The sequence below is a fragment of the Streptomyces sp. NBC_01476 genome (genome assembly GCF_036227265.1).
GTDB lineage: Bacteria > Actinomycetota > Actinomycetes > Streptomycetales > Streptomycetaceae > Actinacidiphila.
Genome location: NZ_CP109446.1, coordinates 4,191,886 through 4,248,323, shown reverse-complemented (window position 1 = coordinate 4,248,323; position 56,438 = coordinate 4,191,886). Strand labels below are relative to the sequence as shown.

At 72.4% G+C, this 56,438-nt stretch carries 52 protein-coding genes and 1 pseudogene (2 of these 53 only partly in view); 24 read left to right on the top strand and 29 right to left on the bottom strand.

Annotation, left to right across the window (positions count from 1 at the left end; genetic code table 11):
• Positions 1-1,772, top strand: the 3' portion of a protein-coding gene (locus tag OG552_RS18580; protein WP_329134304.1) for an ATP-binding SpoIIE family protein phosphatase. Its footprint begins 262 nt before the window's first position; 1,772 of the gene's 2,034 nt are visible here — the last part of the coding sequence; the start codon falls outside the window, past its left edge; its stop codon occupies positions 1,770-1,772.
• 58 nt (positions 1,773-1,830) lie between these two features.
• On the opposite strand, the gene OG552_RS18575 is transcribed toward OG552_RS18580, so the two are convergent.
• Positions 1,831-2,793 carry a pirin family protein gene (locus OG552_RS18575; protein ID WP_329134302.1) on the bottom strand — a complete coding sequence of 321 codons (963 nt, stop codon included), beginning with the start codon at positions 2,791-2,793 and terminating at the stop codon, positions 1,831-1,833.
• A gap of 104 nt (positions 2,794-2,897) precedes the next feature.
• Complete coding sequence (locus tag OG552_RS18570) at positions 2,898-3,383, bottom strand: SseB family protein (RefSeq protein WP_443070972.1); 486 nt, start codon at positions 3,381-3,383, stop codon at positions 2,898-2,900.
• 164 nt (positions 3,384-3,547) lie between these two features.
• Between OG552_RS18570 and OG552_RS18565 the strand changes: the two genes are divergently transcribed.
• From OG552_RS18565 to OG552_RS18550, 4 genes are all read left to right on the top strand, one after another.
• Positions 3,548-5,374 (top strand): acyl-CoA dehydrogenase, encoded by a 1,827-nt coding sequence (locus OG552_RS18565; protein WP_329140935.1) that lies wholly within the window; start codon positions 3,548-3,550, stop codon positions 5,372-5,374.
• A 192-nt stretch (positions 5,375-5,566) separates the two neighbouring features.
• A complete protein-coding gene (locus OG552_RS18560) occupies positions 5,567-6,859 on the top strand; it encodes a M18 family aminopeptidase (RefSeq protein WP_329134300.1) in 1,293 nt (430 codons plus the stop codon).
• 111 nt (positions 6,860-6,970) lie between these two features.
• Entirely contained in the window at positions 6,971-7,780 is an 810-nt protein-coding gene (locus OG552_RS18555; RefSeq protein ID WP_329134298.1) for a protein phosphatase 2C domain-containing protein, read from the top strand.
• 11 nt (positions 7,781-7,791) lie between these two features.
• Positions 7,792-8,247, top strand: a complete 456-nt coding sequence (locus OG552_RS18550; protein ID WP_329134296.1) for an NUDIX domain-containing protein — start codon at positions 7,792-7,794, stop codon at positions 8,245-8,247.
• Here OG552_RS18550 and OG552_RS18545 read toward each other — a convergent pair.
• Positions 8,236-8,700, bottom strand: a complete 465-nt coding sequence (locus tag OG552_RS18545; protein WP_329134294.1) for an NUDIX hydrolase — start codon at positions 8,698-8,700, stop codon at positions 8,236-8,238. The two genes, OG552_RS18550 and OG552_RS18545, sit on opposite strands and share 12 nt — an antisense overlap.
• 179 nt (positions 8,701-8,879) lie before the next feature.
• On the opposite strand from OG552_RS18545, the gene OG552_RS18540 reads away from it, so the two are divergent.
• Positions 8,880-9,095 carry a hypothetical protein gene (locus OG552_RS18540; RefSeq protein ID WP_329134292.1) on the top strand — a complete coding sequence of 72 codons (216 nt, stop codon included), beginning with the start codon at positions 8,880-8,882 and terminating at the stop codon, positions 9,093-9,095.
• Positions 9,096-9,179: 84 nt separating this feature from the next.
• The gene (locus tag OG552_RS18535; protein WP_329134291.1) at positions 9,180-9,431 is read left to right on the top strand and encodes a hypothetical protein; all 252 of its coding nucleotides are present in this window, start codon (positions 9,180-9,182) and stop codon (positions 9,429-9,431) included.
• Positions 9,432-9,465: 34 nt separating this feature from the next.
• Here the strand turns inward: OG552_RS18535 and OG552_RS18530 are convergent, their stop codons facing one another.
• On the bottom strand, positions 9,466-11,307 hold the full coding sequence (locus OG552_RS18530) for an NHL domain-containing thioredoxin family protein (protein ID WP_329134289.1): 1,842 nt from the start codon (positions 11,305-11,307) through the stop codon (positions 9,466-9,468).
• A 40-nt stretch (positions 11,308-11,347) separates the two neighbouring features.
• Between OG552_RS18530 and OG552_RS18525 the strand changes: the two genes are divergently transcribed.
• Positions 11,348-11,842: an LURP-one-related/scramblase family protein gene (locus tag OG552_RS18525; protein ID WP_329134287.1), complete on the top strand. Its 495-nt coding sequence runs from the start codon at positions 11,348-11,350 to the stop codon at positions 11,840-11,842.
• 116 nt (positions 11,843-11,958) lie between these two features.
• Here the strand turns inward: OG552_RS18525 and OG552_RS18520 are convergent, their stop codons facing one another.
• Positions 11,959-12,795 carry a carbon-nitrogen family hydrolase gene (locus tag OG552_RS18520; protein ID WP_329140934.1) on the bottom strand — a complete coding sequence of 279 codons (837 nt, stop codon included), beginning with the start codon at positions 12,793-12,795 and terminating at the stop codon, positions 11,959-11,961.
• 138 nt (positions 12,796-12,933) lie between these two features.
• On the opposite strand from OG552_RS18520, the gene OG552_RS18515 reads away from it, so the two are divergent.
• From OG552_RS18515 to OG552_RS18490, 6 genes are all read left to right on the top strand, one after another.
• The gene (locus OG552_RS18515) at positions 12,934-13,758 is read left to right on the top strand and encodes a maleylpyruvate isomerase family mycothiol-dependent enzyme (RefSeq protein ID WP_329134285.1); all 825 of its coding nucleotides are present in this window, start codon (positions 12,934-12,936) and stop codon (positions 13,756-13,758) included.
• Between the two features lie 332 nt (positions 13,759-14,090).
• A complete protein-coding gene (locus OG552_RS18510) occupies positions 14,091-15,983 on the top strand; it encodes a sensor histidine kinase (protein WP_329134283.1) in 1,893 nt (630 codons plus the stop codon).
• Positions 15,980-16,426: a roadblock/LC7 domain-containing protein gene (locus tag OG552_RS18505; RefSeq protein WP_329134281.1), complete on the top strand. Its 447-nt coding sequence runs from the start codon at positions 15,980-15,982 to the stop codon at positions 16,424-16,426. The genes OG552_RS18510 and OG552_RS18505 overlap by 4 nt, the downstream gene beginning before the upstream one ends.
• Positions 16,423-16,785, top strand: coding sequence for a DUF742 domain-containing protein (locus tag OG552_RS18500; RefSeq protein ID WP_329134279.1), 363 nt, complete (start codon positions 16,423-16,425; stop codon positions 16,783-16,785). Before OG552_RS18505 ends, OG552_RS18500 begins: the two co-directional genes overlap by 4 nt.
• On the top strand, positions 16,766-17,401 hold the full coding sequence (locus OG552_RS18495) for a GTP-binding protein (protein ID WP_443070971.1): 636 nt from the start codon (positions 16,766-16,768) through the stop codon (positions 17,399-17,401). The genes OG552_RS18500 and OG552_RS18495 overlap by 20 nt, the downstream gene beginning before the upstream one ends.
• 233 nt (positions 17,402-17,634) lie before the next feature.
• Entirely contained in the window at positions 17,635-18,894 is a 1,260-nt protein-coding gene (locus OG552_RS18490) for a cytochrome P450 (RefSeq protein ID WP_443071175.1), read from the top strand.
• A gap of 84 nt (positions 18,895-18,978) precedes the next feature.
• On the opposite strand, the gene OG552_RS18485 is transcribed toward OG552_RS18490, so the two are convergent.
• From OG552_RS18485 to pdhA (OG552_RS18450), 8 genes are all read right to left on the bottom strand, one after another.
• Positions 18,979-20,325: an MFS transporter gene (locus OG552_RS18485; protein ID WP_329134276.1), complete on the bottom strand. Its 1,347-nt coding sequence runs from the start codon at positions 20,323-20,325 to the stop codon at positions 18,979-18,981.
• Positions 20,322-20,978: a GntR family transcriptional regulator gene (locus OG552_RS18480; RefSeq protein WP_329134274.1), complete on the bottom strand. Its 657-nt coding sequence runs from the start codon at positions 20,976-20,978 to the stop codon at positions 20,322-20,324. Before OG552_RS18480 ends, OG552_RS18485 begins: the two co-directional genes overlap by 4 nt.
• Before the next feature lie 93 nt (positions 20,979-21,071).
• Positions 21,072-21,482, bottom strand: a complete 411-nt coding sequence (locus OG552_RS18475; protein WP_329134272.1) for a hypothetical protein — start codon at positions 21,480-21,482, stop codon at positions 21,072-21,074.
• Positions 21,483-21,600: 118 nt separating this feature from the next.
• Positions 21,601-21,825 carry a hypothetical protein gene (locus tag OG552_RS18470; protein ID WP_329134270.1) on the bottom strand — a complete coding sequence of 75 codons (225 nt, stop codon included), beginning with the start codon at positions 21,823-21,825 and terminating at the stop codon, positions 21,601-21,603.
• A gap of 124 nt (positions 21,826-21,949) precedes the next feature.
• Complete coding sequence (locus OG552_RS18465) at positions 21,950-22,144, bottom strand: hypothetical protein (RefSeq protein ID WP_329134268.1); 195 nt, start codon at positions 22,142-22,144, stop codon at positions 21,950-21,952.
• 91 nt (positions 22,145-22,235) lie between these two features.
• Positions 22,236-23,708: a dihydrolipoamide acetyltransferase family protein gene (locus tag OG552_RS18460; protein WP_329140928.1), complete on the bottom strand. Its 1,473-nt coding sequence runs from the start codon at positions 23,706-23,708 to the stop codon at positions 22,236-22,238.
• A gap of 19 nt (positions 23,709-23,727) precedes the next feature.
• Complete coding sequence (locus OG552_RS18455) at positions 23,728-24,714, bottom strand: alpha-ketoacid dehydrogenase subunit beta (RefSeq protein ID WP_329134266.1); 987 nt, start codon at positions 24,712-24,714, stop codon at positions 23,728-23,730.
• Position 24,715: 1 nt separating this feature from the next.
• Positions 24,716-25,870: a pyruvate dehydrogenase (acetyl-transferring) E1 component subunit alpha gene (pdhA, locus tag OG552_RS18450; RefSeq protein ID WP_329134264.1), complete on the bottom strand. Its 1,155-nt coding sequence runs from the start codon at positions 25,868-25,870 to the stop codon at positions 24,716-24,718.
• A 439-nt stretch (positions 25,871-26,309) separates the two neighbouring features.
• Here pdhA (OG552_RS18450) and OG552_RS18445 point away from each other — a divergent pair, with 439 nt between their 5' ends.
• The gene (locus tag OG552_RS18445; RefSeq protein ID WP_329134263.1) at positions 26,310-26,984 is read left to right on the top strand and encodes a response regulator transcription factor; all 675 of its coding nucleotides are present in this window, start codon (positions 26,310-26,312) and stop codon (positions 26,982-26,984) included.
• Between the two features lie 215 nt (positions 26,985-27,199).
• A complete protein-coding gene (locus OG552_RS18440) occupies positions 27,200-28,219 on the top strand; it encodes a phosphotransferase (RefSeq protein ID WP_329134261.1) in 1,020 nt (339 codons plus the stop codon).
• 10 nt (positions 28,220-28,229) lie between these two features.
• Here the strand turns inward: OG552_RS18440 and OG552_RS18435 are convergent, their stop codons facing one another.
• Positions 28,230-29,789, bottom strand: a complete 1,560-nt coding sequence (locus OG552_RS18435; protein ID WP_329134259.1) for a protein kinase domain-containing protein — start codon at positions 29,787-29,789, stop codon at positions 28,230-28,232.
• Positions 29,790-30,053: 264 nt separating this feature from the next.
• Here OG552_RS18435 and OG552_RS18430 point away from each other — a divergent pair, with 264 nt between their 5' ends.
• Entirely contained in the window at positions 30,054-31,748 is a 1,695-nt protein-coding gene (locus OG552_RS18430; protein WP_329134257.1) for a Stk1 family PASTA domain-containing Ser/Thr kinase, read from the top strand.
• A 199-nt stretch (positions 31,749-31,947) separates the two neighbouring features.
• Here OG552_RS18430 and OG552_RS18425 read toward each other — a convergent pair whose 3' ends face one another.
• The 7 genes from OG552_RS18425 to OG552_RS18395 all read right to left on the bottom strand — a co-directional run bounded on the left by OG552_RS18425 (position 31,948) and on the right by OG552_RS18395 (position 41,026).
• Entirely contained in the window at positions 31,948-32,520 is a 573-nt protein-coding gene (locus tag OG552_RS18425; RefSeq protein WP_329134255.1) for a bacterial proteasome activator family protein, read from the bottom strand.
• A 24-nt stretch (positions 32,521-32,544) separates the two neighbouring features.
• The gene (locus OG552_RS18420; RefSeq protein WP_443071174.1) at positions 32,545-35,403 is read right to left on the bottom strand and encodes an FtsX-like permease family protein; all 2,859 of its coding nucleotides are present in this window, start codon (positions 35,401-35,403) and stop codon (positions 32,545-32,547) included.
• A 62-nt stretch (positions 35,404-35,465) separates the two neighbouring features.
• Positions 35,466-36,326 (bottom strand): ABC transporter ATP-binding protein, encoded by an 861-nt coding sequence (locus OG552_RS18415; protein WP_329134253.1) that lies wholly within the window; start codon positions 36,324-36,326, stop codon positions 35,466-35,468.
• Between the two features lie 162 nt (positions 36,327-36,488).
• Positions 36,489-37,247: a PadR family transcriptional regulator gene (locus OG552_RS18410; RefSeq protein WP_329134251.1), complete on the bottom strand. Its 759-nt coding sequence runs from the start codon at positions 37,245-37,247 to the stop codon at positions 36,489-36,491.
• Between the two features lie 199 nt (positions 37,248-37,446).
• Complete coding sequence (locus OG552_RS18405) at positions 37,447-37,638, bottom strand: hypothetical protein (protein ID WP_329134250.1); 192 nt, start codon at positions 37,636-37,638, stop codon at positions 37,447-37,449.
• A gap of 910 nt (positions 37,639-38,548) precedes the next feature.
• Positions 38,549-39,505 carry an NAD(P)H-quinone oxidoreductase gene (locus OG552_RS18400; RefSeq protein WP_329134248.1) on the bottom strand — a complete coding sequence of 319 codons (957 nt, stop codon included), beginning with the start codon at positions 39,503-39,505 and terminating at the stop codon, positions 38,549-38,551.
• Between the two features lie 72 nt (positions 39,506-39,577).
• A complete protein-coding gene (locus OG552_RS18395) occupies positions 39,578-41,026 on the bottom strand; it encodes an amidohydrolase family protein (protein WP_329134246.1) in 1,449 nt (482 codons plus the stop codon).
• Positions 41,027-41,227: 201 nt separating this feature from the next.
• Here OG552_RS18395 and OG552_RS18390 point away from each other — a divergent pair, with 201 nt between their 5' ends.
• The 5 genes from OG552_RS18390 (at position 41,228) to OG552_RS18370 (ending at position 45,527) form a co-directional block, all read left to right on the top strand.
• Positions 41,228-42,049 (top strand): IclR family transcriptional regulator domain-containing protein, encoded by an 822-nt coding sequence (locus OG552_RS18390; RefSeq protein WP_329134243.1) that lies wholly within the window; start codon positions 41,228-41,230, stop codon positions 42,047-42,049.
• Positions 42,050-42,175: 126 nt separating this feature from the next.
• Positions 42,176-43,366 carry a CaiB/BaiF CoA transferase family protein gene (locus tag OG552_RS18385; protein ID WP_329134241.1) on the top strand — a complete coding sequence of 397 codons (1,191 nt, stop codon included), beginning with the start codon at positions 42,176-42,178 and terminating at the stop codon, positions 43,364-43,366.
• A 73-nt stretch (positions 43,367-43,439) separates the two neighbouring features.
• Positions 43,440-44,303 carry a citryl-CoA lyase gene (locus OG552_RS18380; protein ID WP_329140924.1) on the top strand — a complete coding sequence of 288 codons (864 nt, stop codon included), beginning with the start codon at positions 43,440-43,442 and terminating at the stop codon, positions 44,301-44,303.
• 1 nt (position 44,304) lies between these two features.
• Positions 44,305-45,168, top strand: a complete 864-nt coding sequence (locus tag OG552_RS18375; protein WP_329134240.1) for an extradiol ring-cleavage dioxygenase — start codon at positions 44,305-44,307, stop codon at positions 45,166-45,168.
• The gene (locus OG552_RS18370; protein ID WP_329134238.1) at positions 45,165-45,527 is read left to right on the top strand and encodes a hypothetical protein; all 363 of its coding nucleotides are present in this window, start codon (positions 45,165-45,167) and stop codon (positions 45,525-45,527) included. Before OG552_RS18375 ends, OG552_RS18370 begins: the two co-directional genes overlap by 4 nt.
• Before the next feature lie 80 nt (positions 45,528-45,607).
• Here the strand turns inward: OG552_RS18370 and OG552_RS18365 are convergent, their stop codons facing one another.
• From OG552_RS18365 to pdhA (OG552_RS18340), 6 genes and pseudogenes are all read right to left on the bottom strand, one after another.
• The gene (locus tag OG552_RS18365) at positions 45,608-46,681 is read right to left on the bottom strand and encodes a potassium channel family protein (RefSeq protein ID WP_443070968.1); all 1,074 of its coding nucleotides are present in this window, start codon (positions 46,679-46,681) and stop codon (positions 45,608-45,610) included.
• On the bottom strand, positions 46,678-48,345 hold the full coding sequence (locus OG552_RS18360; protein WP_329134234.1) for a molybdopterin molybdotransferase MoeA: 1,668 nt from the start codon (positions 48,343-48,345) through the stop codon (positions 46,678-46,680). The genes OG552_RS18365 and OG552_RS18360 overlap by 4 nt, the downstream gene beginning before the upstream one ends.
• A pseudogene (locus OG552_RS18355) lies at positions 48,342-49,406 on the bottom strand (DUF6457 domain-containing protein). Before OG552_RS18355 ends, OG552_RS18360 begins: the two are co-directional and overlap by 4 nt.
• Before the next feature lie 58 nt (positions 49,407-49,464).
• Complete coding sequence (locus OG552_RS18350) at positions 49,465-51,018, bottom strand: dihydrolipoamide acetyltransferase family protein (RefSeq protein WP_329134232.1); 1,554 nt, start codon at positions 51,016-51,018, stop codon at positions 49,465-49,467.
• Positions 51,018-52,049, bottom strand: coding sequence for an alpha-ketoacid dehydrogenase subunit beta (locus OG552_RS18345; protein ID WP_329134230.1), 1,032 nt, complete (start codon positions 52,047-52,049; stop codon positions 51,018-51,020). Before OG552_RS18345 ends, OG552_RS18350 begins: the two co-directional genes overlap by 1 nt.
• Complete coding sequence (gene pdhA / locus OG552_RS18340) at positions 52,046-53,146, bottom strand: pyruvate dehydrogenase (acetyl-transferring) E1 component subunit alpha (RefSeq protein ID WP_329134228.1); 1,101 nt, start codon at positions 53,144-53,146, stop codon at positions 52,046-52,048. Before pdhA (OG552_RS18340) ends, OG552_RS18345 begins: the two co-directional genes overlap by 4 nt.
• A gap of 209 nt (positions 53,147-53,355) precedes the next feature.
• Between pdhA (OG552_RS18340) and OG552_RS18335 the strand changes: the two genes are divergently transcribed.
• The gene (locus OG552_RS18335) at positions 53,356-53,838 is read left to right on the top strand and encodes an Lrp/AsnC family transcriptional regulator (RefSeq protein ID WP_329134226.1); all 483 of its coding nucleotides are present in this window, start codon (positions 53,356-53,358) and stop codon (positions 53,836-53,838) included.
• 5 nt (positions 53,839-53,843) lie between these two features.
• On the opposite strand, the gene OG552_RS18330 is transcribed toward OG552_RS18335, so the two are convergent.
• Together OG552_RS18330 and OG552_RS18325 are read right to left on the bottom strand one after the other, a co-directional pair.
• Positions 53,844-54,431 (bottom strand): TetR/AcrR family transcriptional regulator, encoded by a 588-nt coding sequence (locus OG552_RS18330; protein ID WP_329134225.1) that lies wholly within the window; start codon positions 54,429-54,431, stop codon positions 53,844-53,846.
• The gene (locus OG552_RS18325) at positions 54,428-55,954 is read right to left on the bottom strand and encodes a 3-hydroxyacyl-CoA dehydrogenase (protein WP_329134224.1); all 1,527 of its coding nucleotides are present in this window, start codon (positions 55,952-55,954) and stop codon (positions 54,428-54,430) included. Before OG552_RS18325 ends, OG552_RS18330 begins: the two co-directional genes overlap by 4 nt.
• Before the next feature lie 161 nt (positions 55,955-56,115).
• Here OG552_RS18325 and paaN point away from each other — a divergent pair, with 161 nt between their 5' ends.
• Positions 56,116-56,438 carry the beginning of a phenylacetic acid degradation protein PaaN gene (gene paaN, locus OG552_RS18320; RefSeq protein ID WP_329134222.1) on the top strand. 1,354 nt of this gene lie beyond the right edge of the window, so the window shows 323 of its 1,677 coding nt (coding positions 1-323); its start codon is at positions 56,116-56,118; its stop codon lies beyond the right edge, outside the window.

The window sequence follows — 56,438 nt, the reverse complement described above, 5'->3', positions numbered from 1 at the left end:
TGCGGACCGTACGCATCCGGGTCCGCCCCCAGGGGCAGCTGCTCAGCGGCACCATCAACGAAGTGCGCGGCCTGCCGCTCGGCTCCACGACCGCCCGGGAGTGGCACCGCTCCCGGGAGGCGTTTCTGCTGGACGCCGGCCGCGCGCTGGCCGAGGCGGACTCGACCGAGGAAGTGCTGCGGGTGGCCGCCGGGCTGTCGATGCCCAGCTTCTCGCCGGAGGGACTGGCCGTCTTCGGCAAGGACGGCGACCAGCTGACCGTCGTCGGGCACCACGGCCAGGAGATGCCGGACACCTGGCCCCGTGAGCTGCCGCTGAGCCTGGACTACCCGGCGGCCGTGGTGGTCCGCACCGGAGAGGCGGTCTATCTGCCGACCCCGCAGGAGTACGAGGAGCGGTTCCCCGACGCCTGGCCGATGGTGAAGGTCTTCGGCCGCTCCTCCTGGGCCTATCTGCCGCTCACCGTGGCCGGCGAGACCATCGGCGTGTGGATGGCGGCCTTCCGCGAACCGGTCGAGTTCACCCCCGACGAGCGGTCGGTGCTCACCACGGTGGCCCGGATGCTGGCGCAGGCGCTCTCCCGGGCCAGCGTGCACGAGTCCGAGCGGGCGCTCTCCGACGGGCTGCAGCGGACGATGCTGCCGGCCGAGGAGCCCGGCATCGAGGGCATGGCGATGTCCGCCCGCTATGTCCCCACCGGCGGCGGCCTGCAGGTCGGCGGCGACTGGTACGACGTGATCGACCTGCCGTCGGGGAGCACCGCGATCGTGATCGGCGACGTCCAGGGCCACGACGTGACGGCGGCCGGCCTGATGGGGCAGCTGCGGATCGCGCTGCGGGCCTATGCGGCGGAAGGGCACCGGCCGGACGCGGTGCTCTCCCGGACCTCCCGCTTTCTGGCCGGTCTCTCCGAGGGCGTCGCGCCGGAGGACGTACGGTTCGCGACCTGCCTCTATCTGGAGGTGGACCCCGCCACCGGCACGCTCGACGTGGTCAGGGCCGGGCACCCGGAGCCCGCCATCCGGCTCGGTGACGGCACCACCATCGTGCGCCGCACCGCGGGCGGGCTGCCGCTGGGCATCGCACCGGACGAGGACTACCCCACCACCCGGCTCTCGCTCGAACCCGGTGAGGTCCTGCTGCTGTGCACCGACGGCCTGATCGAGACCGGCGGCCACGATCTGACCACCGGCTGGCGCCGGCTGAGCGAGGTCTTCGAGGCGGGCCCGGCGGACGATCTGGAGGCGCTCGCCGACGCGCTGATCCGGGCGGTGCACGGGCCGGCCTCGCACCACACCACAGGTCCGCTCGCCGACCGCCGCGAGGACGACATCGCGCTGGTGCTGCTGCGCCGGGAACCGGACGGTCCCACCTGCGCGGTCCCGGTCCGCCGTACCGTGCTGACCGTCCCGCAGGCCGATCCTGGCCGGATCCGCAGCGCCCGCGAGGACATCCGCGCGCTGCTGCACGACTGGGTCTCCCCCGACCAGCTGGAGTCCGCCGTGCTGCTGGTCTCGGAGATGGTCACCAACGTCCTGGTCCACACCGACGAGGACGCCCGGCTCACCGCCCAGATCACCGGCATGCCCGGCACCCGCAGGCTGCACGTCGAGGTCGGTGACCGCTCCGACGAGATGCCGCACCGCCGGTCCCCCGGCGAGATGGCCTCCAGCGGGCGCGGCCTGCTCCTGATGGAGGAGCTGGCCGACGCCTGGGGGGTGGACCCGCGGGGGGACGGGAAGTCGATCTGGTTCGAGCTGTACGAGAACTGAGGCCGGTGGCGGACCTCCCCGCCGGCCGCGGCCCGAGCCCGTGGCCGACCCTGTCTGTTTACTTCCCCAGCACGGTGTCCGCCGGGATGGTGCCCAGCCGGCCGGCCTGGAAGTCGTCGAAGGCCTGGGCGAGTTCGGCGTGGGTGTTCATCACGAACGGGCCGTACTGCATCATCGGCTCGCGGATCGGCTGCCCGCCCAGCAGCACCACTTCGAAGTTGGGGGAGCGGGACTCCTGGGTCTCGTCGGCGCGCAGGGTGAGCGCGTCGCCCTTGCCGAAGACGACCGCCTGGCCCATCCGGAACGGACGCGCCTCCGGACCCGCGAAGCCGCGGCCGGCCAGGCCGTAGGCGAGCGCGTTGAAGTCGGGCCGCCAGGGGAGGGTGACCGAGGCGCCGGGGTTCAGTGACAGGTGGATCATGGTGATCGGTGTGTGGGTGGCGCCGGGGCCCTGGTGGCCGTCGAGGTCGCCGGCGATGAGCCGGATCAGCGCGCCGCCGTCGCCGGAGGTGAGCAGCTTCAGGCCGCCGGCCCGGATGTCCTGGTACTTGGGCGGCATCATCTTGTCGGCCTTTGGCAGGTTCACCCACAGCTGGAGGCCGTGGAAGAGGCCGCCGCTGGTGACCAGGGACTCCGGCGGGGTCTCGATGTGCAGCAGGCCGGAACCCGCGGTCATCCACTGCGTGTCGCCGTTGGTGATGGTGCCGCCACCGCCGTGCGAGTCCTGGTGGATGAAGGTGCCGTCCATGATGTAGGTGACGGTCTCGAAGCCGCGGTGCGGGTGCCAGGGCGTGCCCTTGGGCTCACCCGGCGCGTACTCCACCTCGCCCATCTGGTCCATCATGATGAACGGGTCGAGGTGCCGGTAGTCGATGCCCGCGAAGGCGCGGCGGACCGGGAAGCCCTCCCCTTCGAGACCGCTCGGGGCGGTGCTCACGGCGAGCGCGGGACGCACGTGCGCGTCGGGTGCGGCGGTGAGCCGCGGCAGGGTCAGCGGGTTCTCTACGGTCACGGCGGGCATGACGGCCTCCTTCGGTGATGCTCTGCTCTCAATTTAGTTGAAGGCTGAACATCTCGCAAGCTGTGACTATTCCGTCACTGACTCGAAAGCGCCCTCGGCAGGGCTCAGCCGTACATCCGCCGCATGGTGAAGTCGATCATCTGCTCCACGGCCTTCGCGTCGAAGACCATGCGGTGCTGCCCGTCGATGTCGAGCACGAAGCCGTACCCGGTGGGCAGCAGGTCCAGCACCTCGGCGCCGGTGATGACGAAGTACTTGGACTCCTTGCCCGCGTACCTGCGCAGTTCCTTGAGTGTGCTGAACATCGGGATCACCGGCTGCTGCGTGTCGTGCAGCGCCAGGAAGCCCGGGTTCTCGCCACGCGGGCAGTAGACCTTGGACGTGGTGAAGATCGCCTGGAAGTCCTCGGCCGCCAGCGAACCGGTGGTGAAGGCCCGTACCGCGTCGGTGAGCGACGGGGGCGAGGGCTCCGGGTAGCCGGTGGCCGCTTCCTGATAACCGGGCGACGGCTCGGGATAGCCGCCGCCCATGGGTGCGGCACCCATCGGGCCGCCGGGTCCAGCGTTCACACTCTGCTCGTAGCCGTACACCCGCCCAGCCTAACGAAAACGCGGCGCCCGCCGGGGTGGAGGCGGCCGTCACATCCGGCAGGTTGGGGGTTGCTTCCTAGTTACCGATGGGTAGCATGATGTCGTACGACCACATCTCATCCAGAGCAGCAGACCTCATGCAGCAGCGATACGGAGCCGTCGTCATGGGCCACTACAAGTCGAACCTCCGCGACATCGAGTTCAACCTCTTCGAGGTGCTCGGCCGCGACCAGCTCTACGGCACGGGTCCGTTCGCGGAGATGGACGTGGAGACCGCGAAGGACATCCTCGGCGAACTGGCGCGCCTGGCCGAGAACGAGCTGGCCGAGTCGTTCGCCGAAGCCGACCGCAACCCGCCGGTCTTCGACCCCGAGACCGGCAGCGCGCCGGTGCCGGCCGCCTTCAAGAAGAGCTACCAGGCCTTCATGGACGCCGAGTACTGGCGGCTCGGCCTGCCCGAGGAGATCGGCGGCACCACCGCCCCGCGCTCCCTGATCTGGTCGTACGCCGAACTGGTGCTCGGCTCCAACCCGGCGATCTGGATGTACTCCTCAGGCCCGGCCTTCGCCGGCATCCTCTACGACGAGGGCACCGAGGAGCAGAAGAAGATCGCCGCGCTCGCGGTGGAGAAGCAGTGGGGCTCCACCATGGTGCTCACCGAGCCGGACGCGGGCTCCGACGTCGGCGCCGGCCGCACCAAGGCCGTTCAGCAGCCCGACGGCACCTGGCACATCGATGGCGTGAAGCGCTTCATCACCTCGGGCGAGCACGACATGTCCGAGAACATCATCCACTACGTGCTGGCCCGCCCCGAGGGCGCCGGCCCCGGCACCAAGGGCCTGTCGCTCTTCATGGTGCCGAAGTTCGAGTTCGACTTCGAGACCGGTGAACTCGGCGAGCGCAACGGCGTGTACGCCACCAACGTCGAGCACAAGATGGGCCTCAAGGCGTCCAACACCTGCGAGCTGACCTTCGGCGACAAGCACCCCGCCAAGGGCTGGCTCATCGGCGAGAAGCACGACGGCATCCGGCAGATGTTCCGGATCATCGAGTTCGCCCGGATGATGGTCGGCACCAAGGCCATCGCCACCCTCTCCACCGGCTACCTCAACGCGCTGGAGTACGCCAAGGAGCGCGTCCAGGGCCCGGACCTGGCCCAGTTCACCGACAAGGCCGCGCCGAAGGTCACCATCACCCACCACCCGGACGTGCGCCGCTCGCTGCTGACGCAGAAGGCGTACGCCGAGGGCATGCGCGCGCTCGTCCTCTACACCGCCTCCGTCCAGGACGCGATCCAGACCGCCGAGGCCGCCGGCGAGGACTCCGCGCAGCTGCACAGCCTCAACGACCTGCTGCTGCCGATCGTCAAGGGCTACGGCTCGGAGAAGTCCTACGAGCAGCTGGCCCAGTCGCTGCAGACCTACGGCGGCTCCGGCTACCTGCAGGAGTACCCGGTCGAGCAGTACATCCGGGACGCCAAGATCGACACCCTCTACGAGGGCACCACCGCGATCCAGGGCCAGGACTACTTCTTCCGGAAGATCGTCCGCGACCAGGGCCAGGCGCTCACCGCGCTCAGCGAGGAGATCAAGAAGTTCCTCGCCGAGGCGACCGGCGGCGAGGAACTGGCCGCCGCCCGCGACCAGTTGGCCAAGGCGGCGGCGGACCTGGAGGGCATCGTCGGCACCATGCTCACCGACCTGGCCGCCACCGAGCAGGACGTCCGCAACATCTACAAGGTCGGCCTCAACTCCACCCGGCTGCTGCTCGCCTCCGGTGACGTGGTCGTGGCCTACCTGCTGCTCAGGGGCGCCGGTGTGGCCGCCGACAAGCTCGCCGACGCCACCGGCAAGGACATCGCCTTCTACACCGGCAAGATCGCGGCGGCGAAGTTCTTCGCCACCGACATCCTCCCCGGGGTGGGCGTCCAGCGGGCCATCGCCGAGACCGTCTCGCTCGACGTGATGGACCTGCCGGAAGACGCCTTCTGAGCACGGCGGTTGCCCTTGCTGGTGCCCGCCGCGGCGCCCGCCGCGGCGGCGGGTGATCCGGCGCGGGCGGCCCAGCGGGTTCCGCCATCCGGCCGCGCCTGGCGCAGCGGGGTTCCGCCATCCGGCAGCGACCGACCTGTCGGGGTTCCGCCACCACCAGGTGGCGGAACCCCGTCTCCTATGCTGACCGGTATGAGTCACCCTTCCCCGGCGTTCGACCGCAGCCACACCGCAGATCTGGCGGCATTCGTGCAGGCCAGCCCCTCGCCGTACCACGCGGTGGCCTCGGCCGCGGCCCGGCTGGAGGAGGCCGGATTCCGCCAGGTCGCCGAGACCGCGTCATGGGACGGCGGGCACGGCGGCCGGTACGTACTGCGCGGCGGCGCGATCGTGGCCTGGTACGTGCCCGAGGGCGCCCGCCCGCAGACCCCCTACCGGGTGGTCGGCGCGCACACCGACTCACCGAACCTGCGGGTCAAGCCGCGCCCCGACATGGGGACGGCCGGCTGGCGCCAGGTGGCCATGGAGATCTACGGCGGCCCGCTGCTCAACAGCTGGCTCGACCGCGACCTGGGCCTGGCCGGCCGGCTGTCGCTGCGCGACGGCAGCACCCGGCTGGTCAACGTCGACCGCCCGCTGCTGCGGATCGCCCAGCTGGCGATCCACCTCGACCGCGGGGTCAACGACAACGGCCTCACCCTCGACAAGCAGCGCCACCTCCAGCCGCTGTGGGGTCTCGGCGACCCGTCCGACGGCGACCTGATCGACTTCCTCGCCGCCGAGGCGGGCCTGCGGGCCGCCGAGGTGGCCGGCTGGGACCTGATGGTCCACGATGTGCAGCCGCCCGCCTTCCTCGGCCGCGACCGCGAACTGCTCGCCGCGCCCCGGCTGGACAACCTGCTCTCGGTGCACGCCTGCCTGGCCGCGCTGCTCGCCGCGGCCGGACCCGACCTGCCGTACATCCCGGTGCTTGCCGCCTTCGACCACGAGGAGAACGGCAGCGAGTCCGACACCGGCGCCGGCGGCCCGCTGCTCGGCAATGTGCTGGAGCGCTCGGTGCACTCCCGCGGCGGCGGTTACGAGGAGCGGCTGCGCGCGCTGGCCGGCACCGTCTGCGTCTCCTCCGACGTCGGCCACGCGGTGCACCCCAACTACCCCGAGCGCCACGACCCGACCCACCACCCGCGCGCCAACGGCGGCCCGATCCTCAAGACCAACGCCAACCAGCGCTACGCCACCGACGGCACCGGCCGCGCCCTGTTCACCGCGGCCTGCGAGCGGGCGGGCGTGCCCTTCCAGCACTTCGTGTCCAGCAACTCCATGCCCTGCGGCACCACCATCGGCCCCATCACCGCCGCCCGCCACGGCATCACCACCGTCGACATCGGCGTCCCGATCCTCTCCATGCACTCCGCCCGCGAACTCTGCGGCGCCGACGACCCCCACCACCTGGCAAACGCCCTGACGGCCTTCCTCACCGGCTGATACCTTGACGCGGGCCATGGAACTCACCGACTTACGCGGAAAGCCGCTCGGCGAGGACGACTTGATGCCCGCACTCGCCACCGACGGTGCTTCCTGGCTGGTGCACCGCACATGAACGTCGTCGGCGCCGTTTCTGCCGTCGGCGGATCCCGACCGAACGAGGACCGGTACGGCCACACCGACACTCTGGCCTGGGTCATCGACGGGGCGACCGATCTGGAGCCGGACAGCTTCCTTCCCGCGACGTCGGACGTCCAGTGGCTCGCGGACCAGGTCGGCGGCTATCTGCGGCAGCGAGCGGTGACGGCGGGCCTCGGGGCCCGGGAGGTGCTCACCCGTATCTCCGGACGCATCGGCGCGGACCTGCGGGAGCTGGGGTTTCCGCCCGACCGGATCCATCCCACCTGTTCGATCGGCCTGCTGGTGGTCGGCGGGGAGGCACTGGAAATGTGCCGGGTCGGCGATCCCACCTGTGTGGCCCTGGGACGGCAGGAGGTCACCCTCTCCACCGATTTCTTCAGCCGCCAGGAATCCCGGGCGGTCGGTGCGGCCGGTTCTCTGGGACTGGACGACAGGGAAGTACGCCGCGGAATCGTCGAACGCCGCCAGCAGTACATCGAGGGACAGCTGGCCGAGTCTGTCTTCTCCGGCCATCCGAACGCGACTCTCACGTTCCAGTCGGCGCGGCTCGCCGTCGGCTCCGTCAGCCACGTACTCCTGTGCTCCGATGGTTTCGCCCGTGCGGTGGTCGACTACCGCCTCTACCGCGACTGGCGGACCCTGGTCCTGGCAGCGCGCGACCAGGGACTTCCGGCTGTTGCCGAGGCCATCCGGGCCCACGAGAAAAAGGCCGTCCACCTCGCGGCGGCGGGCCACTTCAAGAAGTCCGACGATGCCACCGCGATCATCATCTCCGTGTGAAAAGGGCTCCTATGACCGATCCGAACCGCCCCTATCTCGTCGAGCGCAACCCGGGGAACTTCGAGTACCAGTTGCCGATCTCCGTCAAGGTCGTGATCGACCTGTCCGGCCGGGTGCCGCTGCTGAAGAACGAGCGCGAGGAGTGGGAGCTCCCGGGCGGCAAGCTGGAACTCGGGGAGACGCCGCTGTCCACGGCGGCGCGTGAAGTGGAAGAGGAGCTCGGCCTTGAGGCCGACCTGCTCAGCGGGCTCGACGCCGTCGACTCCTGGGTGTACGAGATCTTTCCGCACCGCCACGTATTCGTGGTCAGCTACGGAGCCGAGTACCTGGGCGGCAGGCAGCCGCGCCTGTCGCACGAGCACAAAGAACTCGGCCTGTTCCGGTACGACGACATCGCGGCGCTGACCATGCCGGAGCCGTACAAGGAGACGATCCGCACCTGGCGGCAGAGACGTTCAGGCGGATGAGCCGGCGTCGTTTCCGCCGGGCCGGACGTACGGCGCCCCGACGCCACGCGCCGCGGTGATCGCCTCGCGGTAGAAGTCGGGCATCGGAAGATCGACCAGTTCCTTCGGCGAGAACCTGTCGAACCTCGCCTCACCGCCCTCACCCCGCAGTTCGAACCGGCCGGTGGTCGACAGAACATCGCACAGGTAGGAGAGCACGAGCACCCCGTCCGCCTCGTCCGCGGAGCCGGGAATGGTGTGCCGGTACGCGTGCACAGGTGTGACCGGACGTACCCGCATCCCCAGCTCTTCGGCCATCTCGCGCTCGACCGTGGCACTCGGCTGTTCGCCCGGATCCAGCTTGCCCCCGGGCAGTTCCCATTCGCCGCGCTCGTTCAGGCGAAGCCAGACCTTCCCGTCCTCGAAGACGATGCCCTTGACCGAGATGGGAAGCCGTGTCGTGGTGTACGCCATGCTGCGGGAGCCTAGCAACCCAGGGTGACCGGCAAGGCCCACGCGGAGGGAACGAGGCACCGAGGGGTGCGAAGCAGCTGTCGCGCAGACGGGAAGGGATTGTCACCCAATGGTGAAGTGGGTGCGGGAGCATGGGCGGGTCAAAGAGGCAACAGGGCCTGAGCCGGGGGGAATTCACCGTGCAGAAGAACCGTCACCGTACTGCCGTCATCGTCGCCGCGGGGGCCGCCGCGGCGGCGCTCGTGCTGACCGGGTGCAACTCGACCCCGTCCGGGGGGACTCACCACTCGCACAAGTCCAAGTCGAGGAAGTCGCACGCCGCGGGCATGACCGGCGGGGGAACCTCCGCCGCGCTCGCCGCGTACGCCGGAGCGATCGGCGCAACCAGTAGCTGACCCACTGATTGGACGTCAAGTCTCCGGGCAGGCGACCTGTTGGCACACCACTGCCGGTCAAGTCAACCAACGGAGGCGGGCACTGTGGGTATCGGAGGCTGCATCATCCTGATTGCGGTCGGAGCGATCGTCACTTTCGCCACCGACTGGCATGCCAAGGGTGTGAACGTGGACCTGATCGGCCTGATCATGATGGCCGTGGGCATGATCGGACTCGCCGCGTACGTGAGCATCTTCAAGCGGCGGCGGATCCCCCCGACGGCGGACGGCGATGTGCCGCCCATCGTCGAGGAGCGCTACTACAGCGACGACCGGTACCGCGGCGGCCGCTACTGAGCCGCCGCCGGACCGCCCGTCCGCCGCTGACCGGTCACTGGTCCGCCGGGTCGAGGCCCGCCAGGACCAGCGCGAGTCGTGAGTCCCCGTCCGGGGTGAGCCGGACGGGGACTCCCCAGTCCTGCTGGTGCACATGGCACGCGGGATACGGGTTCGGGTTCTCCGAGGTGTCCTCGTCGCAGGACGCGGCCATCGCCGAGACGTGCAGCACCCCCTCCGGAACCGCCGGGTCGAGGACCAGGTCGCGGTGGAGATCGGTGCCCTTGCCCGCGCCCTCCACCAGGAGTTCCGGCGGGGTGGCGCTGACCAGCAGCCGGGTGGAGGGGCCGTACCGCTCGTCCAGCTTCTGGCCGGGCGGGGCGGAGAAGACCACATCGAGCCGGAAGGACCCGGCGGTGACGTCGGTGGCGGCCCGCCGCGTCCGGTGCGCGACCGCGTCCACCCGGACCGCCTCTTCCGGCAGGTGCAGCCGGGTCAGCCGGTGCGCCGCCGACTCCACGATCACGATGTCGCCCTCGACCACGGCCGCGTCCGAGGGTTCGTGCAGATCGGTGGCGAGCGTGGTGACCTCGCCCGACGAGGGGTCGTAGCGGCGCAGCGCGTTGTTGTACGTGTCGCTGACCGCGACCGAGCCGTCCGGCAGCGCGGTGACCCCCAGCGGGTGCTGGAGCAGCGCCTGGCCGGCCGCGCCGTCGCGGTGGCCGAAGTCGAAGAGCCCGGTGCCCACCGCGGTCCTGATCACATAGCCGTCGCCGTCGGTGGCCTGCTCGGCCCAGCGCAGCGCGGAGGTCTCGGAGTCGGCGATCCACAGCCGGCCGCCGTACGCGGACAGGCCGGACGGCTGGGCGAACCACGCGTCGGTGGCGTGCCCGTCGACCAGGCCCTCGTTGGTGGTGCCGGCCGCGACCTCGACCTGCCCGGTCGCGGGGTCGTACGTCCACAGCTGGTGGACGCCCGCCATCGCGATCCACACCCGGTCCTCGAACCAGGCCACGTCCCACGGCGACGACAGCGCCACCTCAAGGGCAGGGCCGGAGCTCGGGGAGCCCTGCCACCACTGCTTGCCGGTGCCGGCGACGGTGGTCACCTTGCCGGTCTCCACGTCCAGCCGGCGCAGCGCGTGGTTGACGGTGTCCGCGACGATCACCGATCCGTCCGGCAGCAGCGCGAGGCCCTGCGGTTCACTGAACCGGGCGGTGTCCGCGTCGCCGTCGGCCAGACCGCGCTCACCGGTGCCGATCCGCCGTACGACCGTCTCGCCGTCGGCGGCCAGCTCGACCAGCGCGTGGCGGGTGGAGTCCGACACCAGGTAGTGGCCGGAGACCGGCAGCGCCAGCACCTTGCCGGGGAACCGCAGGTCGGTCGCGACCGGCTCCGGCGGCACATAGGGGCCGTCGCCGCGGCGCAGGGTGCCCTTGGCGGTGTGCTCCTGCTCCAGCCGGGTGACGAGCTTCTCCAGCGCGTGCGCGTGGCCCTCACCGGCGTGCTGGGCGACGACATAGCCCTCGGGGTCGATCACCACCAGCGTCGGCCAGGCCCGCACCGCGTACTGCTTCCAGGAGCCGAGCTCCGGGTCGTCCAGCACCGGGTGATGCACGCCGTACCGCTCGACGGCGTCCACGACGGCCTGGTGCTCGGCCTCGTGCACGAACTTCGGCGAATGCACGCCCACCAGCACCACGGTGTCGCGGTGGCGCTCCTCCAGCTCCCGCAGCTCGTCGAGGACGTGCAGGCAATTGACGCAGCAGAACGTCCAGAAATCGAGGATCACGATGGATCCCCGCAGGTCGGCGAGGGTGAGTTGCTTGCCGCCGGTGTTGAGCCAGCCGCCCTTGCCGATCAGCTGGGGGGCCCGGACGCGTGCACGTGCAGTCATATCCCCATCCAACAGCATCACCCGGGGTAGGCATTCCCCCATGAAATACGTGGTGCGGGAGAAGATGTTCGCCATCGGCGACGACTACTGGATCGAGGACGAGCGGGGTGACCGCGCGTTCTACGTCGACGGCAAGGTGATGCGGCTGCGGGACACCCTGGAGCTGAAGGACTCCACCGGCGCCGTGGTGGCCGTCATCCACAAGAAGCTGGTCAGCATCCGGGACGCGATGACCGTCGAGCGGGACGGCCAGGTGCTGGTCACCGTCAAGAAGAAGCGGCTGGCCCTGCTGCGCGAGGTCTACCGGGCCGAGCTGGCCTCGGGCGAGGAGCTGGAGGTGCGCGGCGACCTCATCGGCAAGGAGTACGACATCGAGTACGGCGGGGAGCGCCTCGCGCGGATCTCCCGGCGCTGGTTCTCGCTGCGGGACGCCTACGCGATCGACGTGGAGCGGGACGACGCCGACGCCGGCATGCTGATCGCCATCGCGGTCTGCGTCGACCGTCTGGTCGAGAAGGAACACGCCGACGACTAGCCCGGCGCGAGGAGGGCCCGGGACGCCCTGGGCCGCTCGGGGGACCTGGGCCCCCCGGGGCGCTGAGCCGCTCGGGGGACCCTGCGCCCCCTGGCACCCTGAGCCGCTCGGACCCCTTACGGCGTGGGCACCCCGAGCACCCTGTCCCGCAGCACCGGAAACTCCGCCCGGGTGGCCGCCACCCGGGCGGGGTCCAGCTCCACGGTGAGCGTCTCCTCACCCGCCCCGGCCTCGCCGAGAATCTCACCCCACGGGTCCACCACCATGCTGTGCCCGGACTGCTCGACCCCGGCGTGCGTCCCCGCCGTACCGCAGGCGAGCACGTACGCCTGCGACTCCACCGCCCGGGCCTGGACCAGCAGCCGCCAGTGGGCGAGCCGCCGGGCGGGCCAGCCGGCCGGCACCACGAGCAGGTGCGCGCCCGCGTCCACCAGCAGCCGGAAGAGTTCGGGGAAGCGCAGGTCGTAGCAGGTGGCCAGGCCCAGCACGGTCTGCGGCAGCCGGGCGGTGACGACGCGGTCGCCGGCCGACATCAGCGTGGCCTCGCCCCGGTCGAAGCCGAAGCGGTGGATCTTGCGGTAGGTGGCCCGCAGCTCGCCGTCCGGCGAGAAGAGCAGCGAGGTGTTGTAGAGGGGGGACCGGTCCCCCTCAGCGGCCCCGCCGGGGCCTGCGCCGGCGGCGCCGGAGGTGTCCCGCTCGACGATCGAACCCGCGTGCAGCCACACCCCCGCCGCCTTCGCCGCCGCGCCCATCGCGGCCGCCGTGGGGCCGCCCGCGACCGGCTCCGCGCCGGGCCCGAAGGAGTCCGCGGCGAACGCTCCGACCGGCCAGAGTTCCGGCAGCACCACAAGATCGGCACCGGCCTGCGCGCGTACCAGCGCGGCCACGCGTTCTCTCCGGTCGGCGACCGGTTCGTCCATGTCCACGTCGATCTGCAGGAGCGTTGCGCGCACCGGGTCACCGCCCATACGTTGGGTCGTCAAGTCGGGCCTACCATCGTCACTCGAAAGCACTGCGTGGGCGCCCGCGCGCAGCGTAACTTAGGCGCCAACCACCACGACCGCGCACCGAATGTCGAGGGGTCCCGTCCCGTGACCGTCCACAGCAAGCTCCAGCCGTACATCGACGCCTGGACCCACTCCATAGAATCCATCAACGAGCTGGTCACGCCACTGACCGAGGGGGAGTGGAGCCGGCCCACCGACTGCCCCTACTGGTCCGTCCGCGACGTCGTCTCGCACGTCATCGGTTTCGAGTGCGAACTGCTCGGCGACCCGCGGCCGATCCACAGCCTGCCCAGCGATCTGCGGCACATCACCAGCGAGACCGCCCGCTACACCGAGGTGCCGGTGGACATCCGCCGCCACCACACCGCGCCCGAGATGACCTCGGAGCTGGAGTACACGATCATCCGCCGGTCCCGGCAGCTGCGCAACGAGACCCGGCAGCCCGACCAGGAGGTGCGGGCGATCGGCGGTGGCGAGATCACCCTCGAAGAGCAGCTGTGGGGGCGGGTGTTCGACGTCTGGGTGCATGAGCAGGATCTGCGCCGGGCGCTCGACAAGCCGGGCAACCTGGCGTCCGCCGCGGCGGTGCTCTCCCGCGACTACGTCCTGCGGTCGCTGCCGAAGCTGATCGCGCACGACTCGGGTGCCAAGCCCGGCTCCGCGGTCGTCTTCGACGTGCACGGGCCGCTGGAGTTCATGCGGACGGTACGGGTCGACGGGGAGGGCCGCGGCACCATCGACTCGGCGGTCTCGCTCGGTCCCGCGGTGACGTTCGTGGTGGACTGGGAGACCTTCCTGCGCCTGCTGGCCGGGCGGGTCAAGCCGGCCGCCGTGTCCGACCGGCTGAAGATCGAGGGCGACCCGGAGCTGGCGGAGGCGATCCTGTCGCACATCGCGGTCACCAAGTAGGGCTGGAAGGCGCCCTGTCGGGCGGCGAGGCGGCGAGGTGGCGAAGGTCGTGTGGCGCGGCGGCCGTTCGGCGGAAACCGGGTCAACCGGTGATGCGGACGGCCGCTTCTCACTTTGGTGACGGCCGGTGACAACGGGCGTCGGCGGGGCCGGGGTTGGCACGAGCTGTGATGATCCGGTGACGGTCTGGCGACGAAAGACCGGCGTTCTGCCCGAGAAGGCTGAGTTGGGCGAGTAGTGTGTGGCGCAATACCACGCACCCGAACTGCTCGTACGTCAACGTCCCCGGCACGGCGGTGGGTTGTCGGCCTCCCGCCATGAGGTACCGATTGATGTCAGCCCAGACTTCGCCGTTATCGCCTTCTTCCGTTCCCGGCCGGCGCCCACCGCGGTCCGCCTGGGCCGTCGTCCTCCCGCTCGCCGTGGTCGCCGCGGCGGGCGCTGCATGTGTCTGGGCGGCGTCCCGCGCGACCGTCGCGGACCGCCCGGTCGTCACCGCGACCGGCGGGCTGGGTGCACTGCTGCTCGGCACCGTGCTGGCGCAGCTCTTCTCCCGTCGCCGGCTCGCCCGCGAACTGCGGCTGCGGACCGCGGAGTTACGGGCGGAGGCGGACCGGGAGGCCGAGCGGTACGCCGAGGCCGCCCGGCTCGCCGCGATCGACCTGGAGGCCGCACAGCGCGCCGCACGGGCCACCGAGGTGCAGCGCAGGACGGCCGCCGAGGCGCAGCTGTCCTTACGCGCCGCGCTGAAAGTGGAGACCACCAAGTCGGCGGCGCTGGAGGGCGAGACGGCCCGGCTGGCCGAGGTGACGATCCCGCTGGCGGTGGACCGGCTGCGGGCCGGCGGCTCCGCGGACACCGTGCTCTCCCGGCTGCCGCAGCCCAGCGGCGCCGCGCACCAGCGGCTGCTGGGCGTGCTGGTCCAGGAGATCGCCGGCAGCGAGCGGATGCGGGCGGCCGGGATGGCCGCGTGCGCGAGCGCCGCGTCCCGGCTGCAGGCGCTGACCACCAGCATGCTGGCGGACCTGCGGGACATGGAGGACCGGCTCGGCGAGGACGTGCTGGGCGACCTGCTGCACCTCGACCACTGCACCGCACAGGCCGGACGGCTGGCTGACAGCGTTGCCGTGCTCACCGGGTCGCGCTCCGGGCGGCGCTGGACGAAGCCGATCGTGATGGAGAGCGTGCTGCGCGGTGCGATGGGCCGCATCGGCGCCTACCAGCGGGTGCGGCTGCACTCCACCAGTACGGCGGCGGTGGCCGGTTACGCGGCCGAGGGCGTCATGCACGCGCTGGCCGAACTCATGGACAACGCCTGCAACTTCTCGCCGCCGACCGAGGAAGTGCACGTCTACGTCCAGGAGACGCACTCCGGCGTGGTCGTCACCATCGAGGACGCCGGCCTGGTGATGCCGGACGCCACGCTCGCCAGAGCGGAGAAGCTGGTCACCGGCGACCTGGATCTACGCGCGCTGTCCGGCACCCGGCTCGGCCTCGCGGTGGTGGGCTGCCTGGCCCGCAAGCACGGGCTGCTGATCTCCTACCGGCCCTCCTCGCGGGGCGGCACGGGCGTGGTGGTGCTGATCCCGCCGAAGATCCTCACCCTCTCGCCGGCCGAGCAGGGCGCCGACTACCCGGCGGAGGAGGGGAGTTACGCCCCGCAGTTCGAGAGCGACGGCTTGCCAGGGCACGACTACTCCCCCGCGCACCCCCACGGCGCGCCCGCCGTACCGCTGCCCAAGCGGGCCCGCGGCCAGACGCTGGCCGCGGCGCACCACGGCGATCTCACCGCCGACCCGGCGGCGGCCTTCCTCGACCCGTCCCCGGAGGAGGCGGCCAGGACGGCCCGCTCCCGGGCCGGGGCGGGCGCCAGGTTCAGCGCCTTCCGGGACGCGGCTTCCGGCCGCAAGGCACCGGACGGGCGTACCGGCACGGGCGCGCAGGCCCCGCAGCCGAGCCCGCCCGCACCCCGTGAGAGCCCTTTCACCACGACTTTCAGCAGCCGCCCCTATCCCGCCGAGAGCGGCTACACCGCCGCCACCGACTATCTGACCGACGCCGACACCTTCGCCGACGAGGAGTACCCGGCAGGCGACAGCGTCGGGTTCACCGGGTACGGCAGGCAGGGCGGCGGCACGATCACCGGCGAATACGGCGGGGAGGACGGGGGCACGGGCGGCTCCGTGCCGACCGGACCGGCGCCCGGAGGGGACAGCGGCAGATGACCACCACCGACCACGGGGGCCTGGACTGGCTGCTGGAGACGCTGCTGGCGAAGACGCCCGGCGCCCGGCACGCACTGGTGCTGTCCAGGGACGGCCTCAAGTTGTGCCTGTCGTCCGGGCTTTCCATCGACCGGGCCGACCAGCTGGCCGCGATAGCCTCCGGCATCCAGTCCCTCGCGCACGGCGCCTCGATCGAGTTCGGCGACGGCAGCGGCGGGGTGCGGCAGTCGATGACCGAGTTCCACGGCGGCATCCTGTTCATCGTGGAGGCGGGCGAGGGCGCCCATCTGGCCGTCATCGGCGAGGAGTACGCGGACGCCGGCGTCATAGGCCACCACATGAACGAGCTGGTCGAGCAGATGGGCAACCGGCTGCGTGAGGACCCGCGCACCGGCGCCCGTACCGATCTCCCCGACGGCACGCTCGGGAAGCGGCGGGCATGAGTCGCGGGCCGGTCGACAGCGGCGAACCTGACCGGCTCTACACCGTCACCGGCGGTCGCAGCCGGGCCGACGAGTCGCCGTTCGACCTGGTGACGATCGTGGTCACGGAGAGCGAACCGGCGCTCGGCATGCAGTCAGAGCACGTACGGATTCTGCGGCTGTGCCGCAACCCGACCGCCGTGGTGGAGGTGGCCGCGCACCTCGGGCTGCCGATCACGGTGGTGAAGATCCTGCTGGGCGATCTGCGGGACGCGGGCCGGATCAGCGCCCGGCACCCGCGGAGCGCACTTCCCGGGGGCGACCGGGTGCCGCCGCCGGAGACGCTGAAGAAGGTGCTGCGTGCCCTCCAGAACCTCTGAGTCCTTCGAGTCCCCGCAGTGGGACGAGTCGGGCGGCCCGCCGCTGCGCGAGACCGCCAGCGACGGCCTGAAGATCGCCATCGTCGGCGGCTTCGGCGTCGGCAAGACCACGCTGGTGGGCGCGGTCAGCGAGATCCGGCCGCTGAGCACCGAGGAGACGATGAGCCGGGCCGGGGTCGGCATCGACGACCCGTCGGGACTCGGCGCGAAGCAGAGCACCACGGTCGCCTTCGACTTCGGCCGGATCACGCTCGACGACGAGATGGTGCTCTATCTCTTCGGCGCGCCCGGCCAGGAGCGGTTCTGGTTCCTGTGGGAGCGGCTCTTCTCCGGCACGCTGGGCGCGGTGGTGCTGGTGGACACCCGGCGGATCGCCGACTCCTGGTACGCCATCGACCGCCTGGAACACCACGGGCTGCCGTTCATCGTGGCCCGCAACAACTTCGGCCCGCCGCAGCACTCCCTGGCGGAGCTGCGCGAGGCGCTGTCGCTGCCGCCGGGCATCCCGCTGATCGACTGCGACGCGCGGCGGCGGGCCTCGGCCAAGCGGGTGCTGATCACCCTGGTCGACCATCTGCTCAACCACTCCGCCTCTTCCTGGGAGCCGAACCCGTGACGTCCTACCAGGGATCCGTACCGGACGCTCCGCTGGAGCCGCAGGGGACCTGGGCCATCCCGGTGGCCCCGGAGCCGGCCGCGCCGGCCGAGCCGGACACCGGCCCCTACCCGCACCCGGGCGGGCCGCCGACCCCGTACCCCGGCGTGCCGGTGCACCCGCCGCAGGGCCCGTACCCGGCCGCCGCCCGGCCCGGGGTGCCGCCGCCGCAGCCCAGCACGGCGGCAGGACGCATCCCCCCGGAGCTGGACCCGGCGGTGCCGCTGCACCCGGACGCCGCACCGGTCCGGCTCCACTCGCCGGCCTTCATGCGGGACCCGGCCGGGCTCTACGCGATGCTGCGCCGGGTGCACGGAGCGGTCGCGCCGGTGCTGCTGGACGCGGACCTGCCGGCCTGGCTGGTGCTCGGCTACCGCGAGGTGCACTACGTCACCGGCAACCCGGACCTCTTCGGGCGCGATTCACGGCGCTGGCACTCCTGGGACCGGGTGCCGCGCGACTGGCCGCTGCTGCCCTTTGTGGCGCACAACGCGTCGGTGCTCTTCACCGAGGGCGCCGAGCACCGGCGCCGGGCCGGGGCGATCGCCGAAGTGCTGGCCGGCGTCGACCAGTTCGAGCTGCGGTACGAGGCGGAGCGGGCCGCCGACCTGGCGGTGGACTCCTTCGCGGGCGCCGGGCGGGCCGAGCTGATGGCGGAGTACGCCCGGCAGGTGCCGCTGCGGGTGCTGGCCGGGCTCTTCGGGCTGCGCCCGGACGAGACGGCCGAGCTGGAACAGGACACCGCGGCCGTGCTGGAGGACCGGCCCGACGCGGCCCTGGCGTACGGCCGGATCCACGGCCACATGGAGCTGCTGCGGGAGCGGAGCCGGCGGCGGCCCGCCGGCGACCTGCCGTCCCGGCTGCTGGCGCACCGGGCCCGGCTGACCGACGAGGAGATCGTCCAGGACCTGATCGCGGTCATGGCCACCGGTCAGCAGCCGACCGCCAACTGGATAGGGAACACGCTGCGGCTGATGCTCACCGACGACCGGTTCGCGGTGTCGCTCTCGGGCGGGCGGCGCAGCGTCGGGCAGGCGCTCACCGAGGTGCTGTGGATGGACACGCCGACGCAGAACTTCATCGGCCGCTGGGCCACCCGCGACACGCAGCTGGCCGGCCGGCACATCAGGGCCGGTGACCTGCTGGTGCTGGGCCTGGCCGCCGCGAACACCGATCCGCAGGTCTGCCCGGTCGTGCCCGCCAGGACCTCGGGCCGCGGGACGGCCGCGGCCGTCGGCAACCAGGCGCATCTCTCCTTCAGCCACGGCGAGCACCGCTGCCCGGCCCCGGCCCCCGAACTCGCTGAACTCATCGCGACCGCGGCCGTGGAGGTGCTGCTCGACCGGCTGCCTGACGTGCACCTTTCGCGTCCGGCGGAGGACATCTCCTGGCGCCCCTCGGTCTGGATGCGGGGGCCTCTGGCGCTGCCGGTGGAGTTCACCCCGCTGATCTGACCCGGTCGCCGATCCGACCTGGTCGCTGATCCGAGCCGGAGCTGATCCGGCCTGGTCGCTGATCCGGGCCGGAGCTGATCGTGCCTAGTCGCTGACCCGGGCCGGCGCCGTCAGGTGCACGCTCTCCACCCGGCTGACCGCGATCCGTTCGCGCTCCAGCCGGCCGGCGGTGCGGTGCAGCCGGAGGATCTGGGTGGTGCCGACGGCCTGGAGGACGAAGAGGCTGCTCCAGGCGATGCGGTAGTTGTCGCCGGTCGCGTCGAGCAGGACGCCGATCGCGAAGAGGGCCAGCACCGACGCGGTGAAGCCGCCGATGTTGACGATGCCGGAGGCGGTGCCGAAGCGCTCGGGCGGGTTGGCCGGGCGGGCGAAGTCGAAGCCGATCATGGAGCCGGGGCCGCAGGCGCCGAGCACCACGCAGAGCAGGATCAGCACCCAGAGCGGGTCCTGGCCGCCGGGCCAGCTCAGCGTCAGCGCCCACGCGGCGGCGGTGGTGACGATCACCCCGAGGGTCAGCGGCATCCGCAGGCCGTGGTGACGGGCGATCAACTGGCCGAAGAGCAGGCCGAAGACCATGTTGGCGACCACCACCAGGGTGAGCATCCCGCCGGCCGCGCCACGGGAGAGCCCCTGGTCCTCGACCAGATAGGGCAGCCCCCACAGCAGCAGGAAGACCATCCCGGAGAACTGCGTGGTGAAGTGCGTCCACATGCCGAGCCGGGTGCCGGGCTCCCGCCAGGCGTCCGCGATCTGCCGGCGTACGTAGCCGAAGCCGGCGTGGGCCGCGTGATCGGTGGGCGCGGGGACGTACCCCTCCGGGTGGTCCTTGAGGAAGAGGGCGACCAGCACGAGGACGAAGGCGCCGCCGATCGCGGTGCCGAGGAAGGTCGGGGTCCAGCCGGCCGAGTGCAGCAGCCGGGAGAGCAGCACCGTCGAGATGAGGTTGCCCGCCACGCCGAAGAGCGCGGTGCCCTGGGCGATCATCGGTCCGCGGCGGCTGGGGAACCAGCGGGAGCCGAGCCGCAGGACGGCGACGAAGGTCATGGCGTCGCCGCAGCCCAGCACGGCGCGGGCGCCGAGCGCCATGCCGTAGGAGTGGGACAGCGCGAAGGCGCCCTGCCCGGCGGTGAAGAGCACCGCGCCGAGCATCAGCACCTTCTTGGTGCCGAGCCGGTCCACCATCAGGCCGACCGGTATCTGCATGCCCGCGTAGACGAGGACCTGGAGGATGGAGAAGGTCGACAGCGCGGAGGCGCCGATGTGGAAGCGGGCGGCGGCGTCGATGCCGGCCACGCCCAGGCTGGTGCGGTGGACGACCGCCACGAAGTAGACGAGGGTGCCGACGCCCCAGACGAAGACGGCGCGGTCGCCGCCGGGTGGGTCGCCGGGGAGTGCCCTGTTGCCCGGCGGCTTCTCGGCGGCGGCGGTCACGATTCGCCCCGGGCGAGGGTGTTCACCCAGGACACGTGCCGGTCGACGAGGTCGGCGGCGGTGCGCGCCTCGCCGGCCCGCAGCGCCTGGAGGATCTCGGTGTGCTCGGCGAGGTTCTTGGCGACGCGGCTGGGTTCGGCGTGCATGGTGGCCACGCCCATCCGCAACTGCCGGTCGCGCAGCTGGTCGTAGAGGTGGGCGAGGATACGGTTGCCGGCCGCGCGGACGATCTCGGCGTGGAAGCCGCGGTCGGCGGCGGCGAAGGCGGCGAGGTCGCCGGTGGCGGCGTGTCCGCGCTGTTCGGCGAGTGACTTCTCCAGCCGTTCGATCAGCCGGGCGGGCACCGCGCCGACCACCTTGGCGACGGCGTGCTGCTCGACGAGCAGCCGGGTCTCCACCACGTCGGCGATCTCCTGTGCGGAGACCGGCAGCACCAGCGCGCCCTTCTTCGGATAGAGCTTGATCAGCCCCTCCGCCTCCAGCCGCAGCAGCGCCTCCCGCACCGGCGTCCGCGACACCCCTACCGCCTCGGCGAGATCGCCTTCGGTCAGCAGCGTGCCTCCCTCGTAACTCCGGTCCAGCACACCGGACTTGACATGCGAATAGACCCGCTCGGCGGCAGGCGGCGACTTGGGCGCGGCAATGGCGTTCATGATGCGCACATCATAGATACAACATGCATCCCGCACACACCCCATCCCGTCATCCGGACACTGACCCCACCCGGGGCGGGCCGGCGGGTGGGGTCACGGGCGGTGGGACTGGGTGCGGACGGCGGTGGAGAGGAGGGCTACCGCTTGGGCGGCGGCGGTGCGGTCGCCGTGGTCGAGGGCGGCGAGGGCGTCGGCGGCGGGGAGGCGGACGGTCTCCGGGAGGTCGTCATGGCCGGCCAGGTGATAGGCCCGGGCGCGGGCCAGCGCCCGCTCGTCCTTGCCGGCGCGCCGGGCGCGGCCGAAGAGGGTCTGCTCGTACTCCATGACCTGCCGCAGCAGGCGCAAGGAGAGCTGTTCGGCCTCGGCGAGGGGGAGCGGGGCCGACGGCACGGACGAGGACGGGGCGGCCTGCGCGGCCGCACCGGACTTCCGCAGTCCCAGCAGGCTCAGCACCCCGGACGCCACAGTGGCAACGTATTCGCCCCAGCGGGCACGGCGACTCATGAAGAAAGTGTCGCAACCCGGCCCGCGGCGGTCCACGCCCGATCCGGCAGCGGCCCGGCGGCGCAGCGCGCCGGACCGCCGGGGCACCGCCGGGGCACCGGTGAAGCGGCTTACCAGGTCAGAGCTTGTTCATTCCGGAGTACGGGCTGACCACCCGGGTCTGGCGCTCGCCGCCGAAGTCGACGAGCATGGCGATCCCGTCCTCGACCCCGACAATCCTGCCCAGGCCGTAACGGTCGTGGGAGACACGGTCCCCCAGCTCGAATTCCTTGACCGGCGGGGCGACCGGGACAGCGAAGGGGCTCGTGGGGAGGTGGCGTCGGGGCGCGGCTGGTTTCGTCATCGTAGGACCAGTATGCGCTGCCGGAGGCCCCCGTGGTCAGCCCCGCGGGCGACGATTACGACTCGATACGGTGCCGCGGCAACCCCGGACGCCCCGTTCGCGTCCGCGCCCGCGCCCGCCCGCATCACGGCCGCAACGTGCTGACCAGGCCTGCGGCGGACGTCAGCGTCGACTGGATGGTGGGCGCCACACTGCTGGAGGCCAGCAGGAATCCGAGCAGCACACAGACCACGGCGTGGCTCGGTTTGAGGGAACGGTTACGCATCAGCAGCGCGCAGAGGGCGAGCAGCAGCAGGACGACGGAGACAGAGACGACCATACGGCGATGGCAGCACAAACCCCACCGTAAAGCCGCGTAACGCGCACGACGGAGGGTCCGGACGTTTGTACGACCGGACCCCCCTTGCGTGTCACGCCCAGGTGATCAGCCGTTTCGGCTGCTCCAGGATCGCGGCCACATCCGCCAGCACCTTCGAGCCCAGCTCGCCGTCGACGAGCCGGTGGTCGAAGGAGAGCGCCAGCGTCGTGACGTGCCGCGCCTTCACCTTGCCCTTGTGCACCCACGGCTGGAGCTTCACCGCGCCGAAGGCGAGGATCGCGGACTCGCCGGGGTTGAGGATCGGCGTCCCGGTGTCGATGCCGAAGACGCCGACATTGGTGATGGTGACGGTACCACCCTGCATGGTGACCGGCGACGTCCTGCCCTCGCGGGCCGTCGCGACCAGCTCACCGAGCGCCGCGGCCAGCTCCGGCAGCGTCTTGGCCTGGGCGTCCTTGATGTTGGGGACGATCAGGCCGCGCGGGGTCGCCGCCGCGATGCCGAGGTTGACGTACGACTTGAGGACGATCTCCTGCCGCTCCTCGTCCCAGGCCGCGTTCACCTCCGGGTTGCGCCGGATGGCGGTCAGCAGCGCCTTGGCGACCAGCAGCAGCGGGCTGACCTTGAGGCCCGCGAAGGCCCGGTCCTCCTTGAGCTCCTGGACCAGCTTCATCGTCCGGGTGATGTCGAACGTCACGAACTCCGTGACGTGCGGCGCCGTGAAGGCGCTGGCCACCATCGCCTGCGCGGTGGCCTTGCGGACGCCCTTGATCGGCACCCGGGTCTCCCGCTCGGCGGTCCCGGGGGCAGCCACCGGCTGCTCGGTGCTGGGCAGCAGACCGGGCGGGGTGGCGGCGGCACGGATGTCCTCGCGCGTCACCTCGCCGTTCTGGCCGGTCGGCACCACCGTCGCCAGATCGATGCCGAGGTCCTTGGCGAGCTTGCGCACCGGGGGCTTGGCGAGCGGGCGCTCCACCAGCAGCCCGGAGGCGGGCGCGGGAGCCGGCTCGGAGGGCGGCGCGGGCGCGGTGTGCCCGTTGAGGCGGTCCGCCTGTCCGGGCACCGTCCCGTGCTCCCCGGACCCGGACCCGGACCCGGACTGCGGCTTGCGGGGCCGCCGGGTGGTGGACGACGGCGCGACGCCGTAACCGACCAGCACCGCCTCCCGCTTGGCGGCGGGAGCGGCGGGCGCGGCCTGCGCCGGAGCCGGGGCGGCGGGCGCGGCGGTGCCGGCAGCAGCAGCCGGAGCGGCGTCACCGGCACTGCCCGCGTCACCGGACTCCCCGGGACCCCCGTCACTCCCGCTGTCACCCGCGTCGACGACGATGATCGCCGTCCCGACGTCCACCGTCGTCCCCTCGCCGAAGCGGATCTCGCTGACCACCCCGTCGTACGGGATGGGCAGTTCGACAGCCGCCTTCGCCGTCTCCACCTCGCAGATCACCTGCCCGTCGGTCACCGCGTCACCGACGCCGACGTACCACTTGAGGATCTCCGCCTCGGTCAGCCCCTCACCGACGTCCGGCATCCTGAATTCGAGAAACCGCTGCGACCGTGCGGTCATGGTTGTCACAACCCTCTCCTCAGAACGCGAGCGCGCGGTCGACGGAGTCGAGTACGCGGTCCAGGCCCGGCAGGTACTCGTCCTCCAGGCGGGCCGGCGGGTACGGCGCGTGGAAACCGCCCACCCGTAGCACCGGCGCCTCCAGGTGGTAGAAGGACCGCTCGGTGATCCGGGCGGCGATCTCCGCACCGGCACCGTAGAACACCGGCGCCTCGTGCACCACGACCAGCCGGCCGGTCTTCTCCACCGACGTCTGGATGGTGTCGAAGTCGATCGGCGAGAGCGACCGCAGGTCGAGCACCTCCAGGTCGCGTCCCTCGTTGGCGGCAGCGGCGGCGGCCTCAAGGCAGACCTTCACCATCGGCCCGTAGGCGGCCAGCGTCAGGTCGCTGCCGGGCTTGACCACGACCGCCTTGTGCAGGTCGCCGGGGACCGCCTGGACATCGACCTGGCCCTTGTCCCAGTAGCGCCGCTTCGGCTCGAAGAAGATCACCGGGTCGTCGCACTCGATCGCCTGCTGGAGCATCCAGTACGCGTCCGACGGATTCGCCGGCGAGACCACCTTCAGCCCGGCGACATGCGCGAAGAGCGTCTCCGGCGACTCACTGTGGTGCTCGACCGCGCCGATGCCGCCGCCGTACGGGATCCGGATGACGACGGGCAGCTTGATCTTGCCGAGCGCCCGGGCGTGCATCTTGGCCAGCTGGGTGACGATCTGGTCGTAGGCAGGGAAGACGAAGCCGTCGAACTGGATCTCCACCACCGGGCGGTAGCCGCGCAGCGCCAGTCCGATGGCGGTGCCGACGATGCCGGACTCGGCCAGCGGGGTGTCGATCACCCGGTCCTCGCCGAAGTCCTTGTAGAGGCCGTCGGTGATCCGGAAGACGCCGCCGAGCTTGCCGACGTCCTCGCCCATGATGAGGACCTTCGGGTCGTTCTCCAGCGCCTTGCGCAGCGATTCGTTGAGGGCCTTCGACATGGCCATCTGGGTGGACGTCTCGCTCATGTCAGTGCCCCTTCCCGGAGGTCCCGGCGCCGTTGCCGTCATCGAAAGAGGCGAGGTACCGCGCGAACTGGGCGCGCTCCTCGTCGACGAGCGCGTGCCCGTCGGCGTAGGCGTGGTCGAAGATGGCCATCGTGTCGGGGTTCGGCATGCTCCGTACACCGTCCCTGACCCGCTTGGCGAGCGCGTCGGACTCGCTCTCCAGACCCGCGTAGAAGTCCTCGTCGGTCAGGCCCTGCTTCTCCAGGTACGTGCGCAGCCGGGAGATGGGGTCCTTGGACGCCCACTCGTCGGTCTCGTCGGTGGAGCGGTAGCGGGTCGGGTCGTCGGTGGTGGTGTGCGCGCCCATCCGGTAGGTGAACGCCTCCACCAGCATCGGGCCCTGGCCGCTGCGGGCGTGTTCGAGGGCCGCCCGGGTCACCGCGAGCACCGCCAGCACGTCGTTGCCGTCGACCCGGACGCCGGGGAAGCCGTAGCCGGCCGCCCGCTGGTAGATCGGCACCCGGGACTGCTTCTCGGTCGGCTCGGAGATCGCCCACTGGTTGTTCTGGCAGAAGAACACCACCGGCGCGTTGTAGACCGCGGCGAAGGTGAACGCCTCGGCCACGTCGCCCTGACTGGAGGCGCCGTCACCGAAGTACGCGATGACCGCGGCGTCCGCGCCGTCCTTGGCGATGCCCATCGCGTACCCGGCGGCGTGCAGCGTCTGGGAGCCGATGACGATGGTGTAGAGCTGGAAGTTGTTCTCGTTGGGGTCCCAGCCGCCGTTGTTCACACCGCGGAACATCCCCAGCAGATTCAGCGGGTCGACGTCGCGGGTCCAGGCCACACCGTGCTCACGGTAGGTCGGGAAGATGTAGTCGTCCGGGCGGGTGGCCCGCCCGGAACCGATCTGGGCGGCCTCCTGGCCCAGCAGCGAGGCCCACAGCCCCAGCTCGCCCTGCCGCTGCAGGGTGATCGCCTCGGCGTCGAACCGGCGGGTCAGCACCATGTCGCGGTACAGGCCACGCAGCTCTTCCGGCGTCAGGTCGATGGAGTACTCGCTGTGCTCGACGCGCTCGCCCCCGGGGGTCAGCAGCTGTACGAGCTCAGGCTCGTCCCCACGGCGCTTCGCGCCGCCGCGGGTCGGCCTCCGCGCGGCAGTGCTCTTCACGCTCACGTTCGCTCCTCCGTCTGTCCGGCCCCCGGGGTCTGCCGGGAAGCCAGTGCGGCTCACCTGGTCCGACATGACGCACGGGGTGTGTGCGGCAGTACCGAGCCAGGCGTATTGATGCCCCGGCGAATGGCCTGCGACTACAGACGTTACCTAGAACTCCGGCAATCGCGCGAAGCCGTCCGACCTGCGGTTTTGCTTTGATTTCCTAGTAATCAGGGGTGTAGACGGCGTTCCCGCAGGCCACCGGGTCAATCGCACGGTATCCCGGATGCCGGAAGCGCGTAAGAGGTCTCAGGACCCTGTCGGAAGGTCTCGGGATGTCGCGGGACGCCGAGGGGTCCTGGGTGGTGCCGCGGGGTGCCGCAGGGCGCCTGGGGGCGCCTGGGGGCGCCGGTCCGGTCCGCGGGAGGCACGAAGATCGTGACGGTGGGAAGCTGGACATGTGCGTGAAGACGGAAATATCCGAGTTTTCCTTCTCGACGACCATGAAGTGGTGCGCCGGGGCGTCCATGAACTGCTGGCCACCGAGCACGACATCGACGTGGTCGGGGAGGCCGCCGACGCGGCCGAGGCGATGACCCGCATTTCCGGCGCCCACCCCGATGTGGCGGTCCTCGACGTACGGCTGCCGGACGGCTCGGAGGTCGAGGTGTGCCGGGAGATCCGGTCCCACGACCCCTCGGTGAAGTGCCTGATGCTGACGTCCTTCGCCGACGACGAGGCGCTCTTTGACGCGGTCATGGCCGGCGCGTCCGGATACGTGCTCAAGGTGATCAGCGGCGACGACCTGGTCACGGCGGTCAAGGAAGTGGCCGCGGGGAAGTCGCTGCTCGACCCCGGCGCCACCGGCAAGGTGCTGGACCGGCTGCGGGACGGCGGGACGCGGTCCGCGGAGAGCCCCGGCGAGCACGCCGAGCTGACGCAGCAGGAGCAGCGGATCCTGGACCTGATCGGGGAAGGGCTGACCAACCGGCAGATCGGCGAGCGGATGCGCCTGGCCGAGAAGAAGGTCAGGAAGTACGTGTCGTCGCTGCTGGCGAAGCTGGGCATGGAGCGGCGGACACAGGCCGCGGTGTACGGGGAGCGGATGCAGGGCGGCGGCAAGCGGGTGCCTTAGGGCGGCGGGCGCTTGGTGGCCTGGCGGCTCGGCGGCTCGGCGGCTTGTTTGAGCGTGTCACCCCGGTGCCCCGGGCAGCGTCCCAGGTCAGGCGGCCCCCGCGGGCGTTTTCACCGCCTCCCGGGCGCTTTGGCGGGTTCACCGCCTTAGCAGGTCCTGGGCGCCCGGCGCCACTCCGCCGGGGCGGACCCCCGAGTTGATCTACGCTGTGGCGCGTGACGGGCACGGCACCGGCGCCGCCACCGCTGACGGATGTGCTGCGCCCATACGAGGACGCGGGAACCCCGCTCACCTGCGAACCGGTCCCCCGGGGACTGCTCAACCGGGGGTGGCGGCTGACCACCACGGCAGGTCGGTTCTTCCTCAAGCAGTACATCGCAGCGGACACCGCGGACCCCGGCGTCATCGCGCGCCAGCACCACGCCACCCTGCGGCTCGCCCGGCTGGGCCTGCCCATCGCCGCCCCGCTGCAGGACTCCCGCGGCAACACCGTGGCACTGGCCGGCGGCGCCGGCTACGCCCTCTTCCCCTGGGTCGACGGCCGCCACCGCGAGGGCACCGAACTCAGCCCGGCCCAGTCCCGCCGCCTCGGCGCGCTGCTCGGCCGGGTCCACAGCGGTCTCGCCCGCATCCAGCCGCCGCCCCCCGCCGGCCGGCACCCCAGCGCCGACCCGGACCGTACCCACGCGCACATCGACCAGCTGCTCGCGCTGGTCCGCGGCCACCGCCCGTACGACGCCTTCGACGCGCTCGCGGAACACCGGCTGCTGGAGCGCAGGGCGCTGCTGCGGCAGTACGCCCACCGGCGCCCGCCGGACGCGGAAGGGCAGGTCAGCGGCTGGGTGCACGGTGACTTCCACCCGCTCAACCTGCTCTACCGCGGCGACGAACCGGCCGCCATCGTGGACTGGGACCGGCTCGGCGTACAGCCGCGCGCGGAGGAGGCGGTACGGGCCGCGGCGATCTTCTTCGTCCACCCGGTCACCGGCCGGCTCGACCTGCGCAAGGTCCGCGGCTACGCCCGGTCGTACCGGCGCGGGGCGCGCGTCGGCGCCGCGGAGGTGGCCGCGGCCGTCCACCGGGTGTGGTGGGAACGGCTCAACGACTTCTGGATGCTGCACTGGCGCTACCAGCGGCGCGACCAGCGCTCCGACCCGCTCTTCCCGGCCGCGTCGGCGCTCGCGGTGTGGTGGACCGAGGAGTACGAGGCGGTGCTGGAGGCTTTCACCGGGTGACGGTGGCGGTTCAGCCGTTGTGACCGTCGCCGCCGCTGCCGCCGGTCGGGTCGCTGCCCGGCTCCGTCGTGGGGGGCGTCGTCGGCGGGGTGGTGGGCGGCGTGGTCGGCGGCGTCGTCGGGGGTGTGGTCGGCGGCTTCGTGGTCGGCGTCGTCGGCGGCGGCGTGGTCGTGGCGGTGGTCGGCGGCGGCGTCGTGGTGGTCGTCTCGGTCGGGGCGCCGGTGTCCGTCCGGGTCGGCCCGGTGCTGACCTCGCCGCTGCCGGTCGGCTCGTCCGACGGGGTGTCGGTGGGCTGGTCGGTCGGCTGGGTGGTCACCGGTGCGGTGGTGTGAGAGGGCGAGGCCCCGCCGCCGTTGCCGCCGGTGGCGAAGAAGACGCCCAGCACGATGATCACCACCGCGACCACACCGAAGAGCGCCGGTTTCAGCCAGCGGTTGCCGCCGTTCTTCGGCGGCGGCGGCGCGCCATAGCCGTGCACGTCGTCGGGGCCACCGACACCGCCGACGCCGGCCAGCAGCGGCAGGCCGAGTTCCGCGGTGTGGCCGGAGCCCGGGTAGCCACCCGGGCCGGCCTGCGCGACGACGGTGGGCGCGGTGCCGCCCGGTCCTGGCGCGACCGCGGTGACCGCGCCGGTGCTCCAGCGTCCGCCGCTCCAGCCGCCCTGCTCGGTGAGCGCCTGGTGGGCGTAGGCGAGGACCCCGCGCATCTCCTCGGCGCTCTGGAAGCGGTCCTCCGGCTGCTTCGCCAGTGCCCGCATCACCAGGCCGTCCAGCTCGGGCGGCACCCGGTCGTTGACCTGGGAGGGGATCTGGGCCTGGTCCTGGACGTGCTGGTACACCACGGAGAGCGGCGTCTCGCCGGTGAACGGCGGCCGCAGCGTGAGCAGTTCGTAGAGCAGGCAGCCGGTGGCGTACAGATCGCTGCGGTGGTCCACGGTCTTGCCGAGCGCCTGCTCGGGCGAGAGGTACTGCGGGGTGCCCATGACCATGCCGGTCTGCGTCATCGTGCTCGCGGCGCCGTGCAGCGCCCGCGCGATGCCGAAGTCCATCACCTTGACCTGACCGGCCGAGGTGATGATCACGTTGGCGGGCTTGATGTCGCGGTGCACGATGCCGTGCTGGTGGCTGTACGCGAGAGCGTCCAGCACCCCGGAGACGATCAGCAGCGCCTGGTCGACCGGCGGCGGGGTCGGACCGTTGAGCAGGTCCTTGATGGTGTGGCCCTCGACCAGTTCCATCACGATGTAGGGGACGGTGCCGGTGGGGGTGCGGTCCTCACCGGAGTCGTAGACCGCGACCACGGCGTGGTGATTCAGCCCGGCGACGGCCTGCGCCTCACGGGTGAAGCGGGCCTTGGACACCGGGTCCTCGGCGAGGTCCGTGCGCAGCAGCTTCACCGCCACGGTCCGGCCGAGCCGTACGTCCTCGGCGGCGAAGACCTCGGCCATCCCGCCGCGGCCGAGCTTGCCGCTCAGCCGGTAACGGCCGTCGCCCACCAGGGAGCCGACGCCCCACTGGCCGGAGCTTTCCGACGCTCCGACGCCGGCGGGCGTCTCGTTCCGGTCGACCATCAGTCCTCGCCGTCGTTCGTCCATCGGTCGGTCGGCAACCATGCCTCTGGTGCGCAACCGTACCGCTTTTCGAGGACCCGAATCTCTTCGTCCAGCGGGTCGGCCGGGGCCGGCCGGGCCCTTCACGGCCGGGTACGCGGACCGTCTGCGTCTGGTGACGAGATGGTCAACGAACTTGACGTGCCGGTCCGATCGGACAGACTTGGCCGGGCAAGGTCGGGGACGAGTCTGTCCCGGAAGGTCTTCCAGGGGGTAGCGGTACTGATGAGCGGGGACGCCACGCAGGGCGGCGAGTACACGGGGCGCTCGGTCGGCGGCGGGCGGTACGTGCTGCGCGAGCTGCTGGGACAGGGCGGGATGGCGTCCGTGCACCTGGCACATGACACCGTCCTTGACCGGCCGGTCGCCGTCAAGACCCTCCACACCAACCTCGGCAACGAGCCGTCGTTCCGTGAGCGCTTCCGCCGCGAGGCCCAGTCCGTCGCCAAACTCAACCACACCAACATCGTCTCGGTCTTCGACTCCGGCGAGGACGTGATCGACGGGCAGCACGTCCCGTACATCGTCATGGAGTACGTCGAGGGGCAGCCGCTCGGTGATGTGCTGGCCGCCGACATCGCCCAGCACGGCGCGATGCCGGCCGACAAGGCGCTGAAGATCACCGGCGATGTGCTGGCGGCACTGGCGGTCAGCCACGAGATGGGGCTGGTGCACCGGGACATCAAGCCGGGCAATGTGATGATCACCCGGCGCGGTGTGGTCAAGGTCATGGACTTCGGCATCGCCCGGGCCATGCAGTCCGGTGTCACCTCGATGACGCAGACCGGCATGGTCGTCGGCACCCCGCAGTACCTCTCGCCCGAGCAGGCGCTGGGCCGCGGCGTCGACGAGCGGTCCGACCTGTACTCGGTCGGCTGCATGCTCTTCGAGCTCCTCACCGGGCGGCTGCCGTTCGACGCGGACTCGCCGCTGGCGATGGCCTACCAGCATGTGCAGGAGACCCCGCCGGCGCCGTCCTCCGTCAACCGGGCGCTCAGCCCGGCGGTGGACGCCCTGGTGGCGCGGTCACTGCGGAAGAATCCGGCCGAGCGCTTCCCGAGCGCGGAGACCATGCAGGACGAGACGCAGCGGGTGCTTTCGGCCACCGCCCGCGACACCATGCCGCTGGTCTCCGGCGCCACCGCTCCCCCCACCGGCCGGGGCGAGGGCGTGGCCAACTCGGTCTTCCCCGCCGCCCAGGGGCCGCTGCAGACGCCGCAGCAGCAGATCCAGACCCCGTACGCGCCCAGCGCCGGGACGCCGTACGGTCCGCAGACGCCGCCCTCGGCCTACGGCTACCCCCAGCCGGGGCAGGGCCTGGGGCAGGGCACCCCGCCGCCCCCGCCCAATCCGGCGTACGGCATGGCGCCGGCGCCCGTACCGCTTCCGCAGCAGCGCCCGGCGGGCGGGCCTGGCGGGTCCGGCGGGCGGCCGAACCGGCTGCCCGCGATCATCGGCGGGTCCGTCGCGGTGATCGCCATCGCGGTGATCGTCGTCCTCATCGTCGCCATGAACGGCAGCGGCTCCGACGACAACGCGGGCGGCAACGGCGGCACCAGCTCCGCTCCTGCAACGGTGACCAGCACCACCCCGACCACCACCACGGGCGCGGACAGCATCGTCAAGGGCGACCAGAGCCGCACCATCGACCAGGACAAGTGCCGGGACGCGCACAACGACCTGATCAACCCGAACGACCCCGACGTCGTGACGATGCCCGACTTCACCTCGATCTACGTGGACTCGGTCGTCGCCTGCATCCAGGCCGCGGGCTGGACCTACACCACCAAGTACGTGGACGAGCAGCAGTGGGGCGAGGGCACCGTCACCAGCCAGGACCCGAAGTACCTGGACGACTACAACCCGAAGACCGACGGCAAGATCACCATCTGGGTCTCCACGGGCAAGGGCGCGAGCTGAGCGTTCCCGCCGGTCCGCGGCCTGGCGCGACAGCGGCGGGCGGCACCCGAATCAGGTGCCGCCCGCCGCTGTCGTTGTCCGTAGGTGTCCGGGAATCCGGGTCTTCGGGTCTTCGGGTATCGGGTATTCGGGTCCTCGGATCTTCGGGTGTGCGGGAACTCAAAAAACTCAGGAATCAGGAATTCGGGAAAGAGGCTGGTTACAGGTACGGGCCGGAGCGGGCCTGCTGCTCCTGCTCCTCGTCGTGCGGCAGCACACCGGGCGGCAGCGCCCGGCGCATCTGCTCCAACTGGGCGCGAGCGGCCATCTGCTGGGCGAAGAGCGCGGTCTGAATACCGTGGAACAGGCCCTCGAGCCAGCCCACCAGCTGTGCCTGGGCGATGCGCAACTCGGCCTCGCTGGGCACGCTCTCCTCGGTGAAGGGCAGCGAAAGCCGCTCCAGTTCCTCCACCAACTCCGGCGCCAGCCCGGCCTCCAGCTCCTTGACGGAACTGGCGTGGATCTCCTTCAGCCGCACCCGGCTCGCCTCATCGAGAGGAGCCGCGCGCACTTCCTCCAGGAGCTGCTTGATCATGCTGCCAATGCGCATCACCTTCGCCGGCTGCTCGACCATCTCCGTCACCGGGATCTCGCGCGACTCGTGACCCTCACCGTCCTTGGGATCCCCGCCGAGGGCCATCCCATCCGGCCCTACGACCAGGACCTGCGGATTCTTCGAGCTCTGCGGGTCGTGCGCGTTCTCCGGTGACCGTTCATTCCTCGGCATCTCCATGGGTCCATTGTCCCGCACCTGCTGCTAGGCCTCAGCTCGGCGGCCTATTTCCGCGCGCGAGCGCGTGACCAGCGCGGCGAGCAGCATCGCCCCCAGCGGCACCATCACCAGCAGCAGCGCGAGGGTCCCCCACGGCACGACGATCGGCACGTGCGGCACCCGGCTGCCGGCCCATCCCTGCTCCATCGCCTGCCGGTAGTCGTGCCAGGACCGCTGCCGCTCGGTGCGCCGCAGCCCGATCGCGGGCAGCACCCCCGCGGCCGTCCCGAGGATCACTCCCATCGCGGCGATCACCCCGCACTGGAACCCGGAGAGCGTCCGCCGCACCCGCGGCGCGGCACCGACCGCGGCGAGTGTCCGCAGGTCGGGCTGGGCGTCGGCCTGAGCCAGCCCGGTCGCTATCCCGGCGGCGCCGACGGTCACCAGTCCGGCGAAGAGCCCCAGCGCGAGCAGCACCACGCTGTTGGTGCTCTGGAATCCCCGCTCCAGATAAGTGGTCGTCTCCGTGCCCAGCTTCGCGAGGTCGCCGGTCAGCGCCTGCCGCTCGGCCGAGGTGGGCATGCGCGAGGTGGTGAAGAGCGAACCCAGCGGCACCGTCCTGATCCCGGCGGCACGGGCGGCCTGCTGCGGCACGATCGCCGCGACGCCGTACGCCTGCGCGGATGTGATCAGCCGCGCCGGCAACGCCTTGACCGGTCCTTGCGGTTCGCTGTCGCCGGGCACCACCTTGGAGGTGTCCGCGACCAGGCGGAGTTTCAGTGTGCCGCGGTCGAAGAGGGGCCGGTTGAAGACCACCGTCTCGCCGCGGGCCAGCGCGGTGCGCGCGGCGGCGTCCCCGATGCCGAGCGCGCGCAGCACGTCGGGACCGCCGACCACCACGTCTCCCTCGGCACTGATCACCGGCGCCACGCTGGAGTAGTCGCACCGCCAGCTCAGGAAGAAGGCCCGCCGCTGCGCCGCGGTGAACCGCTGGGCCTGCTCCATGTCGTCCAGCGGACACTGGTTGGCCTTCGGCGTCACCGGCTGCACACTGCCGCAGCCGGGCTGCGAACTGAACTGGTCGCAGGTCCGGGCCCCGGTCGTCAGCCGGAACACATCGGCCCGGGCCGCCACCGGCAGCTCTTTCGCCACGGCCGTCCGTGCCGCGCCCAGCTCCCGGCCCTGGTCGGAGCCAATGCTCAGCGCGAAGACCCCGTGCGGCGCCCTTGCCTCATAGGTGTCCCGGTCCTGCCGGTCCTGGCTGGCGGCGAAGGTCGCCACCGCGACCGTGCCGGCCACCGCGGCCAGCACCGCCGCCACCGCGGGCGCGGTACGGCCGCGGTTCCGCACGGCGTCCCGCAGCGCCAGCCGGGGCACGAGCGGCAGCCACTTCCCGAGCCGCCCGAACGCCCCGACCAGTACCGGTGTCATCGCCACCAGTCCCAGCTCGGCCACCCCGGAACCGAAGCCCACCGCAAGGGGGTTGCGGGTCCGCAGGGAACCGAAGACCGCGATGCCCGCACCCAGGCACACCGCTCCCAGGCCGATCACCGGCAGTGTCCGGCCGGTGCGCCGCACCCCGCGCCGCCCGGTGAGCGAGGCCAGCACGCTCTGCCGGGACGAGGTGACAGCGGGCACGACCGCGGCCAGCAGCCCGGTGAGCACCGCCAGCGCGGCGATCCCCAGCAACTCCAGCGGCCGCACCTCGATCCCGCCGAACCGCTGGCCGACGGAGTTCTCCAGCGGGCCGCGGAGCACCACGGTGAGCAGTGCCCCGGCCAGGGTGCCGACGACCGCTGCCGCCACCCCGATCACCAGACCTCCGGCGAGCACGATCGCCCGGATGTGCCGGCGGTCCCCTCCGTTGGCGCCGACCAGGCCGAGCTGCCGCTGCGAACGCCGGGCGCCGACCGCGAACGCCGGCCCTGCCAGCAGGCAGATCTCCAGCATGGCCAGGCCCACTGTCGTCGCCCCGGCCGCGATCACGGCCGTGTTGTCGTCGGACGTGAAGGCCCTGGGCCCTCCGTTGCGCCGGTAGAGGGGAACCTCGGAGTCGGCCGGCGGATGCAGCCGCACCTCACGCGAGTCGACCCCCACCCCGAGGGTGTTGGCCCGCTGCACCATGGCCCAGGTGAAGTCGCCGGGCACGGCGACCAGATACGACGGAGGCCGCAGGGTGTCCGCGCTCGCGCCGATCGCCTGCCGCGCGGCCAGGTAGGGCTTGATGAAGGTGCCGGGCAGCGTGTTCAACTGCTCGGTGTCCAACTGGCTCGGCAGGTCGTAGGCGCCGACGATCCGGTAGCCGCGGCCCAGTCCGTAGGCGGTGACCCTCGAACCGACGTGCAGGCCGCTGGACTTCAGGAACGCGTTGGTGGCGGCCATCTCGTCCGGCGCCGCGGGGAACCGGCCCCGGTCCAGCGCCATGATCCCGGCGGCCAGCGGATCGGCCGCCTTCAACTCCCGCACCGTGGTGTAGAGCAGACCGGTACGGGTCCTGATCGCCGCATAGGTGTCGTCGTCGGTGAGCCAGTGTGCTCCGGCCGGCAGTGCCACTTTGGGGTCGACGTCGAAGTCATCGGTGCCGACCGCCCCGGTGTCTTCCGCCCCGGTGCCGTCCGCCGCTTCCTGGTGGACCGGCTCGTACTCGTCGCCCGAGGGCGACTGCAGCACCGGCTGCCCGCCCTGGCCGGCGCTGAGCAGCCGCGCGTCGGCAGCACCGACGTCCCGGTCGACCTTCTGCTCTTCGGTCAGCTGGGAACTGCGCACGGTGATGTCGGCCGCACTGACCCCCATGATCGGCAGTGCGATCATCAGCAGCACCAGGACGCTGCGGCCCCGGTACCGCAGGGCGTCACGGCGGGCGATCCGGACCGCCGCCCGCCAGGAGTTGACGCGGGCGGCCACCGATCCGGGGTGGGCGCCCGCGCCCCGCCCGGTCAGCAGGTCCTTGCCGCCGGTCCCGGTGCTCACGGCGCCACCCCGCCGGTCAGCAGCGACTCGGCGGACGACCGCAGGGTCATGTCCACCACCGAGCCGTCCCGCAGGAAGACCACCCGGTCCGCCCAGGCGGCGAAGCGCGGTTCGTGCGTGACGAGGATCCCGGCCGCGCCGGCGTCGCACCTGGCGCGCAGCAGCGCGAGCACCGCCTCGCCGGTCTCCGAGTCCAGCGCGCCCGTGGGCTCGTCGGCCAGCACCAGCCTGCGGTCCCCCACCAGCGCCCGGGCGATCGCCACCCGCTGCTGCTGGCCGCCTGACATCTCGTCGGGGAACCGGTCGGCGAGCGTCGCCAGCCCCATCTCCTCCAGCGCCGCGACCGCCTCCCGGTGGGCCTTGCGGGCGCCGACGCCGTCGAGTTCGCGGGGGAGTGCCACATTCTCCGCGGCGGTGAGCGCCGGGATCAGGTTGTAGTCCTGGAAGACGTAGCCGATGCTGCGCCGGCGCAGTGCCGCCATCTCCTTGCGGCCGACGCTGGTCAGATCGGTGCCTTCGACCACGACCCGTCCGGACGTCGGCAGGTCCAGGCCGCCGGCGATGGTCAGCAGCGTGGACTTGCCGGACCCCGAGGGCCCCATCACGGCGACGAGTTCGCCCGGATACACCTCCAGGTCGATGCCGCGCAGCGCGTGGACCTCGGCGGCGCCGGTGCCGTGGACCCGGGTCAGGGCTTCGAGCCGCAGGACAGGTGCGGGTGCAGGGGCGGGTGTCGAAACGGGTGCGGATGCCGATGTGGATGCGGCCTCGCCCGGGGGCTTTCCGGCCGCGCTCCCGGCGGGTGTGCCCCGGCCCGGTGGTGTGGGTGGTGTGGACGGCGTGGACTGACTGGACATCGGTGCTGCTCTCCCCCTGGTCGGTACGTACTGGCAGGCGCGGCGCTGGTCAGGTGCCGGCGCCCCTTTCTTCGGTTTCTCCGCTGTCTCCGCTGTCTCCGCTGTGTGTTCTGCTGGTGCGGCCGCTGCCGCGCGGCTGCGGAGGCGTCCGCGCGGCCGGGCTCAGCGCCTGGTCCGCGGGCGTCTGAGGGCGCCGCGCAGCCCTCCGTCCTGCGCGGTGGCCGGCTCGGCTTCGTCCGCCCCGGCCGCGGCCGGCCCTGCCGGAGCGGGGCCGGGCGCCGGCGTGGCGGGCGCCGACCAGGCCGTGCCGGAACTGGCGAGCCGCACCAGCCGGGTCTCGCAGTGGTCGAGCCACCGGGCTTCCGCCTCCGCCTGGAAGATCAGCTGGTCCAGCACCAACTGCCAGGCCACGTCGTCCCGGTCCGGCCCGGTCTCCGCGCTCTCCGCGTGCTCCCCGCTCTTCCCGTGCCCCCCGCCCGAAGCCTTCGCCCCCTTCGCTCCCTTCGTCGCTGCCTCCATCGCCTGTGCCTTCAGCCGCGTGTAGTCCTGCATCGCCTTGATCGTGTGCATCCGCTGGGCCTGGATCACCGCGCGCACATCCACCTCCGGCGAGCCCACCGCCATCGCGAGCTTGATCGCCAGCTCGTTCCGCGGTGGATTCGCGCGGTCCACGGGGCTGGCGAACCAGTCCCGCAGCTCCGTCCGCCCGTCCTCGGTGATCGCGTACAGCGCGTGCCCGCCGTCGTCCTCGCCCGCCGGCACCACCAGCCCGTCCCGTTCGAGCCGCGACAGCGTCGTGTAGACCTGCCCGACGTTGAGCGGCCAGGTGGAACCGGTGCGCGACTCGAACTCGGAGCGGAGCTGATAGCCGTAACGCGGACCTCGTTCGAGGAGAGCCAGCAGGCCGTGACGGATCGACATACTCAGTATGTATACCGGGTATGGTCCCGCCCGCAACCCCGATCCGCGCTCCAGCCTCTGCTTTCACTCGAACGAATGATCGATGGCTGCTTGTCGGCGACTCGCCACGACGGCCCCCGCGCGACCGCGGCCGGCACTCCCAGCCACCCCCAGCGCCCCCGCCCGACCACGGCCGGCACCCCCGGCCACCCCCACCGCCCTACGACCTGCGCAGCCGCAGCCCGAAAAAGCCCAGCCCCAGCCCGACCAGCACCAGCCCCGCGCCGAGCGGCAGCACCCGCAGCACCCGCCGGACCGGTTCGTCCGCGATCACCGACCGCGGCGGCGCGTCCGTCCGCCCCGCCGCGCCGGTGGCCGCGGGGGCCGTGGTCGGCTCCTGCCCGTCCGCCACCGGCACCAGCGACTGTCCCCGGCCCGCGCCGTACTCCCGCCGGGGCTTGAGGACCGGCCCCCGCGCGCCCCTGCCGCCGCCGGCACCGCTCGTGTGCGCCGCGGCGGAGCCGGAGGGACGCGGACCGGCCGACGCGGGCGGGCGCAGCGGGCCGCCCGGCGCGGACGGGGAGGGGGACGGAGACGGCTGGGGCGGCACGGCGGGAGTCGCCGGCCGCGTCGGCTTCGGCGCGGGAGGCGCGGGTGGCCCGGGGGGCACGGACGCCGGGGGCGTGGGGTGCGCCGTCGGAGCCGGCGGACCGGAGGGGAGCCCCGGGACGGGAGCGTGTCCCGCCCCGTGGGTGGGCGCGGGACCGTGGCCGCCCCCGTGTGTCGGCGCGGGACCGGTCCCCGGCCCTGCGGGCGGGGAAGGCGGCCGTGCGGACACGGAGCCCGAAGGCAGCGGACCCGGACCCGCCGGGCCCTGCGAGACTCCCGGCCCCGGCACCGGCGACACCGCGGCCTCCGCGGCCTTCACCGACCCCAGCGCCACACCGGCGGCCAGGAGAAGGCAGGACCCCGCCCGTAGCGCTTTCCCCCTGCCCGCTGCCGACCGCACACGCATCGCCTTCCGCCGAACCCTGTGTGCGTTCAGCGTCACACGAGGCGACATTTCCGGCATCCCGGACGGCGGCGCGCCCTCCGCGCGGCCACGCCCGGAAACCCCCGAACCGCCGCGGTCCCACCGGCGATCCGCCACCGCGCGGTGGCCGCACCCCCGGCCGGGCGACCATGATCCGCCGGTCGTTTCCGCCAACTCCTCGACAGGCCGCGGGACCTGCTCGGGAAGCGCGGGCGGTCCTGTGCCTCGGAGGGCCCTTCCACGGCGGTGGCGGGCGGGCCGGCCGTACCCGCCACCGCCGCCGGAAGGCTCAGATCCGCAGCAGGATCTTGCCGATGTGACCGCTCGCCTCCAGCAGGCGGTGGGCCTCGGGCGCGTCGGCCAGCGGCAGGGTGCGGTCGACCACCGGCCGTACCGCCCCCGCTTCGATCAGCGGCCAGACGTGCTCGCGTACCGCCGCCACGATGGCCGCCTTCTCGTCCAGGGGCCGGGGGCGCAGCGAGGTCGCGGCCACCGCGGCACGCTTGGAGAGCAGGACACCCAGGTTGAGTTCGGCCTTCACGCCGCCCTGGAGGCCGATGATGACCAGCCGGCCGTTGACGGCGAGGGCGTCGACGTTCCGCTGCAGGTACTTCGCGCCCATGATGTCGAGGATCACGTCCGGCGTGACGGCCTCGGTGAAGTCCTGCTCGCGGTAGTTGATCAGGATGTCGGCGCCCAGGTCACGGCATGCGGCCAGCTTCTCCGCGCTGCCGGCGGTGACCGCCACCTTCGCGCCCACCGCCTTGCCGAGCTGGATCGCCATGGTGCCGATCCCGCTGGACCCGCCGTGCACCAGCAGGGTCTCGGCGGGACGGAGATGGGCGACCATGAAGACGTTGGACCAGACGGTCGCGGTGACCTCCGGCAGCGCCGCCGCCGTGACCAGGTCGACGCCCTTGGGCACCGGCAGCAACTGCCCGGCGGGCACCACGACCTGCTCCGCGTAACCGCCGCCCGCGAGCAGCGCGCACACCTCGTCGCCCACCGCCCAGCCGCTGACCCCGGGGCCGAGCCCGGCGATCCGCCCCGAGCACTCAAGACCGGGATACGGCGGCGCACCCGGTGGCACGTGATACAGCCCCTGCCGCTGGAGGACGTCCGCCCGGTTCACGGCCGACGCCGCCACCTCGACCAGCACTTCACCGGGGCCGGGCACGGGGTCGGGCACTTCCGCCAGGACCAGCGCCTCGGGGCCGCCCGGCTCGGGAATCGTGATCGCTCGCATGCGATCGACGGTACCGGCCCCGGGGCGCGGACCCGCGGTGGGCCCGCACGCCCGCCCCGTCGTCCCTGCCGCTCAGCGGCTGTGCGTACGGCTGCTCTGGTAGTCGGTGTAGGTGTACGGGTTGTCGAGCACCTTCGTCTCGGGGATGTCGGGGTTCATCCCGCGCTCCCAGGCCTCCGCCCCGAGTTCGCCCCGCAGGTGCTCGACGGTCTCGTCGACGGTGCGGCGGGCCGCGGCCAGGTCGACCCCGACCAGCTTGCCGTCCCGCTTCACGATCCTGCCGTCGACCAGCACGGTGTGCACGTCACCGCGCTGCGCCTGGAAGGCGATGTGGCCGTGCGGGTTGAGCAGCGGGAAGGACACCGGCGAGTTGTCGTTCTTGATCAGTACGAGGTCGGCCTTCTTGCCGACCTCGACGCTCCCGAGGTCCGACTCGCGGCCCAGGGCGCGCGCCCCGCCGCGGGTGGCCCACTCCACGACCTGGTCGGCCCGCAGCGCCGCATGGGTGACGGTCTCCCCCTGGGCGTGCGCCTCGAAGTGCTCGCGGGAGCGGTCGGCGCCCAGGGTGGTGCGCATGGCGGAGAACAGGTCGCCGCTCCACCAGACGGAGGTGTCCATGGAGAGCGAGACCGGGATGCCGTAGTCGCGCAGCGTCCAGGTGGACGGGTAGCCCTGGCCCGCGCTCTGCTCGCTCTCGGTGGACACCGAAACGGAACCGCCGGTGGCGGCGATCCGGTGGTAGGAGTCGGCCGACAGCGACGAGCTGTGCACGTAGACGGTCTCGGGGGTCATGAACCCGTGCTCGTGCATGAGCCGGATGCCGTCGTCCCCGGTCGCGCCCCAGACACCGGCGTGGGTCGTCACCGCGGCGCCGAGTTCGCGGGCGACCTCGAAGGCGGGCTTCTCCGGGAAGGCGGGGTCCCCGGTGACGTCGAAGGCGATCTGGAAGCCGAGCATGTCGTCGCCGGTGATGCGGCGGGAGACGAAGTCGCGGAACTCCGGGGTGCCGGTCCAGTTGGCGGGCGCGTCCTGGATGTTGCCGTACGCGAGGACGAAGCGGCCGGGCACCGCCTGCAGGGCGTCGACGGCGGCGTCCGCGTGGTCGGGGGTCTGCAGGCCGTGCGACCAGTCGACGGTGGTGGTGACACCGGCGTCGAGCGCCTCCAGGGCGCCGAGCAGGTTGCCCGCGTAGACGTCCTGCGGGCGGAAGGTCTTGCCCCACTCCAGGTAGTACCAGACGAAGTACTGCGTGAGCGTCCAGTCGGCTCCGTAACCGCGCATGGCCGTCTGCCACATGTGCCGGTGCGTGTCGATCATCCCCGGCATCACCAGGCCGTCGCTCGCGTCGATCTCGACGGTCCCGTCGGGGACGGCCAGACCGGGACCGATGGCGGCGATGCGGTCGCCGACGACCAGGACGTCGTGGCCGGCGAGGACCTGCCGGGTGGCATCGACCGTCACTACGGTGCCACCCCGCAGCACGACCGGACGGCCCGCGGTGTCGTTGGTGGGCTGGCTCATCGCCTCACGCTCCTTCGCGCTTACGCGTACACTCGTCCGCTCTACGGACACATGCTCGTAGCGGCCACCCTCGCTCAGCCCGCGTTCGCTGTCAATGCACCTGTCGGTCCGTTCTGCGGCGTTCTGCCGGCAGGAGCGTCCGCCTCGCGGACAGCGGCGGCTACTCTTCACCGTGATGCCAGGTCGCGAGGAGGTCGTGCCATGCCACGTGAGGGAACAGGTCCCGACTTCATCGAAGCGCTCGCGCGCGGTCTTGAGGTGATCGCGGCCTTCGGGCCGAACCGCCCGGCGATGACGCTCACCGAGGTGGCCGCCGCCACCTCGCTGGCCCGCCCCACCGCCCGGCGGATCCTGCTCACCCTGGAGGAGCTCGGCTATGTCCGGGCGGCCGAACGCGGTTACCTCCTCACCCCCCGGGTCCTCGAACTCGGGGTGGCGTACGTGCGGTCCACGGGCCTGTGGGACGTCGCCCGGCCGCACCTGGAGCGGCTGTCGGCACGTACCGACGAGTCCTGCTCGATCGCCCAGCTCGACGGCTCGGACATCGTGTACGTGGCGCGGGTGTCGGTGCCGAAGATCGTGTCGCTCGCGGTGCAGATCGGCACCCGCTTCCCGGCGCTGGCGACCTCGCTCGGCAAGGTCCAGCTGGCCGCCCTGCCGCCGGACGAGCTGGCCGCGGTGCTGGCCGAGCCGAGCCGCTCCGGGCTGGTGGCCCGCTGGCAGCCGGACCCGGCCGAGCGGGACGCGGAGCTGCGCGATGTGCGGGCGCGCGGCTGGGCGCTGACCGACGAGCAGCTGACCTTGGGCATCCGGTCGGTGGCGGCCCCGCTGCGGGACGGGTCGGGCCGCGTCATCGCCGGGATCAACGTCAACTGCCATGCCGCCGAGACGACGGTGGAGCGCCTGCTCGACCACCATCTGCCGCTGCTGCTGCAGGCGGCCGGCGACATCAGCGCCGACTTCGCCCGGGTCCAGGACCTGCCGCACGTGACCGTGCCGGCCCTCCCCCAGGCGACTCCGTAGGCGGCTCCCCAGGCAGCCCCAAAGACGACCCCCAGGCGCCACGGCCCCTTGACCGGCCACCCCGCACCGGCGCAGACTCAGCAACGGACAATGGTCCGCTGTACGGACGATCGAGAGGCAAGGCTGATGCTTGACGACTCCACGGCAGAAGCGGGGCCCGCACCCGGCCCGCTGTCGGGGGTGCTGGTCGCGGACTTCTCCCGGGTCCTCGCCGGCCCTTACGCGACGATGCTCCTCGCCGACATGGGCGCCGAGGTCGTCAAGGTCGAGGGCCCGCAGGGCGACGAGACCCGCACCTGGATGCCGCCGGTACGGGACGAGGTCTCCACGTACTACCTCGGCGTCAACCGCGGCAAGCGCTCGATCGCCCTCGACCTGCGCGACGCGACCGACGCCTCGGCGGCCCGCGAACTCGCCCGCCGGGCGGACGTGATCATCGAGAACTTCAAGCCCGGCGGCCTGGCCAAGTACGGCCTGGACTACGACAGCGTCAGCGCCGCCAATCCCGGCGCCGTCTACGCGTCGATCAGCGGCTTCGGCGCAGGCGCCGGCAAGCACGTGCCCGGCTACGACCTGATGGTGCAGGCCATCTCCGGCCTGATGAGCCTGACCGGCGACCCGGACGGGCCGCCCTACCGGGCCGGGATCTCGGTCTTCGACGTGATGGCGGGCAACCACGCCGTGATCGGCATCCTCGCCGCGCTGCGCCACCGCGACGCCACCGGCCAGGGCCAGCACGTCGAGGTCAATCTGCTTTCCTCGGCGCTGACCGGACTGGTCAACCACAGCTCGGCCTACGCGGCCGGCGGCGTGGTGCCCTTCCGGATGGGCAACGCGCACCCCAGCGTCTTCCCGTACGAACCGCTGCCCACCGCCGACAACCAGCTGATCGTGGCGGCGGCCAATGACGGGCAGTTCCGCAAGCTCTGCGACGTCCTCGGCCTCCCGGACATCCCCGAGGACCCGCGGTTCGCGCACAACGCCGACCGCACCAAGAACCGCGAGGAGCTGCGCCCGATCCTGGAGGAGCGCCTGGCCACCCGCGGCGCGGTCGAGTGGTTCGAGGCCCTCACCGCGGTCGGGGTGCCCTGCGGGCCCATCAACACCATCGACGGCGGCTTCGCGATGGCGGAGCGCTTCGGGCTCGACCCCATCGTGGAGGTCGGCGAGGGCGATCGCGCGGTGCCCACCACCCGCAACCCCATCCGCTTCTCCGCCACCCCCGTCGGATACCACCGGCCCCCGCCGGAACTGGACGAGCACGGCGTCGAGCTCCGCAAGTGGCTGACCACCCCTCCGGAGGACGGCCGTGACTGACCAGCCGCAGCACGCGACGCAGCCGGCGGACGGGCCCGCGGAGGGGCCCGCGGAGGGGCCCGCGGACAAGCCAGTGGACAAGCCAGTGGACAAGCCGGTGTACGAGACCGCCCTCGGCGCGTCCTCCCTGGAGACCATCACCCTGCTCGGCCAGGACCTGGCCAAGGACGTCATGGGCACCGTCGGCTTCGGTGAGCTGGCGTTCTGGCTGGCGACGCAGCGCCGCCCGGCCCCGGGGGAGACCCGGGTCTTCGAGGCGGTCCTCGCGGCGCTCGCCGACCACGGTTTCACCCCGACCGCCATCGTCACCCGGCTCACGTACCTGTCCGCGCCCGACTCGGTGCAGGGCGCGCTCGCCGCCGGCCTGCTCGGCGGCGGGTCCCGGTTCCTGGGCGTCACCGAGGACTGCGGCCGCTTCCTGCACGACGTACTGACCTCCGTCGAGGGCCCGCTGCCGGACGACGACGCCGGATGGGACGCCCTGGCCCTGCGGACGGTGACGGCCCGCCGGGAAGCGCGCGCCTTCATCCCCGGCCTCGGCCACCACGTCCACAAGCAGGGGGACCCGCGCACCCCGCGGCTGCTGCAGATCGCCGCCGAGGAGAATCTGTACGGCCCGCACCTGTCGCTCTTCGCCGCGATCGGCCGAGTGCACCCCCAAGTCCTCGGCCGGACGCTGCCGCTCAACGGCGCCGGCGTCTGCGGCGCCGCCCTGGCCGACCTCGGCCTGCCGCTGGAACTGCTGCGCGGCTTCGCGCTGCTGGCCCGCACCGCCGGGCTGATCGGCCAGCTCGCCGAGGAACTGCGCCACCCCGTCGCCAACGACATCTTCCTGTCGGTGGACCTCAACAACCGGTCCGTCGCCCCTGATCCCATCTCCCCGAGCAGCACTGATCTCGGACGCCCGACGGCGGCCGACCGAACCGAGGAGGGCTGAGATGGCCGAGCTGGTCGCGGTGATCGCGTCCACCCACCATCCCTTCTACTACCGCACCAGCACCTCGACCGGAGCGGACCGCCCGCCCTTCGCCGACGAGTGGGTCCGCAAGATCGAGGCGTTCCGGGAGACCCTCACCCGGGCCCGCCCCGATGTGCTGGTGATGGTCGGCTCCGACCACTTCCACCAGCTGTGGCTGGACAACATGCCGCAGTTCCTGGTCGGCAAGGCCCCGTTCTACGACGGGAACTTCTACAACGAGGAACGCGAGTTCGGGCTGCCGAAGATGCTGCTCAAGGGCCACGAGGAGCTGTCGGCCCATCTGCTGCGCGAGGGCCTGGACGCCGGCTTCGACCTGGCGTTCTCCAACGAGCTGCGGATCGACCACTCGATCACCTGCCCGATCATCACCCTGCGGCCCGAGGCCGACCTTCCGATCGTGCCGGTCTACACCAACATCTTCGCCCCGCCGATGCCGCAGCCGAAACGGTTCGTCCAGCTCGGCAGGGCCATCCGGGAGATGATCGAGTCCTGGCCGTCGGACCAGCGGGTCGCGGTGATCGGGACCGGGCACCTGTCGCTGGAGCTGGGCGGCCCGCGCCAGTTCGGGCCGCACGGGCCCGACCCGGAGTTCGACCGGAAGGCGGTCGGCTGGATCGCCGGCGGCGACATCGAGGAGTGCCTCGGCGAGGTCAGCCTGGACAGCCTCCACCTGCCGGGCAACGCCACCCATGGGTTCATGGACTTCATGCTGATGATGGGAGTCGCCGGCGAGGGCCGGAAGGCCGACTACGTCGACACCCTGGACCTGTTCCACACCATGGAGGCCTACTTCACCTGGTACCCGAACGGAGGTCCCGAGTGAGCAAGTACCTGCTGAACAAGTTCCTCTACACCGTCGACCGCGACCCCGAGCTGGTGGAGCGCTACCGCGAGGACCCGGCCGGCGCCGTCACCCAGTGGGAGGCCGAGCACGCCAACCGCCTGCTCAACTGCATCAGCGGCGAGGCCACCACCTGGCTGGCGTTCGACGACACCGAGCGGGCCGCGCTGATCGGGCACGACTACCCCAAGCTCTTCGAGCTGGGCGCCCATCCGTTCCTCACGCTGACGCTCTTCATCGGCATGTTCGAGCGCGACTACCCAGAACCGCTGGCGTTCCAGCTGGAGTACGCCGCACGCGTGGCGCACTTCGAGATGCCGTACCCGGACATCTCCACCTGAGTCCGGCGGCCTCTGCTCTCAGCCGTCAGCCCTCTGCCCTCTGCCCTCAGCCCTTAGCCTCCGCCGTGCCGGTCCGGGCCTCACGCGCCCGGATCGGTACGCGGCCGGCCCGGTCCCGATCGGCAGATCGCGATCACCCGGTCGGTGGCCTGCAGCGGGGTCGCCTCCTGCGCGTCGTGGTCGAGCAGCCGGTGGCCGCGCTTCACCGAGACCACCAGATCGGCCAGGTCACGCGGTGACTTGCCGACCTCCGCCCGGGTCACCGGCCGTTCGATGAGATCGAGGCCGCTGCCGTACGTGATCAGGTCGTCCATCACCCGGCCGGCGCTCGGGCTGATCATCGACAGCCCGAGCAGCCGCCCGGCCGCGCTGGAACTGGTGATGACCGCGTCGGCGCCCGACTGCCGCAGCAGCGGGGCGTTCTCCTCCTCGCGGACCGAGGCGATGATGTGGGCGCGCTTGTTGAGCTGGCGGGCGGTGAGGGTGACCAGGACCGCGGTGTCGTCCCGCTGCGCGGCGATGACGATCTCCTTGGCCCGCTCCACCTCGGCGCGCAGCAGGACGTCGTTACGGGTCGCGTCGCCGGTGACGCCGACGAAGCCCTCGTCGGCTGCGGACTGGACCACCTTGGGGCTGGTGTCCACCACGACGATCCGGTTGCGCGGGATGCCCCGCCCGATCAGCGTCTGCGCAGCCGAGCGGCCCTTGGTGCCGTATCCCACGATCAGCACGTGATCGCGCAAGGTGCTCCTCCAGCGTTTGAGGCGGTACTGCTCCCTGGTGCGCTCGGTCAGCACCTCCAGGGTGGTGCCGACCAGGATGATCAGGAAGATCACTCGCAGCGGCGTCAGCAGGAAGGCGTTGGTCAGCCGCGCGGTCGTGCTGTACGGCACGATGTCGCCGTAACCGGTCGTCGAGAGCGACACCGTGGAGTAGTAGAGCGCGTCGACGAACGTCAGGGAACCGCCCGCGTTGTCGTGGTAGCCGCCGCGCCCCGCGTAGACGATGACCACGGTGACGACCAGGACCAGCACGGCCAGCAGCAGCCGGCGCGCCACCTGGAGCAGCGGTCCCGCGGCGGGGCGCGGGAAGTACACGCGGCCCGAGCCCCTTGCCCCCCGGTCGGCCGCCGCGTCGCGGGTCGGAAGCCTCACCCGCCGCTCCCCCAGGCCGGGCCGAGCAGCCCGGTGTCGAGTACGGCCGTCTCCTGTCCTGCACGGGCGCCGCCCGGCGGGATCACCGCCATGCCGTCGGCGGCGGCCAGGCCGCGCAGCATCGCCGGGCCGGCGAAGTGCAGCGGCCGGGCGGCGGACTCGTCGTCGAAGACCACCGGAACGAGCCGGGTGTCCACCGGGTGCCCCGGGACGTCCGCGGTGAGCGGCGCCGCATAGGGCGCGGGGACGGGCCGGCCGCCCAGGGTGCGCAGCAGGGGCGCCACCAGGGTGAGCACCCCGGAAACGGCGGCCAGCGGATTGCCGGGCAGGCCGATCAGGAACGGTCCCACGGCGCCTGCGGCACGGGTCCCGCCGGGCGCCGCGGCGGGCAGTTCGGCGAGCACCATGGGGTGGCCCGGGCGTACGGACACCCCGTCGACCAGCAGTTTCGCGCCGATGGCGGCGAGCACGGGGTGGACGTGGTCGACCGGGCCGCCCGCGGTGCCACCGGTGGTCACGATCAGGTCGGCGGTGCTCGCGGTGACGGCCTCGCGCAGGGCTTCGGCGTCATCGACCAGGCGCCGTACCGTGGTCACTTCGGCGCCCAGGGCGCGGAGCCAGGAGGGCAGCATGGGGCCCAGCGCGTCGCGCACCCGGCCCTTGCGCGGCAGCCCGTGGTCGAGCAACTCGTCACCGAGCACCAGCATCTCGACCTTCGGCCGGGCGGTGACGGTCAGTTCGTCGTAGCCGGACGCCGCCGCGAGACCGAGTACGGCCGGGGTCACCACGGTGCCGGCCGGCAGCAACTCGTCGCCGCTGCGGCACTCCTGGCCGCGCCGCCGCACCTCCTGGCCGGGCCGGGGCGCGAACCGCGGCTCCAGCACCCGGAGCCATTCCCCGTCGGTCCGCCGCTCGGTCCTGCCGTGCTCGCTGCGCAGGACGGCGACCGCGCCGGGCGGCAGTACGGCGCCGGTGGCGATCCGGGCCGCGTGGCCGTCGAGCAGCGGCTCCGGGGTGCCCTGCCCGGCGAGCAGCCGGCCTTTCAGCCGCCAGGGACCGGCGCCCGCCACCGCCCAGCCGTCCATCGCGGAGGAGTCGAAGGAGGGCAGGTCGGTGAGCGCCACCAGTCCCCTGGCGAGCGCGGAACCGAGGGCTTCGTCGCCCAACGGCGTGGTCCGCGGGGCGAGTCGGCGCCCCGCCTGCCGGGCGATCCGCCGGGCGTCGGGCCAGGGGGTGTCCCGGGGGTGCGGGGGGTGGGGCGGGGAGTGGGGCGCGGGCGGGGCGTACGGCGCGGGTGCCGGGCCACGGGCGCCGCCTTCCCGGGGCTCGCGGGTCCGCGGGGGCGCCTCGGCGGGCTCGTCGCAGCCGTGCCGGAGGGCGACGGACAGGGCGTCCAGGGGGGCGGGCGGGTGCGCGGGGGGCGTGGGGCGGGCCGAGGTGGAGGGGGGTGCGGTGGGGGGTGGTGGGGGCGCGGGGCGGGCCGGCGGGGAGGTGGGCGTGGGGCGGGCCGGCGCGGCCTGCGGGGTGTCGCTCAGGCCGAGGGCCACGGACAGCGGGTCGTTGGCGGCGCGGGGGCGCCGGTCGGTGGCCGCCCGGCGGTCGTTGGCGAGCGCGAGGGCGTCGTCCAGGGCGCGGTCGGCGGCGTCACCGCCCGGGGCGGTCATCGCCCCGGGTCCGCTTCGCCACCGGGCCGCGTGCTTCTGCCGCCCGTGCCCGGTGCCGCGGCCGGACCGGCGTCGCTGACCGCCGCATCCTGCCCGGCCTCCTCGGCCCAGCGCAGCGCCAGCGCGGCGGCCTTCGCCGCCGCCTCCCGTACCGCTTCGGCGCCGCCGCCCGCGCTCGCCGCCGCATAACCCACCAGGAAGGTGGTCAGCGGCGCGGCCGGCCGGGCCACGCCGTGCGCGGCGTCCCGGGCCAGGTCGAGCAGGACGCCGGTGTCCACGTCCAGGTCGATGCCCAGTTCGTTCTTGGCTGCTGCGATCCATTCGTCCAACACAGGCCCTATGCTCCCCGATCCGTGGCCCGCCACCGGGCAGGCTCACCCTCACCCTTGGCCCGCGGTGCCCAGCCGGGCCCGGGCCGCCGCCACGTCCTCCCAGGTGTCGCAGTCGAAGGACGCCTCCCCGCTCGGGTCCGCGATCCTGCGCAGGGCGAGTTCTCCCGTCAGCAACCGCAGCGGCAGCCCGGCCAGGCCGCCGTGCTCGGCGCCGAGCAGGGCGAGTTCGCGCCGCAGCGGCTCGGTCCGGTACGCCGCCGCGAGCGGCTGGTCCCGTCCGCCGCCGTCCGCCAGCATCACTCCTTCCCAGCGCGCACCGACTTCCTCCCCCTGCTCCCTGCGCGCATCCTCCGGCCCGTCCTTCCGCTCGTCCGGCGCCGCGGTGAGCGCCTCGACGAGCGTGTGCACGGTGTCCGCGGTCAGGAACGGCAGGTCCGCGGCGAGCACCAGCACCACCTCGGGGCTTTCGTGGCTGGGCGGCAGGGCGGCGAGGCCGGCGGCGAGCGCGGGCAGCGGGCCGCCGCCCGCCGGCTCCTCCCGGGTCCACCGCACCGGGCGGACGGTCGGGCGGCGCGGCCCCACGACGACCGTGCTGCCCGCGCCGGCGCACGCCGCCAGCACCCGGTCGAGCAGCATCCGGCCGCCGACCGGCAGCGCGGGTTTGTCGGCGCCGCCGAGCCGCCTGGCCGCGCCGCCGGCGAGCACCACCGCGTCGTAGCTCCTCGTCATGCCCGCGAGTATGCCCCGGCCGCGTTCCGGCGTGATGCCCCGGTGCTCACCGCGGCGGTCACACCGCTGAGAGCAGCACCGCCGGATTCTCCACGCAGTCGGCCACGAACCGCAGGAAGCCGCCCGCGGTGCCGCCGTCGCACACCCGGTGGTCGAAGGTGAAGGAGAGCTGCACCACCTGGCGTACGGCCAGTTCCCCCTGGTGCACCCACGGCTTGGCCACGATCCGGCCGACCCCGAGCATCGCCGCCTCCGGGTGGTTGATGATCGGCGTGGAACCGTCCACCCCGAAGACCCCGTAGTTGTTCAGGGTGAACGTCCCGCCGGTCAGCTCGCCCGGCGTCAGCGACCCGGCCCTGGCCGCATCCGTGAGCCGGCGGATCTCCGCCGACAGCCCGGCCGTGGTCCTGGACTGCGCGTCCCGGACCACCGGCACCACCAGTCCGCGCTCGGTCTGCGCCGCGAAGCCGAGGTGCACGGCGGGCAGCCGAATGATCTCGTTCCGCCCGGTGTCCACCGTGGCGTTGAGCTCCGGATGGCGGGCCAGCGCGGCCGTGGTGATCCGGGCGAAGAACGCGAGTACCGATATCCGGCCGGCGCCGGCGGCCTGCCCGGCGGCGTTCATCGCCGCCCGCGCGGCCAGCAGTTCGGTGGCGTCCGCGTCCACCCAGCAGGTGGCGTCCGGGATCTCCCGGCGGCTGCGGCTGAGCTTCTCCGCGACGGCGCCGCGCATGCCGCGCAGCGGGACCCGTTCCGCGCCCTCCCGGCCGAGGGCGGAGGCCGGGGCCGCCGGCGCGGAGACCGTCTCCTGAAGCCGGTCCGCGGCGAGCCCGTCGGCGGTGAACCGGTCCGCAGTCAACCGGTCCGCGGTGAACCCGTCGGCGGTGAGCCCATCCGCCGTGAACCGGTCGGCGGCGAGCCCGTCAGCCGTGAGCCCGCCCGCACGGAGCCCATCCGCGACCGGCCCATCCGCGGCGGGCCCGTCAGCGGTGACCGGACCGCCCGCGGTGACCGACCCGTCCGCCGTCCGTTCGACATCGGCGCGCAGGATCAGTCCGTCCGGGCCGGTGCCGCGCACCGACCGCAGGTCGAGGCCCCGCTCCCGGGCCAGCCGCCGGACCAGCGGAGAAATCACCGCGACCGGTCCGCCGTCCGGGTGAGCGGCCGCCGGCACACCCTGCGGCGAGCGGCCGTCGGCCGCGGTGACCGTGACCGGTTCACGGGCCACCACCGCGCTGACCGCCCGTACCCGGTTGCGGCGGCGGGTCGTCGCCGGACCCGTGCCATAGCCGACCAGCACATTGCCCGAGCCCTCCTGCGCGGAGCCGCCACCGTCGCCGGCGGGCTCCTGGCCGGCGCCGGCGTCCTGACCGACCGCGACCGTCACCAGCGGGCGGCCGACCGCCAGCGTCTCGCCCTCGGCGCCGAAGCGTGCGGTGACCACCCCGCCGTAGGGGCAGGGCACTTCCACCACCGCCTTGGCCGTCTCCACCTCGACCACCGGCTGGTCGACGGCCACGACATCGCCGACCCGCACCAGCCAGCGGACGATCTCCGCTTCCGTGAGCCCTTCGCCCAGGTCGGGCAGGGTGAACTCCTTGACCGCGGCCATCACCCCTCCTCCCACTGCAGGCGTCCCACGGCGTCGAGAATGCGGTCGACACCGGGCAGGTGGTGCCGTTCCAGCATCGGCGGCGGGTAGGGAATGTCGAATCCGGCCACGCGCAGCACCGGCGCCTGAAGGTGGTGGAAGCAGCGTTCGGTGATCCGGGCGGCGATCTCCGCGCCGATCCCGCCGAAGCCGGCCGACTCGTGGACCACGACCGCGCGCCCGGTGCCGCGGACCGCCGCCGCGACCGTCTCCTCGTCGAAGGGCACCACACTGCGCAGATCCATCACGCCGAGGTCCCAGCCCTCCTCCTCGGCCGCCTCGGCCGCCTCCAGGCAGACCGGCACCGAGGGGCCGTAGGTGACGAGGGTGGCGGTGCGGCCGGCGCGGCGCACCACGGCCCGGCCGATCGGCTCGACCTCGGCCGGCGCCTGCGGGGACCAGTCGGCCTTCGACCAGTACAGCCGCTTCGGCTCCAGGAAGACCACCGGGTCGTCGGAGGCGATGGCGGCCCGCAGCAGCCCGTAGGCGTCCGCCACCGTCGCCGGGGTGACCACGTGCAGCCCGGGGGTGTGGGCGTAGTAGGCCTCGGAGGAGTCGCTGTGGTGCTCCACACCGCCGATCCCGCCGCCGTAGGGGATCCGGATGGTGATCGGCAGCGGGAGGGTGCCACGGGTGCGGTTGCGCATCCGGGCGACGTGGCTGACCAGCTGCTCGAAGGACGGATAGGCGAAGGCGTCGAACTGCATCTCGACGACCGGCCGCAGCCCGTACATCGCCATGCCGACGGCGGTGCCGAGGATGCCTGCCTCGGCGAGCGGGGTGTCGGTGCAGCGGTCCGCGCCGAACTCCGCGGCGAGGCCGTCGGTGATCCGGAAGACGCCGCCCAGGGTGCCGACGTCCTCGCCGAGCACATGGACGGCCGGGTCGGCGCTCAAGGCGTCGCGCAGTGCCCGGTTGAGCGCCTGGGCCATGGTGGCGGGCTTGCGGGCGGGGGTCGCGGCGCGGCCGTCCGGCCGGGTGGCGGTGGTCATGACTGCCGCTCCGCTTCCAGTTCGGCGCGCAGTTGCGCTTCCTGGGCGCGCAGCTGCTGGGTGGGCTCGGCGTAGACGTGCGCGAAGAGCTCCATGGGGTCGGGGGCAGGGTCGGCGTTCATCCGTTCCCGCAGCGCGGCGGCCATGGCCTCGGCCTCGTCGGTGACGGTCTGCCGCAGCGTGTCGTCCAGCAGACCGCGCCCGGTCAGCTCGTCCTCCAGCAGGGTGACGGGGTCGTGCGCGCGCCAGGCGGCGACTTCGCTGTCCTGGCGGTAGCGGGTGGCGTCGTCGGCGTTGGTGTGGGCGTCGATGCGGTAGGTGACCGCCTCCACCAGGGTGGGGCCGCCCCCGTCGCGGGCCCGCTCGACCGCCTCGGTGAGCACCTGGTGCACGGCGGCCACGTCGTTGCCGTCCACGAGCCGGCCCGGCATGCCGTAGCCGACCGCCTTGTGGGCCAGGGTCGGGGCGGCGGTCTGCTTGGCCAGCGGGACGGAGATCGCGAAGCCGTTGTTCTGGACCAGGAAAACGACTGGCGCCTGCCAGACGGCCGCGAAGTTGAGCGCCTCGTGGAAGTCGCCCTCGCTGGTGCCGCCGTCGCCGACAAGGGCGAGCGCCACCACGTCGTCGCCGCTGAGCCGGGCGGCGTGCGCGAGTCCGACGGCGTGCGGCAACTGGGTGGCCAGCGGGGTGCTGAGCGGCGCCACCCGTTCGGCGCGCGGGTCGTAGCCGGTGTGCCAGTCGCCGCGCAGCAAGGTGAGCGTCTGGACCGGGTCCACCCCGCGGGCCACCACGGCGAGGGTGTCGCGGTAGCTGGGGAAGAGCCAGTCCTGGGGGCGCAGGGCGAGGGCCGCGGCCACCTGACACGCCTCCTGGCCGGTGCTGGACGGGTAGACGGCGAGCCGGCCCTGCTTGGTGAGCGCGGTGGCCTGCTGGTTGAAGCGCCGGCCGCGGACCAGTTGCCCGTACAGCGTGCGCAGCCGGTCCGGGTCGAGCCGGGCGGCGGCGGGGGTGCCGAGCAACCGGTACGGCTCCGGGTCGGGCAGCAGCGGCTCGGCATCGGTGCGGGGGCGCCAAGCAGGGGTGTCCAGCACGGTCATCGCGAGCACCTCCTTGTGGTCGGCGACCGGGCACCGGCGTTTCGGCGTTCCGGTCGGGCAGTCGATCGGGCGTGAGCGGGTCCCGCTCTCCCAACCGATTGTTCGGTCGACGGAGGCATTTTGGCTACGGGGTGGTTCCGCCTGTGGACAAACGGTTCTGCACAGCCTGAGATGGAGCCAGTACGTCCATGGTATGGAGCTTCCGGGGGATGGCGAGCGAACAGATGGCTGATGAGGAACCAACGGTCCGACCTCTTGACCAGATCGACCGCACGATCCTGCGGATGCTCCAGGAGGACGGCCGGGCGTCGATACGCTCCGTGGCCGAGCGCGTACACGTCTCGCGGGCGAATGCCTACGCGCGGATCAACCGGCTGATCGAGGACGGAGTGATCCGAGGTTTCACCGCGCGGGTCGACCACGAGCGCGCCGGCCACGGACTCTCCGCCTACATCACGCTCAAGATCGTCCAGAACTCCTGGCGGACGGTCAGGGAGAAACTCATCACTCTTCCGGGTGTCGTCCATATTGCCCTGGTAAGTGGTGATTTCGATGTGCTGCTGCTCGTGCACACGGTCGACAACCGCAGTCTGCGCGAACTCGTCCTCACCCGGCTGCAGGCGATCGAGGAAGTGCTCAGCAGCCGTACCCTCCTCGTCTTCGAGGAGACCGACCTGGCGATCGGCGACTGAGCCGGTTACCTGCGCAGCCCGTCGAACGCCAGCCGCACGACGGCGTCCGCGACCTGCCGGCCGTCCACCGCGCCCGCGCCGTCGGGCCGGTACCACTCCACGATCGAGTTGATCATCCCGAAGAGCAGCCGGGTGGCCAGCCGTGGTTCGACGTCCGCGCGCAGATCGCCCTCGGCCACCGCCGCCTTCAGCAGGGCGGAGACCCGCTGGTCGAACTCCCTGCGGCGCTCCATGGCCCACCGCTCGGTTGTGGTGTTCCCGCGCACCCGCAGCAGCAAGGTGACGTACGGAAGCTCCGCCATCAGCACCTCGGTGGTGCGGCGGGTGACGTACTCCAGGCGCTCCACTGCCCGCCCGTCGACCGCCCCGCGCTCCTCCAGGATGCCGAACAGGCCCTCCAGCGCCCGTCCCACCGCCCTGTTGAGGAGTTCCTCCTTGCCGCGCACATGGTGGTAGATCGAGGACTTGGAGATGCCCGCCGCCTGGGAAAGGTGCTCCATCGAGGTGCCGTCGTAGCCGCGCTCGTTGAAGACCCGCACCGAGACGGCGAGCAGCGAATCGGGCGTGTAGGTGTCGCGCTTGGGCATGGTCATGAGGAGATCACACCTTCGGCCGCCGCCGCACGCCGCCTGAGTTCGGCGCAGGGAGCGTACCGGCCGGTGGGGTACCAGGCGTGCAGGGCGTCGAGCAGATCACGCACATAGGTCACCGAGACGCGCTGGCCCCACTCCAGCGGCCCCAGCGGGTAATTGACGCCCAGCCGCATCGCGGTGTCCACGTCGTGCCCGGAGGCGACCTCCCTGGCGACCGCGTCGACCGCCAGGTCAACCAGCAGGGCGACGGTCCGCGCCACCACCATGCCGGGCACGTCCCTGATGACGCTGACCTTCTTGCCCATCGCCTGGAACAGGCCGGTCGCCTGGGCCACGGCGTCGGCGTGCACCCCGGCCGAGGGCGCGATCCCGATCCGCGTGGCGGCGCGGTAGTCAAGCGCCAGGTCGAACGTGACGGCCGGCGCCCCCGGTGGCCGCCCGTCGGCCAGGTGGAGCGGTGTCCCGGCGGGAAGGACGATCACGCCGGCGCGCTGACGCGGGTCTCCGTCCGGGTGCCGCCCCTGGCGCACCTCGATCCCGGACTCCCGGGCCAGTTCTGTCACTTCACGGGCCGGTCCGAGGTCGCCGGTCACCGTGATGAAGGCGGGAGCCGAGGTGGGTTCCGCGTTGTGCGGCTCGGGGGCCGGCGCGGCGCCCTCCTGGTAGGAGAACCAGCCGCGGCCGGACTTGCGGCCGAGCCGGCCCGACTCGACCAGACGGCGCTGGGCCAGCGACGGCGTGAACTTCGGGTCGTGGAAGAACGCCTCCCACACCGAGCGGGTGACGGCCTCATTGACGTCCTGGCCGATCAGGTCCATCAGCGCGAAGGGCCCCATGGCGAAACCGCCGCACTCGTGCAGCAGCGCGTCGATGGTGGCGGGGTCGGCGGCGCGTTCCTCGTAGACCCGCAGCGCCTCGGCGTAGAAGGGCCGCGCGACCCGGTTGACCAGGAAGCCCGGGGTGTCGGTGCAGCGCACCGGGATCTTGCCCCAGGAGGCCGCGGTGTCATAGGCGGTGGTGACCGCCGCCGCCTCGCCGGCCGCGCCCGCGACGACCTCGACCAGCGGCATGAGGGGCGCCGGGTTGAAGAAGTGCAGGCCGACGAGGCGACCGGGCAGCCGCAGCGCTCCGGCCACCGCGGTGACCGAGAGCGAGGAGGTGTTGGTGGCCAGCAGGCAGTCGTCGGCGACGACCGCTTCGAGGCCGGCGAAGAGCCGCTGTTTGACGGCGAGGTCCTCGACCACGGCCTCCACCACCAGACCGGCGCCGGCCAGTTCCGCCACGGTCTCGGCGGGAGTGAGCCGGGCCAGCGCCGCCTTCAGCTCGGCCGCGCCGAGCCGGCCCTTGACCACCAGCCTGTCGAGCCGCCCCGCGACGGTGTCCACGGCGGCCTGCGCCCGGCCTGGCACCGCGTCGTGCAGACGCACCGGGTGGCCCGCCAGCAGGGCGACCTGCGCGATTCCCTGGCCCATGGTGCCCGCGCCGACGACGGCCACGGTGCTGCTGCGGTCAAGTGCGCTCACGGTTGCCACGACTCCTCGCCCGTTTGTCCCCGCACCGTCCCGCTGTGCCGATGCGGCGAAGTTGTCCACAGGCCGGGGACGTCCACCTTGTCCCGACCGAACATTCGGTTAATCTAGCGGTGTCCCCACCACCCAGCCCAGCTCGACGAGGAGTTGGTCCCATGCCCGCCGATCTCTCCACCGCGCTCTTGACCGAACGCCATCGCGGCACCCTCGACAAGGCGCTGGAGGCCATCAGCACCCGTGCGTACTGGACGCCCTACCCCGAACACCCCAAGGCGTACGCGGACGCCGAGGCCGGCAAGGCGGCGTTCGACGCCCTGCTCGGCCACCGATTCGCGTTGGACCAGCCCGGCATCGACGCGTGGACGGGCGGCGAGCGGTCGCCGTACGGCATCGAGCTGGGTATCGAGTATCCGCACCCCGATCCGGACGTGCTGCTGCCCGCGATGCGCGCCGCCGTGCCCGCCTGGCGGGACGCGGG

Bases quoted from the DNA above. Each gene is read 5' to 3' on its own strand.
- OG552_RS18575 (WP_329134302.1), bottom strand. From the start codon at position 2,793: ATGCCCGCCGTGACCGTAGAGAACCCGCTGACCCTGCCGCGGCTCACC.
- OG552_RS18555 (WP_329134298.1), top strand. From the start codon at position 6,971: ATGAACGTCGTCGGCGCCGTTTCTGCCGTCGGCGGATCCCGACCGAAC.
- OG552_RS18565 (WP_329140935.1), top strand. From the start codon at position 3,548: ATGGGCCACTACAAGTCGAACCTCCGCGACATCGAGTTCAACCTCTTC.
- OG552_RS18350 (WP_329134232.1), bottom strand. From the start codon at position 51,018: ATGGCCGCGGTCAAGGAGTTCACCCTGCCCGACCTGGGCGAAGGGCTC.
- OG552_RS18410 (WP_329134251.1), bottom strand. From the start codon at position 37,247: ATGTCGATCCGTCACGGCCTGCTGGCTCTCCTCGAACGAGGTCCGCGT.
- OG552_RS18330 (WP_329134225.1), bottom strand. From the start codon at position 54,431: ATGACCATGCCCAAGCGCGACACCTACACGCCCGATTCGCTGCTCGCC.
- pdhA (WP_329134228.1), bottom strand. From the start codon at position 53,146: ATGACCGTGCTGGACACCCCTGCTTGGCGCCCCCGCACCGATGCCGAG.
- OG552_RS18400 (WP_329134248.1), bottom strand. From the start codon at position 39,505: ATGCGAGCGATCACGATTCCCGAGCCGGGCGGCCCCGAGGCGCTGGTC.
- OG552_RS18430 (WP_329134257.1), top strand. From the start codon at position 30,054: ATGAGCGGGGACGCCACGCAGGGCGGCGAGTACACGGGGCGCTCGGTC.
- OG552_RS18460 (WP_329140928.1), bottom strand. From the start codon at position 23,708: ATGACCGCACGGTCGCAGCGGTTTCTCGAATTCAGGATGCCGGACGTC.
- OG552_RS18415 (WP_329134253.1), bottom strand. From the start codon at position 36,326: ATGTCCAGTCAGTCCACGCCGTCCACACCACCCACACCACCGGGCCGG.
- OG552_RS18505 (WP_329134281.1), top strand. From the start codon at position 15,980: ATGACCACCACCGACCACGGGGGCCTGGACTGGCTGCTGGAGACGCTG.
- OG552_RS18465 (WP_329134268.1), bottom strand. From the start codon at position 22,144: ATGGTCGTCTCTGTCTCCGTCGTCCTGCTGCTGCTCGCCCTCTGCGCG.
- OG552_RS18475 (WP_329134272.1), bottom strand. From the start codon at position 21,482: ATGAGTCGCCGTGCCCGCTGGGGCGAATACGTTGCCACTGTGGCGTCC.
- OG552_RS18455 (WP_329134266.1), bottom strand. From the start codon at position 24,714: ATGAGCGAGACGTCCACCCAGATGGCCATGTCGAAGGCCCTCAACGAA.
- OG552_RS18545 (WP_329134294.1), bottom strand. From the start codon at position 8,700: ATGGCGTACACCACGACACGGCTTCCCATCTCGGTCAAGGGCATCGTC.
- OG552_RS18425 (WP_329134255.1), bottom strand. From the start codon at position 32,520: ATGGAGATGCCGAGGAATGAACGGTCACCGGAGAACGCGCACGACCCG.
- OG552_RS18550 (WP_329134296.1), top strand. From the start codon at position 7,792: ATGACCGATCCGAACCGCCCCTATCTCGTCGAGCGCAACCCGGGGAAC.
- OG552_RS18345 (WP_329134230.1), bottom strand. From the start codon at position 52,049: ATGACCACCGCCACCCGGCCGGACGGCCGCGCCGCGACCCCCGCCCGC.
- OG552_RS18335 (WP_329134226.1), top strand. From the start codon at position 53,356: ATGGCGAGCGAACAGATGGCTGATGAGGAACCAACGGTCCGACCTCTT.
- OG552_RS18530 (WP_329134289.1), bottom strand. From the start codon at position 11,307: ATGACTGCACGTGCACGCGTCCGGGCCCCCCAGCTGATCGGCAAGGGC.
- OG552_RS18435 (WP_329134259.1), bottom strand. From the start codon at position 29,789: ATGGTCGACCGGAACGAGACGCCCGCCGGCGTCGGAGCGTCGGAAAGC.
- OG552_RS18560 (WP_329134300.1), top strand. From the start codon at position 5,567: ATGAGTCACCCTTCCCCGGCGTTCGACCGCAGCCACACCGCAGATCTG.
- OG552_RS18525 (WP_329134287.1), top strand. From the start codon at position 11,348: ATGAAATACGTGGTGCGGGAGAAGATGTTCGCCATCGGCGACGACTAC.
- OG552_RS18500 (WP_329134279.1), top strand. From the start codon at position 16,423: ATGAGTCGCGGGCCGGTCGACAGCGGCGAACCTGACCGGCTCTACACC.
- OG552_RS18360 (WP_329134234.1), bottom strand. From the start codon at position 48,345: ATGACCGCCCCGGGCGGTGACGCCGCCGACCGCGCCCTGGACGACGCC.
- OG552_RS18470 (WP_329134270.1), bottom strand. From the start codon at position 21,825: ATGACGAAACCAGCCGCGCCCCGACGCCACCTCCCCACGAGCCCCTTC.
- OG552_RS18480 (WP_329134274.1), bottom strand. From the start codon at position 20,978: ATGAACGCCATTGCCGCGCCCAAGTCGCCGCCTGCCGCCGAGCGGGTC.
- OG552_RS18510 (WP_329134283.1), top strand. From the start codon at position 14,091: ATGTCAGCCCAGACTTCGCCGTTATCGCCTTCTTCCGTTCCCGGCCGG.
- OG552_RS18375 (WP_329134240.1), top strand. From the start codon at position 44,305: ATGGCCGAGCTGGTCGCGGTGATCGCGTCCACCCACCATCCCTTCTAC.
- OG552_RS18385 (WP_329134241.1), top strand. From the start codon at position 42,176: ATGCTTGACGACTCCACGGCAGAAGCGGGGCCCGCACCCGGCCCGCTG.
- OG552_RS18390 (WP_329134243.1), top strand. From the start codon at position 41,228: ATGCCACGTGAGGGAACAGGTCCCGACTTCATCGAAGCGCTCGCGCGC.
- OG552_RS18395 (WP_329134246.1), bottom strand. From the start codon at position 41,026: ATGAGCCAGCCCACCAACGACACCGCGGGCCGTCCGGTCGTGCTGCGG.